At 62.7% G+C, this 54,920-nt stretch carries 61 protein-coding genes and 1 tRNA gene (1 of these 62 running past the window's edge); 38 read left to right on the top strand and 24 right to left on the bottom strand.

From position 1 onward, the window contains the following. The 6 genes from NKH83_RS25870 to aat form a co-directional block, all read left to right on the top strand. On the top strand, positions 1-47 hold the 3' end of the coding sequence (locus NKH83_RS25870) for a M48 family metalloprotease (RefSeq protein ID WP_352508566.1). The gene continues 1,348 nt to the left of window position 1, outside the view; the window shows 47 of its 1,395 coding nt (coding positions 1,349-1,395); its start codon lies off the left edge, out of view; it ends in the stop codon at positions 45-47. Positions 48-117: 70 nt separating this feature from the next. Further along, on the top strand, positions 118-921 hold the full coding sequence (locus NKH83_RS25865; RefSeq protein WP_352477450.1) for a DsbA family protein: 804 nt from the start codon (positions 118-120) through the stop codon (positions 919-921). A gap of 164 nt (positions 922-1,085) precedes the next feature. Beyond that, positions 1,086-1,520, top strand: a complete 435-nt coding sequence (gene aroQ / locus NKH83_RS25860) for a type II 3-dehydroquinate dehydratase (protein ID WP_031211260.1) — start codon at positions 1,086-1,088, stop codon at positions 1,518-1,520. A 26-nt stretch (positions 1,521-1,546) separates the two neighbouring features. Further along, positions 1,547-2,005, top strand: a complete 459-nt coding sequence (gene accB / locus NKH83_RS25855) for an acetyl-CoA carboxylase biotin carboxyl carrier protein (RefSeq protein ID WP_352477448.1) — start codon at positions 1,547-1,549, stop codon at positions 2,003-2,005. Positions 2,006-2,024: 19 nt separating this feature from the next. Then, positions 2,025-3,368: an acetyl-CoA carboxylase biotin carboxylase subunit gene (accC, locus tag NKH83_RS25850; RefSeq protein ID WP_352808059.1), complete on the top strand. Its 1,344-nt coding sequence runs from the start codon at positions 2,025-2,027 to the stop codon at positions 3,366-3,368. Positions 3,369-3,383: 15 nt separating this feature from the next. After that, a complete protein-coding gene (gene aat / locus NKH83_RS25845; protein ID WP_352808058.1) occupies positions 3,384-4,001 on the top strand; it encodes a leucyl/phenylalanyl-tRNA--protein transferase in 618 nt (205 codons plus the stop codon). Positions 4,002-4,087: 86 nt separating this feature from the next. Here aat and NKH83_RS25840 read toward each other — a convergent pair whose 3' ends face one another. The 3 genes from NKH83_RS25840 to NKH83_RS25830 form a co-directional block, all read right to left on the bottom strand. Continuing rightward, a complete protein-coding gene (locus NKH83_RS25840) occupies positions 4,088-4,456 on the bottom strand; it encodes a hypothetical protein (protein ID WP_352808078.1) in 369 nt (122 codons plus the stop codon). Between the two features lie 78 nt (positions 4,457-4,534). Beyond that, positions 4,535-5,017, bottom strand: coding sequence for a DUF2155 domain-containing protein (locus tag NKH83_RS25835; protein ID WP_352508568.1), 483 nt, complete (start codon positions 5,015-5,017; stop codon positions 4,535-4,537). A 156-nt stretch (positions 5,018-5,173) separates the two neighbouring features. Next, positions 5,174-5,572 carry an NADH:ubiquinone oxidoreductase subunit NDUFA12 gene (locus tag NKH83_RS25830; RefSeq protein ID WP_254817092.1) on the bottom strand — a complete coding sequence of 133 codons (399 nt, stop codon included), beginning with the start codon at positions 5,570-5,572 and terminating at the stop codon, positions 5,174-5,176. 253 nt (positions 5,573-5,825) lie between these two features. Between NKH83_RS25830 and NKH83_RS25825 the strand changes: the two genes are divergently transcribed. The 5 genes from NKH83_RS25825 (at position 5,826) to NKH83_RS25805 (ending at position 10,837) form a co-directional block, all read left to right on the top strand. Next, on the top strand, positions 5,826-6,986 hold the full coding sequence (locus NKH83_RS25825; RefSeq protein ID WP_352808057.1) for a helix-turn-helix transcriptional regulator: 1,161 nt from the start codon (positions 5,826-5,828) through the stop codon (positions 6,984-6,986). Positions 6,987-7,191: 205 nt separating this feature from the next. Next, entirely contained in the window at positions 7,192-8,592 is a 1,401-nt protein-coding gene (locus NKH83_RS25820; protein WP_352808056.1) for an ArnT family glycosyltransferase, read from the top strand. Positions 8,593-8,686: 94 nt separating this feature from the next. Next, positions 8,687-8,986, top strand: a complete 300-nt coding sequence (locus NKH83_RS25815; protein WP_352808055.1) for a hypothetical protein — start codon at positions 8,687-8,689, stop codon at positions 8,984-8,986. 146 nt (positions 8,987-9,132) lie between these two features. Continuing rightward, positions 9,133-10,344 (top strand): hypothetical protein, encoded by a 1,212-nt coding sequence (locus NKH83_RS25810; protein WP_352808054.1) that lies wholly within the window; start codon positions 9,133-9,135, stop codon positions 10,342-10,344. A 151-nt stretch (positions 10,345-10,495) separates the two neighbouring features. Continuing rightward, positions 10,496-10,837 carry a hypothetical protein gene (locus tag NKH83_RS25805; RefSeq protein WP_254817087.1) on the top strand — a complete coding sequence of 114 codons (342 nt, stop codon included), beginning with the start codon at positions 10,496-10,498 and terminating at the stop codon, positions 10,835-10,837. 16 nt (positions 10,838-10,853) lie between these two features. Here NKH83_RS25805 and NKH83_RS25800 read toward each other — a convergent pair whose 3' ends face one another. The 4 genes from NKH83_RS25800 to NKH83_RS25785 form a co-directional block, all read right to left on the bottom strand. Beyond that, positions 10,854-11,342: a GNAT family N-acetyltransferase gene (locus NKH83_RS25800; RefSeq protein WP_352477435.1), complete on the bottom strand. Its 489-nt coding sequence runs from the start codon at positions 11,340-11,342 to the stop codon at positions 10,854-10,856. A gap of 1 nt (position 11,343) precedes the next feature. Continuing rightward, positions 11,344-12,843, bottom strand: coding sequence for an Asp-tRNA(Asn)/Glu-tRNA(Gln) amidotransferase subunit GatB (gene gatB, locus NKH83_RS25795; protein ID WP_352808053.1), 1,500 nt, complete (start codon positions 12,841-12,843; stop codon positions 11,344-11,346). 190 nt (positions 12,844-13,033) lie between these two features. After that, a complete protein-coding gene (locus NKH83_RS25790) occupies positions 13,034-13,465 on the bottom strand; it encodes a CBS domain-containing protein (protein ID WP_023717464.1) in 432 nt (143 codons plus the stop codon). Positions 13,466-13,565: 100 nt separating this feature from the next. Continuing rightward, a complete protein-coding gene (locus NKH83_RS25785; protein WP_352808052.1) occupies positions 13,566-14,336 on the bottom strand; it encodes a rhomboid family intramembrane serine protease in 771 nt (256 codons plus the stop codon). A 392-nt stretch (positions 14,337-14,728) separates the two neighbouring features. Between NKH83_RS25785 and NKH83_RS25780 the strand changes: the two genes are divergently transcribed. The 3 genes from NKH83_RS25780 to NKH83_RS25770 all read left to right on the top strand — a co-directional run bounded on the left by NKH83_RS25780 (position 14,729) and on the right by NKH83_RS25770 (position 16,961). Continuing rightward, a complete protein-coding gene (locus NKH83_RS25780; protein ID WP_352508577.1) occupies positions 14,729-15,367 on the top strand; it encodes a PAS domain-containing protein in 639 nt (212 codons plus the stop codon). A gap of 117 nt (positions 15,368-15,484) precedes the next feature. Further along, positions 15,485-16,102: a PilZ domain-containing protein gene (locus NKH83_RS25775; protein WP_254817716.1), complete on the top strand. Its 618-nt coding sequence runs from the start codon at positions 15,485-15,487 to the stop codon at positions 16,100-16,102. A gap of 259 nt (positions 16,103-16,361) precedes the next feature. Beyond that, positions 16,362-16,961, top strand: coding sequence for a transglutaminase-like cysteine peptidase (locus tag NKH83_RS25770; protein WP_352477512.1), 600 nt, complete (start codon positions 16,362-16,364; stop codon positions 16,959-16,961). Positions 16,962-17,263: 302 nt separating this feature from the next. Here the strand turns inward: NKH83_RS25770 and NKH83_RS25765 are convergent, their stop codons facing one another. After that, positions 17,264-18,160, bottom strand: a complete 897-nt coding sequence (locus tag NKH83_RS25765) for a LysR family transcriptional regulator (protein WP_352808051.1) — start codon at positions 18,158-18,160, stop codon at positions 17,264-17,266. A 96-nt stretch (positions 18,161-18,256) separates the two neighbouring features. Between NKH83_RS25765 and NKH83_RS25760 the strand changes: the two genes are divergently transcribed. Next, positions 18,257-19,444: an MFS transporter gene (locus tag NKH83_RS25760; protein ID WP_352808050.1), complete on the top strand. Its 1,188-nt coding sequence runs from the start codon at positions 18,257-18,259 to the stop codon at positions 19,442-19,444. Positions 19,445-19,474: 30 nt separating this feature from the next. Then, positions 19,475-20,221 (top strand): SDR family oxidoreductase, encoded by a 747-nt coding sequence (locus tag NKH83_RS25755; protein ID WP_352479395.1) that lies wholly within the window; start codon positions 19,475-19,477, stop codon positions 20,219-20,221. Positions 20,222-20,278: 57 nt separating this feature from the next. Here the strand turns inward: NKH83_RS25755 and NKH83_RS25750 are convergent, their stop codons facing one another. Next, on the bottom strand, positions 20,279-20,806 hold the full coding sequence (locus tag NKH83_RS25750; RefSeq protein ID WP_352808049.1) for a gamma carbonic anhydrase family protein: 528 nt from the start codon (positions 20,804-20,806) through the stop codon (positions 20,279-20,281). Between the two features lie 18 nt (positions 20,807-20,824). Continuing rightward, complete coding sequence (locus NKH83_RS25745) at positions 20,825-21,169, bottom strand: DUF6949 family protein (RefSeq protein WP_352508582.1); 345 nt, start codon at positions 21,167-21,169, stop codon at positions 20,825-20,827. 120 nt (positions 21,170-21,289) lie between these two features. Between NKH83_RS25745 and NKH83_RS25740 the strand changes: the two genes are divergently transcribed. Continuing rightward, positions 21,290-22,021, top strand: a complete 732-nt coding sequence (locus NKH83_RS25740) for a hypothetical protein (protein ID WP_352808048.1) — start codon at positions 21,290-21,292, stop codon at positions 22,019-22,021. Positions 22,022-22,089: 68 nt separating this feature from the next. Here the strand turns inward: NKH83_RS25740 and NKH83_RS25735 are convergent, their stop codons facing one another. Continuing rightward, a complete protein-coding gene (locus NKH83_RS25735; protein WP_023674799.1) occupies positions 22,090-22,293 on the bottom strand; it encodes a DUF3126 family protein in 204 nt (67 codons plus the stop codon). A gap of 208 nt (positions 22,294-22,501) precedes the next feature. Then, positions 22,502-23,350, bottom strand: coding sequence for a serine O-acetyltransferase (gene cysE / locus NKH83_RS25730; protein ID WP_254817710.1), 849 nt, complete (start codon positions 23,348-23,350; stop codon positions 22,502-22,504). A gap of 149 nt (positions 23,351-23,499) precedes the next feature. Here cysE and NKH83_RS25725 point away from each other — a divergent pair, with 149 nt between their 5' ends. Next, positions 23,500-24,111 carry an HD domain-containing protein gene (locus tag NKH83_RS25725; protein ID WP_352808047.1) on the top strand — a complete coding sequence of 204 codons (612 nt, stop codon included), beginning with the start codon at positions 23,500-23,502 and terminating at the stop codon, positions 24,109-24,111. Between the two features lie 42 nt (positions 24,112-24,153). Here NKH83_RS25725 and NKH83_RS25720 read toward each other — a convergent pair whose 3' ends face one another. The 4 genes from NKH83_RS25720 to NKH83_RS25705 all read right to left on the bottom strand — a co-directional run bounded on the left by NKH83_RS25720 (position 24,154) and on the right by NKH83_RS25705 (position 26,631). Further along, positions 24,154-24,525: a hypothetical protein gene (locus NKH83_RS25720; protein WP_352689917.1), complete on the bottom strand. Its 372-nt coding sequence runs from the start codon at positions 24,523-24,525 to the stop codon at positions 24,154-24,156. A gap of 134 nt (positions 24,526-24,659) precedes the next feature. Beyond that, on the bottom strand, positions 24,660-25,427 hold the full coding sequence (locus tag NKH83_RS25715; RefSeq protein ID WP_352808046.1) for an alpha/beta fold hydrolase: 768 nt from the start codon (positions 25,425-25,427) through the stop codon (positions 24,660-24,662). Positions 25,428-25,451: 24 nt separating this feature from the next. Continuing rightward, complete coding sequence (locus tag NKH83_RS25710; RefSeq protein ID WP_352808045.1) at positions 25,452-26,015, bottom strand: DUF192 domain-containing protein; 564 nt, start codon at positions 26,013-26,015, stop codon at positions 25,452-25,454. A gap of 19 nt (positions 26,016-26,034) precedes the next feature. After that, entirely contained in the window at positions 26,035-26,631 is a 597-nt protein-coding gene (locus NKH83_RS25705; RefSeq protein ID WP_502895622.1) for a cold-shock protein, read from the bottom strand. 215 nt (positions 26,632-26,846) lie between these two features. Here NKH83_RS25705 and gloA point away from each other — a divergent pair, with 215 nt between their 5' ends. Next, positions 26,847-27,287 carry a lactoylglutathione lyase gene (gloA, locus tag NKH83_RS25700; RefSeq protein ID WP_352808043.1) on the top strand — a complete coding sequence of 147 codons (441 nt, stop codon included), beginning with the start codon at positions 26,847-26,849 and terminating at the stop codon, positions 27,285-27,287. Between the two features lie 79 nt (positions 27,288-27,366). Then, entirely contained in the window at positions 27,367-27,660 is a 294-nt protein-coding gene (locus NKH83_RS25695; RefSeq protein ID WP_352808042.1) for a DUF2218 domain-containing protein, read from the top strand. A gap of 8 nt (positions 27,661-27,668) precedes the next feature. Here the strand turns inward: NKH83_RS25695 and NKH83_RS25690 are convergent, their stop codons facing one another. Both NKH83_RS25690 and ilvA read right to left on the bottom strand, forming a co-directional pair. Next, on the bottom strand, positions 27,669-28,241 hold the full coding sequence (locus NKH83_RS25690) for a DUF1697 domain-containing protein (protein ID WP_352808041.1): 573 nt from the start codon (positions 28,239-28,241) through the stop codon (positions 27,669-27,671). Further along, a complete protein-coding gene (ilvA, locus tag NKH83_RS25685; protein WP_352808040.1) occupies positions 28,238-29,494 on the bottom strand; it encodes a threonine ammonia-lyase IlvA in 1,257 nt (418 codons plus the stop codon). Before ilvA ends, NKH83_RS25690 begins: the two co-directional genes overlap by 4 nt. A gap of 127 nt (positions 29,495-29,621) precedes the next feature. Here ilvA and NKH83_RS25680 point away from each other — a divergent pair, with 127 nt between their 5' ends. The 3 genes from NKH83_RS25680 to NKH83_RS25670 all read left to right on the top strand — a co-directional run bounded on the left by NKH83_RS25680 (position 29,622) and on the right by NKH83_RS25670 (position 33,494). Beyond that, the gene (locus NKH83_RS25680) at positions 29,622-31,022 is read left to right on the top strand and encodes a hypothetical protein (RefSeq protein WP_352808039.1); all 1,401 of its coding nucleotides are present in this window, start codon (positions 29,622-29,624) and stop codon (positions 31,020-31,022) included. A gap of 102 nt (positions 31,023-31,124) precedes the next feature. Beyond that, positions 31,125-32,198 (top strand): alpha/beta hydrolase, encoded by a 1,074-nt coding sequence (locus NKH83_RS25675; protein WP_254817699.1) that lies wholly within the window; start codon positions 31,125-31,127, stop codon positions 32,196-32,198. Between the two features lie 132 nt (positions 32,199-32,330). Further along, positions 32,331-33,494, top strand: coding sequence for an alpha/beta hydrolase (locus tag NKH83_RS25670; RefSeq protein ID WP_352477410.1), 1,164 nt, complete (start codon positions 32,331-32,333; stop codon positions 33,492-33,494). Between the two features lie 19 nt (positions 33,495-33,513). Here the strand turns inward: NKH83_RS25670 and ade are convergent, their stop codons facing one another. Beyond that, complete coding sequence (gene ade / locus NKH83_RS25665) at positions 33,514-35,325, bottom strand: adenine deaminase (protein ID WP_352477408.1); 1,812 nt, start codon at positions 35,323-35,325, stop codon at positions 33,514-33,516. A 419-nt stretch (positions 35,326-35,744) separates the two neighbouring features. Then, complete coding sequence (locus NKH83_RS25660; RefSeq protein WP_352477407.1) at positions 35,745-36,197, bottom strand: cupin domain-containing protein; 453 nt, start codon at positions 36,195-36,197, stop codon at positions 35,745-35,747. A 279-nt stretch (positions 36,198-36,476) separates the two neighbouring features. On the opposite strand from NKH83_RS25660, the gene NKH83_RS25655 reads away from it, so the two are divergent. Then, a tRNA-Leu gene (locus NKH83_RS25655) sits at positions 36,477-36,562 on the top strand. A gap of 33 nt (positions 36,563-36,595) precedes the next feature. Here the strand turns inward: NKH83_RS25655 and NKH83_RS25650 are convergent. Both NKH83_RS25650 and NKH83_RS25645 read right to left on the bottom strand, forming a co-directional pair. Beyond that, positions 36,596-36,985, bottom strand: coding sequence for a hypothetical protein (locus NKH83_RS25650; protein WP_352477405.1), 390 nt, complete (start codon positions 36,983-36,985; stop codon positions 36,596-36,598). 55 nt (positions 36,986-37,040) lie between these two features. Further along, entirely contained in the window at positions 37,041-37,619 is a 579-nt protein-coding gene (locus tag NKH83_RS25645) for an NUDIX domain-containing protein (RefSeq protein ID WP_254817694.1), read from the bottom strand. A 152-nt stretch (positions 37,620-37,771) separates the two neighbouring features. Here NKH83_RS25645 and NKH83_RS25640 point away from each other — a divergent pair, with 152 nt between their 5' ends. The 8 genes from NKH83_RS25640 to NKH83_RS25605 all read left to right on the top strand — a co-directional run bounded on the left by NKH83_RS25640 (position 37,772) and on the right by NKH83_RS25605 (position 44,467). Continuing rightward, positions 37,772-38,875 carry an NADH:flavin oxidoreductase/NADH oxidase gene (locus NKH83_RS25640; RefSeq protein ID WP_352477404.1) on the top strand — a complete coding sequence of 368 codons (1,104 nt, stop codon included), beginning with the start codon at positions 37,772-37,774 and terminating at the stop codon, positions 38,873-38,875. Between the two features lie 107 nt (positions 38,876-38,982). Beyond that, positions 38,983-39,300 (top strand): SH3 domain-containing protein, encoded by a 318-nt coding sequence (locus tag NKH83_RS25635; protein ID WP_352808038.1) that lies wholly within the window; start codon positions 38,983-38,985, stop codon positions 39,298-39,300. 62 nt (positions 39,301-39,362) lie between these two features. Beyond that, positions 39,363-39,656, top strand: coding sequence for a DUF982 domain-containing protein (locus tag NKH83_RS25630; RefSeq protein ID WP_352467305.1), 294 nt, complete (start codon positions 39,363-39,365; stop codon positions 39,654-39,656). A 28-nt stretch (positions 39,657-39,684) separates the two neighbouring features. Next, the gene (locus NKH83_RS25625; RefSeq protein ID WP_254817690.1) at positions 39,685-39,924 is read left to right on the top strand and encodes a DUF2188 domain-containing protein; all 240 of its coding nucleotides are present in this window, start codon (positions 39,685-39,687) and stop codon (positions 39,922-39,924) included. A 166-nt stretch (positions 39,925-40,090) separates the two neighbouring features. After that, a complete protein-coding gene (locus NKH83_RS25620; RefSeq protein ID WP_352804823.1) occupies positions 40,091-41,176 on the top strand; it encodes an ABC transporter ATP-binding protein in 1,086 nt (361 codons plus the stop codon). Between the two features lie 33 nt (positions 41,177-41,209). After that, entirely contained in the window at positions 41,210-42,535 is a 1,326-nt protein-coding gene (locus NKH83_RS25615) for an ABC transporter substrate-binding protein (RefSeq protein WP_254817688.1), read from the top strand. Positions 42,536-42,621: 86 nt separating this feature from the next. After that, positions 42,622-43,572: a carbohydrate ABC transporter permease gene (locus tag NKH83_RS25610; protein ID WP_254817687.1), complete on the top strand. Its 951-nt coding sequence runs from the start codon at positions 42,622-42,624 to the stop codon at positions 43,570-43,572. A 1-nt stretch (position 43,573) separates the two neighbouring features. Continuing rightward, a complete protein-coding gene (locus NKH83_RS25605) occupies positions 43,574-44,467 on the top strand; it encodes a carbohydrate ABC transporter permease (RefSeq protein WP_352477400.1) in 894 nt (297 codons plus the stop codon). Positions 44,468-44,556: 89 nt separating this feature from the next. Here the strand turns inward: NKH83_RS25605 and NKH83_RS25600 are convergent, their stop codons facing one another. Further along, on the bottom strand, positions 44,557-45,543 hold the full coding sequence (locus tag NKH83_RS25600) for an alpha/beta fold hydrolase (RefSeq protein WP_352808037.1): 987 nt from the start codon (positions 45,541-45,543) through the stop codon (positions 44,557-44,559). A gap of 149 nt (positions 45,544-45,692) precedes the next feature. On the opposite strand from NKH83_RS25600, the gene NKH83_RS25595 reads away from it, so the two are divergent. The 5 genes from NKH83_RS25595 to NKH83_RS25575 all read left to right on the top strand — a co-directional run bounded on the left by NKH83_RS25595 (position 45,693) and on the right by NKH83_RS25575 (position 53,083). Continuing rightward, a complete protein-coding gene (locus NKH83_RS25595) occupies positions 45,693-46,442 on the top strand; it encodes a competence/damage-inducible protein A (RefSeq protein ID WP_352808036.1) in 750 nt (249 codons plus the stop codon). Between the two features lie 74 nt (positions 46,443-46,516). Beyond that, a complete protein-coding gene (locus NKH83_RS25590; protein ID WP_352477397.1) occupies positions 46,517-47,350 on the top strand; it encodes a universal stress protein in 834 nt (277 codons plus the stop codon). Between the two features lie 112 nt (positions 47,351-47,462). Continuing rightward, positions 47,463-47,963: a xanthine phosphoribosyltransferase gene (gpt, locus tag NKH83_RS25585; RefSeq protein ID WP_352808035.1), complete on the top strand. Its 501-nt coding sequence runs from the start codon at positions 47,463-47,465 to the stop codon at positions 47,961-47,963. A 221-nt stretch (positions 47,964-48,184) separates the two neighbouring features. Continuing rightward, positions 48,185-48,673, top strand: coding sequence for an NUDIX hydrolase (locus NKH83_RS25580; RefSeq protein ID WP_352808034.1), 489 nt, complete (start codon positions 48,185-48,187; stop codon positions 48,671-48,673). A gap of 645 nt (positions 48,674-49,318) precedes the next feature. Beyond that, the gene (locus tag NKH83_RS25575; RefSeq protein WP_352808033.1) at positions 49,319-53,083 is read left to right on the top strand and encodes a vitamin B12-dependent ribonucleotide reductase; all 3,765 of its coding nucleotides are present in this window, start codon (positions 49,319-49,321) and stop codon (positions 53,081-53,083) included. A gap of 127 nt (positions 53,084-53,210) precedes the next feature. Here the strand turns inward: NKH83_RS25575 and NKH83_RS25570 are convergent, their stop codons facing one another. Next, a complete protein-coding gene (locus NKH83_RS25570) occupies positions 53,211-54,221 on the bottom strand; it encodes an MBL fold metallo-hydrolase (RefSeq protein WP_254817680.1) in 1,011 nt (336 codons plus the stop codon). A 355-nt stretch (positions 54,222-54,576) separates the two neighbouring features. On the opposite strand from NKH83_RS25570, the gene NKH83_RS25565 reads away from it, so the two are divergent. Next, positions 54,577-54,777 (top strand): type II toxin-antitoxin system HicB family antitoxin, encoded by a 201-nt coding sequence (locus NKH83_RS25565; RefSeq protein WP_352808032.1) that lies wholly within the window; start codon positions 54,577-54,579, stop codon positions 54,775-54,777. The last annotated feature ends 143 nt before the right edge of the window (positions 54,778-54,920 follow it).

Raw genomic sequence — 54,920 nt, 5'->3', positions numbered from 1 at the left:
GCGCGCAGGACATTATAAACTACGCACCATCAGGTAAGAAGAAGTGAACCTTTCGGACGCAGGCTGCGACACAGCCAAAGCGAGCGGACCGGAACACGGGCAAGAGGATCGAGGATTATGACCAAGGCAATTCTGCTGGGCACTACCGGAGTGGCAGCGGCTCTCGCCATGCTGGCGTTCGGCTTCGTCGCCGGCAATCCGCAGACGGCGAAGGCCGGCACGGCGCAGCTTGCCCAGACGGCGTCCTCGGGTACCAAGCTCGACCGCACCGAAGTCGAAGGCATCGTCCGCGACTATCTCCTGAAGAACCCGGAAGTGCTTCTGGAGGCACAGCAGGCACTCGAGGCCAAGCAGAAGGAAGAACAGCGCGTCGCCAGTCTCGGCGTCATCAAAGACGCCAAGGACCAGATCTTCAATTCCTCCTTTGACGGTGTTGTCGGCAATCCCAACGGCAAGGTCACCATCGTCGAATTCTATGATTATAATTGCGGCTACTGCAAACGCGCCATCGAAGACATGCGCGCGCTGACCAAGGCCGATCCGGACCTGCGCTTCGTGCTCAAGGAATTCCCGATCCTCGGCCCGGATTCGCAGAAGGCGAGCGTCGTCTCGATGGCCTTCCACTTGCTGAAGCCCGAGAAATACGGCGAATTCCACAACGCGCTGCTCGGCGGCCAAGGACGCGCCACCGAGGCGGCGGCAATCAAGGTGGCGCTGTCGCTCGGCGCCGACGAGACGGCGCTGCGCGAAAAGATGAAGGACCCGAGCATCACCGAGGCCTTCTCCAAGACCTATGATCTCGCCACCAAGCTCGCCATCACCGGAACGCCGTCCTACGTGGTCGGCAACGAGGTTGTGTTCGGCGCGCTTGGCCAGGAAGTGCTGGCCGAAAAGATCGAGGCGGCGAAGGCGGCGCTCTGATTAGCGTTCGGGTTTCGATTGGGGCTGCGGGTTTCCGGCGCGGGCCGTTTTCCGGCTGTTGTGGACGGCGAAAGAACGCACTTGCGCTCTTTTCGCCAGCGTCTATGCCCATTATAGAGGGTCCGGCGCGCCGGCTTAGCCGCGCCGGGAAAGGTCGGCATTTTTTGAAAACGGTTTTCGTCCTGAACGGCCCCAATCTCAACGCGCTCGGCAAGCGCGAGCCGGGTATCTATGGCGGCAAGACGCTTGCTGCGATCGCCGACGACTGCAAGCAGGCAGGTGCCGCACTTGGGCTGGAGATCGATTTCCGCCAGTCAAACCATGAGGGCGACCTCGTCGACTGGATCCAGGAGGCCGCCGACAAGGCCGCCGCAATCGTCATCAATCCGGGCGCCTACGGCCATACCTCGATCGCCATTCACGATGCCATCCGCGCCGTCGCGCCGCTGCCGGTGGCTGAGGTGCATCTTTCCAACATCCACGCGCGGGAACCATTCCGCCACGTCTCCATGGTCGCGCCGGTCGCCGTCGGCATGATCTGCGGGTTCGGGCCGCTCGGCTACACGCTGGCGCTGCAGGCGCTGGCTGCACGCCTATGACCGGCCAACAAACAGAAGGCTCGAAAATGTCGATAAAGAAGAACGGTGTTGACCAGCAGCTGATCCGCGATCTGGCGGGCATACTGAACGACACCAACCTGACCGAGATCGAGGTCGAGCTGGGCGATCTGAAGGTGCGCGTCTCGCGGCAGGCGCCGGCCGTCCATGCCGTCGCCGCAGCGCAGCCGGCCCACGCGCCCGCAGCCGCGCAGCCCGCGGCAGCCGCCGTGCCGGCGGCGCCCGACGTGTCGAAGAACGCCGTCGCCTCGCCGATGGTCGGCACAGCCTATCTGGCGCCGTCGCCCGACGCCAAGGCATTCATCGAGGTCGGACAGAAGGTCAAGGAAGGCCAGACGCTGCTGATCATCGAGGCGATGAAGACGATGAACCAGATCCCCTCGCCGCGCGCCGGCACGGTGACGGCGATCCTGTTCGAAGACGCGCAGCCGGTCGAATATGGCATGCCGCTTGTCGTGATCGAGTAGAGCCGGGAACAGGCGAAAGATGTTCCAGAAAATCCTCATCGCCAATCGCGGCGAAATCGCCCTCAGGGTGCTGCGCGCCTGCAAGGAGCTCGGCATCCAGACGGTGGTGGTGCATTCGACCGCCGACGCCGACGCCATGCATGTGCGTCTCGCCGACGAGAGCGTCTGCATCGGCCCGCCGCCGTCGCGCGACAGCTATCTCAACATCCACCAGATCGTCGCCGCCTGCGAGATCACCGGCGCCGACGCAGTGCATCCCGGCTACGGTTTTCTGTCGGAGAACGCCAAGTTCGCCGACATCCTCGCCGCGCACAACATCACCTTCATCGGCCCGACCGGCGACCATATCCGCATTATGGGTGACAAGATCGAGGCCAAGCGCACGGCAAAGCGCCTCGGCATCCCCGTGGTGCCCGGCTCCGACGGCGCGGTCACCGAGGACAAGGAAGCCAAGCGCATTGCCGCCGCGATCGGCTACCCCGTGATCATCAAGGCGTCGGCTGGCGGTGGCGGGCGCGGCATGAAAGTGGCGCATAGCGAGGCCGACCTCGAGGTGGCGCTGCAGACGGCACGCTCGGAGGCGGATGCGGCCTTCGGCGACGACGCCGTCTACATCGAGAAATATCTGCAGAAGCCGCGCCATATCGAAGTGCAGGTGTTCGGCGATGGCGCCGGGCGCGGCGTGCATTTCGGCGAGCGCGACTGCTCGCTGCAGCGCCGCCACCAGAAGGTCTGGGAAGAAGCGCCCTCGCCGGCGCTCAATGCCGAGGAGCGCTCGCATATTGGCGGCGTCTGCGCCAGGGCGATCGCCGATCTCGGCTATTCCGGCGCCGGCACCATCGAATTCCTCTATGAGGACGGCGAGTTCTATTTCATCGAGATGAACACGCGCCTGCAGGTCGAACATCCGGTGACCGAGGCGATCACCGGCATCGATCTCGTGCACGAGCAGATCCGCGTCGCGTCGGGCGGCGGGCTTTCGGTGCGCCAGGAGGATATCCGCTTCCACGGCCATGCCATCGAATGCCGCATCAACGCCGAGGATCCGCGCACCTTCACCCCCTCGCCGGGCACCATCACCCACTTTCACACGCCGGGCGGCCTCGGTATCCGCGTCGATTCCGGCGTCTATTCGGGCTACAAGATCCCGCCCTACTACGACAGCCTGATCGGCAAGCTGATCGTGCACGGCCGCAACCGCGTCGAGTGCATGATGCGGCTGCGGCGCGCGCTCGACGAATTCGTCGTCGACGGCATCAGAACGACGCTGCCGCTGTTTCGCGACCTCGTTGGCAACGCCGACATCGCCAATGGCGACTACGACATCCACTGGCTGGAAAAATACCTGGCCGAAGGCGAGTGATACAGGGGCGAAGCGATGACCCGTCCCTACGCACCCGGTTATCGCATCCCGACCGACCTTTTGCTCAAAGCCTATGCCTCCGGCGTCTTCCCGATGGCCGAAAGCGCCAATGACCCCGAAGTATTCTGGGTGCGGCCGGAGACGCGCGGCATTATTCCGCTCGACGGGTTCCACATACCGAAAAGCCTGAGAAAGACTATCCGCAAGAACCTGTTCGAGTTCCGCATCGATTTCGACTTCGAGGCGACGATCGAGGCCTGCGCCGAAAGGCGCGAGGAACGTCGGTCGACCTGGATCAACGCGCCGATCCGCGAAGCCTATATCGCGCTGCATCGGATGGGCCATTGCCATTCGGTCGAGGCCTGGCACAACGACCGGTTGGTCGGCGGGCTCTACGGCGTATCGCTCGGCCGCGTGTTTTTCGGCGAGAGCATGTTCGCCAGGGAGACCGACGCGTCAAAGGCCTGCCTGGTTCACCTCGTCGAACGCCTGAAGGCGCGCGGCTTTGCACTGCTCGATACGCAGTTCACCACCGAGCATCTCAAACGCTTCGGCGCAATCGACGTGCCGCGCGGCAAGTACGAGAAGATGCTGGCCGAGGCGCTGAAGGGCGAGGCGGTGTTTTTTCCATAACCTGGAGAATGGTTCATCATTTCAAAGAAACGCAATTCCGGACGGAAAGCCGTTCACACTCTTCCTGGAATTGCTCTATCGGCCGCTCAGCCTTTTGCTGGCGTCGGCAGCGGCGTCTGTGCGTGGAACATCATTTTCCAGCCATTGACGCGGTGGACATAGCCAGTACTGACCAGCGCCGCATAGGCTTCGCCATTTTGCCGGGTTGCACGCGCCTCGTAGGTCAGCATGACGATGTCGCTGCCCGGCTCGATGATGCCCTTGAGGTCGATATCGAGATCGCGCCAGCGGTTCGGGTCCGTGGCAGTTGCGGCCAGATCGGTGTTGCTCATCACCCGCGCCATCTGCGGGAAGGCCACCAGGCATTCGGTATCGGCATTGGCCTTGAAGTAGTCGGCGTCGCCGCTCCAGAATCCCCTTTCGATGTCGAGAAGTTCGTTCTTGTTGGCCATCATCATGGCAACCTCCTCCGTAGAGAGGCACCAACGCTCGGGCAACGCGGCGGTTCCGCAGGGCGCGCCCGCTGACAGATTCTAGTTGGTTTTGGGGGCGGCGGGGGCCGGCACGTCGGACTTTTGCTTGCAGCCCTTCAGCCAGATATCATAGACGGCATGCTCGACGGCGTTGATCCCGGGGCTTTCGGCAAACATCCAGCCGGTGAAGATACGGCGTATCTTCCGGTCGAGCGTGATCTCGTCGACCTCGACGAACGAATCCGTCTTCGGCTCTTCGTTTTCGGGCCGCGAATAGCAGATGCGCGGCGTCACCTGCAAAGCGCCGAACTGCACCGTCTCGTCGATATAGACATCGAAGGTGATGATACGGCCGGTGATCTTGTCGATCCCGGCGAATTCAGCGACGGGATTGGTGAGGCGTTCGGATACTGCCGGTGCTGCAGGCGCCACCGACGCGTCAGGCGCAGGCGGCGCCAATTCCTGCGCAGCAGCAAGCGCCGCCATGGAAGCGAGAACGACCGCGGTTAATCCGCCCGTCAAAATTCGGCTGAACATGCTCATGCAAGGTCCGGTGATTTGCGCCCGGGTGATTCTCTTAACGCCAAGGCTAGTTGCTGCTGTCGGATCAGCAAACAGCTAAACAGTAATTGTGGCGACAAAGGACCGCCCGCGTGGGGACCGCCTCCGTGGGGGACCGCGGCCTGTCGCGGCGATCGATCACGAACCGGGCGTCCAGGCGTCGTAGTCGCCCGTCACCTGCGGACGATGCCGGTTGGTCAGCACCGACCCCTTCGGCCGATAGGCTGCGGGGCTGCCGGTGAGGTTCGGCACATGCGGCTTTTGCCAGTCGCGTGGCTTGTAGTCTTCGCTTGGCGGCGGAACGTCTACACGGTGATGGATCCAGCCATGCCAGCCGGGCGGAATCGCCGAGGCTTCCGAATAGTCGCGGTAGATGACCCAGCGGCGGGTGCGGCCTTCCGAATCGACGCCGCCCTCATAGTAGACGTTGCCGACCTCGTCCTGCCCGACCTTCTTGCCATGCCGCCAGGTGTGAAAGCGTGTTCCCAATGTCTGGCTGTTCCACCAGGTGAAAAACTGCAGAAGGAAAGTCTTCATCCAAATCCTCGTGGCAAGTCCTTGTGGCAAGTCCTCGCGGCGGCTGCGGCGCCTGTTCCTGCTTATGGCGTCACGGCATTGCGAAGGCAAGGGTCTTGCCGCAAGCGGCGAGCAAATGGCTGACGGAAAAGCGATTCGTTCATGCTATTTTCGCGGCCGTCCGAAGCAGATGAAATAAGTTGTTGGCAACCTTACGCAGCGTTATTCTAGCAGTTGATGCTTCGTTGCCTAGGACGGCAAATGAGAGGGGTTCATGTCACCGCTGGCGCGCACGGCCGGTCGCGCATTGCCGCAGGTCGTTGAGGCGATCTACGATTCGATTGCCGACGTCGACCGCTGGCAGGCGACACTCGAGGCCATCTGCAATCTGGCGGAAGGCCGGCTTGCCATGCTCGCCGTCATCGACACCATCAGCAGCTCTGCGCGGTTTTCAGTGTCCTGCGGCGATCCCGCAGTTCTTGAGCCGTTGAAGCATAACTACGGCTCGCAAGTACCTTTCTATGCGGCGGTTCCCAAGATGGAGATCGACGTGCCCTTCACCGTCGATTCGATCTACGCCTTGCAAGGCCCGGATACGCGACAGAGATGGCTCGAAAGCCGCATCGTGCGCGAATGGGTACAACCCAACCGGCTGGACGATTTCTTCTGGGTGGCGTTGATGAAGCGGCCGACCCGGATCGGCACGCTGATGGTGGTGACCGACAAGGACAGGCGCCAGATTTCCCGCGAGGATCTCGAGCTTGTCTGCCTGCTGGCGCCGCATGTGCGGCGCGCAGTGACCATCGGCGACCTGTTCGAGGCCGAGCGGCGAAAGGCCGAAATCTTCCGCTCCATCATCGAAAGCCTCGACCATCCGGTGCTGATCGTTGCCGAAGACATGACCATCATCTTCGCCAACCCGTCAGCCGAAGCGCTGCTCGCCGAAAACATTTCGGTCGCTTGCGTGCGCGGACAGCTGTCCTTCACCTATGCCAACGCCAACGCCGCGATCGGCCGTGCCGTCCAGCTCGGCACGCGCGACGAATTCGCACTCGGACCTTGCGGCATCAACATTCCCCTGGCCAAGACGGCCGTTCCGGCGGTGGCCCATGTTATGCCGCTGGCGCGGCGTGAAATCTCGGCGCGCATCTCGCAGCGGGCCGCCGCAGCGATCTTCATCGCCGCGGCCGGTTCGACACCGACCCCGGCGCTGGACGCCATTGCGGCGCTGTTCGGACTGACCGCGGCAGAAAGGCGAGTCGCCGGTCACGTTGCCGCCGGCCTGACGCGAAAGGAAATCGCCGCGGCCGGCGGCGTCTCGGACGGCACCGTCAAGTCGCAGCTGGCGACGATCTTCGACAAGACCGGCACCGGCGATCAGCGCGAGCTCGAACTCTTGATGCGCGAATTGTCACCGCCGTTGCGCTCCAGTTGATTTGCGCAGATTCTCGAACCGGCGGTGGTCCAAATGACTCGGCCGGTAAGTTTTTCAACCTTTGCCACCATCGTCCGCAAAATCTGGGAAACGAAACCGGCATCGTTGCAATTCGGCCAAAATCGTGGTGCGGTCGTTCGCGGTCCAGAAACGCGGCACTCTGCCCGGCTGGAAAGAAAATGGTTTCTGGCGCGGATCTCAATCTTTGACACCGACATCTACCGAGCGGCTGCTCCCCTACCTCTTTTTGCTTGGGCTGATCGTAATCGCAGTCGCTTTCCGGCCTCTGCTGCCCGTCGACGAAACGCGATATCTCAGCGTCACCTGGGAAATGTATCTGAGCGGACAGATCTTCGTCCCGACGATGAATTTCGCGCCCTATCTGCAGAAACCGCCGCTGCTGTTTTGGCTTATCGACCTTGTCTGGAAGATTTTCGGCGCCAGCCGGCCGGCCGCGATGCTGGTCATCTTCGCCGCCTCCTCGCTCGTCATCTGGCTGACGACGGCTTTGGCAAAGACCCTGTTTCCGGGCCGCGACGACATCGCACGGCGCATCCCCTGGCTGGTTGCCGGAAGCTGCGTGTTCGTCATCTATTCGACGCTGATCCTATTCGACCTGTTGCTGACGGTGTTTGTGCTCGCCGCGCTGTTGTCGTTGATTGCCTTTGCACGGAGCGGCAATCGCTGGCAGGCCGTTCTGGCCGGGCTGTTTATCGGCATGGGCGTGCTGACGAAAGGCCCGGTGGTGCTGATCCATATCGGCGCGCCCATCCTGTTCTACCCGTTCTGGCGCGACCGACGGGCGGGACTGACGACACCGAACTTCCTCGCTGGAGTGGGCTTGGCAGTGCTCGCCGCGCTGATTCCGGTGGCGATCTGGCTGGTGCCGGCGACGATCCTGACAAAGGGCAGTTTCGTCTATGATCTGGTCTGGAACCAATCGGCGGGGCGCGTCACCGGCAATTTGCGCAATTCGCACGGCCGGCCGTTCTATTTCTATCTGCTGCTGCTGCCGGTCATGTTCATACCGTGGATCTTCATACCCGAGGTCTGGCGGTTGAAGCTGCGCACGCGGATACGCAGCCTGATCGAGACGAAGTCGCCGGATCTGCGCGCCTTGCGCCTGCTGTCGTTCTCGTTCGTTGCCGTGTTGTTGGCGTTCAGCGCGATATCCGGCAAGCAGCCTCACTACGTCGTGCCGATGTTGCCGTTCGTGACCATCCTGTTCGGGTATTTCATGGCGGAGATCCCGCTCGCCAGGCTGAAAAGCTCGGCCGCCGTCATGCTTGTCATTTTCGGCATTGGCCACGCGGTGGCATCGGCAACCGCGTTCAAACGCTATGACCTGACGCCGCTCGCCAGCTTCATCGACGAGCGAAAGGATGCGGACTGGGCCGTGGCTTTCGACTATCAAGGCGAAGTCGGCTTCCTGGCCCGGTTGCAAAGGCCGTTCGAAAGCACCGACAAACCTGAAGAATGGCTTGGCTCGCATCCCAGCGGCTATGTCATCGACAAGGTTTCCAAGGATCCCGGCACTGCAGGGCAAATCGCGTTCCGGCTTCGCGTCGAACGCGGCTATCTCGTCGTGCTGAAGGGACAGCATTGACGATCGTCACCGGTATGCGAGTTCGTCCCCCGCGCGGGAGATGAAGGCGTTGCTGCTTCGTGGTTCCATCGCTCGATAGAACCGGGAGGTATTCATGCGCAAACTCATCTCGACGACGCTTTTTGCCTTATCACTCGCTGTGGCCGGCCTTGCCGCCGATCCGGCATGGAGCTTCAAATGTCAGTCCGGAACGATCGGGCAAGGCAGTTGCTCCTGCTCCGGGACCGCCGACTGCACCGATATGCGGCACTCCAAAATGTGCAAGGGCGACCTGAACTGCGGTTCGGGCAAGTGCTCCTGCACGGCTGCATTGGTAGTCGACCCCGGCCCGAAAACCCCCAAGCCCAAGGTCGTCGCGCCGAAGGCGACAATCAAAGGCGTCGTGAAGCAGTAGACGTCCGATCCGAAAGGACGGCGGCTCGACGTCGCTGGGCCGGCCCGATGTTTCGCGGTTCATCCCCCGTGCGGGCGATGAACCGCCATCGAAGAAGTGCTGCTGTCTAGCCGGAGGGTGGTTTCCAACGACAGAGCGAGGATACCATGTTGAAAACCTGCATGATGCTGTTCTTCTGCCTGATGGCGGCCACCGCGGCCGCCCAGCCGCCGCCTTCGGGGCCGCCGGTTCCCAGTGCGGCACTTGCCCCATGCAACGCCACACAATCGAACAGGCCGTGCAAAGCCGAACTCGGCGTGTTCCTGATCACCAACACCGTCCGCAACCTGGCGCAAGCCAAGGTCGACGCCACCAACGCACAGCTGGCCGCCCAAGGACGATCGTCACGCGCATCGATCGAATCGCTGAAGCAATGGCGGCCGTCGCGCTTTGCGACGCAGATGCTGAACCAGCCGAACAGCTGGTTTGTCAAAGTTCCTTACATCCTGACCATCAAAGTCTCGATCCCTGTGACCTCCGACCGCCACATTGGCATTCCCATAGACGTCAACGTCTTCTGCAGCGGCTGGCAGACCGATTCCAGCCAGGTCATCATCCGCTCGCAACCCGGCCCGGCGAGCTTCGAGGGCGGCAACATCCTCGAGGACGTTTTCAACGTCGGCAATTACATCGACGCGCAGGTACGCAACTCGTTTTCGGCACCCCTGCCGGTGACGACGCCGGTTCCAAATTCGAAATGCTCGGCAATAGACGGCTCCGATGCCGGCACGCAGGCTACCGGCGATGATCTCATCTTCTGGACGGTGCCGCGGCGCAACCTGGTGGTGACGGACGCCATAGCCAAGCCGACGGTTGAAGTGACCTTCGACAGCCTCACACGCCTGTCAGCCCGCGACTTCCACAACAATGTCGTCTATGCGGAATCCGAGGCTATAAACCTCAACGTCTACGCCAATGAGGACGGCCTTCAGAAGGCGCTGACGATGCGCGAAGGCGACGCGGCTGCGCTGAACCTTCCCGCGGTACGGCTCGACGCGCGAAAATACGATTCGCTGGTCGTCATCGGCAATGTCGACCAGCCGCCGAACGATCCCAGAGACAGCGCCTTCGCAGTAGCGGCCAAGACTGCGGGATTCGGTGCCGGCTCCAAGATCATGCAGATCCCGAAGTGGTATTCGAGGCCTCCGGACCAGTTCAATCCCAAGCCTACATGGATCAGAGTTCCCGCCTATGAGCTGCACTATACGGTGCGCTATCTCAACAGCGGCGAGCTGGCCGTCGATGGTGGAACCAGTACGGTCCGGCCCCCAAAGGTCGCCGTCCCGATAAAGACGCTCATCAAGCCGAAAACGCCGTGACGCGGCCGCTCGTGGATGACGGCGGCGGTTCAGACCGCTGCCGCCATCCCCCGCGCGGCAGATGCGGCAGCGCCGGCTTCATGGCCTGATCTTGCGGGAACAAACGCGCCGCTGCGCCGCGAGCGAGCCGCGCCATCGATGGAGACGCACGATGCTGCACTTTCCCCACACCATGCCCGCCGTCCGGATCATTGCGGCAATCTCGCTGCTTGCCTTCCCGAACTTCCTGCCGCCGGTCACGATCCCGGCGAACGCGCTGCCGGTCAGCCAATCCTGCCGGATCACCACCTATTACAAGACGGCGGCAAAGGCGACGGAGGTTGGCGTGCGCTCGACGTGTCAGGGCGTTAAAAAATGGGGCGTCACCTCGAAATATTACGAGGTCGAAAAGATCGAAGCCGCTACGCCCCCGCACACGTCGGGCGGCGGCGGCAGCCTGCCGTGCGAGTTTCTCGCCGCCGGCTGCTCCAACCTGCCCGTGAAACGCAACTGAGCGCCAGGCGAACGAGCTAGCCGATCGCCTTCTCCAAAACCAGCGCCGGCAATCCTGAGGCGCCGCCGCAATCGGCCGTGTTGCCGGCGGGCGTGAACCCTCTCGAGCGGTAAAAGGCAACGGCCGGAGCATTTGCTTCCTCGACCTCGACGCGCAGCGTTCGGGCCTCCGGAAAGCTGGCCTCGATCTCGTCCAGCAGGGCCTTGCCGATGCCTTGCCTCTGCCAGGCCGGATGCACGTAAAGCTGGTTCAGCATGACGACCCCGGCATCCGTCGTGGCGGCCGCGAAAGCCATGCCACCAATGCTTTTGCCGTCGTCGGCGACCAGGAATTCCGAGTTCGGTCGTGTCAACCGCGCTTTGAGCGCGGCGATCGAATGCCATTCGTCGGTGATTTCGGTGACCCGCGCCGCGCCGTAGATGGCGTCATAGGTGGCGTGCCATGTCTCGACCAGCAATGCGCGCACCGCCGCAAGATCGCGCTCGCCGGCGGTGCGGACGAACATCCTATTCGATCCCGAGCTTGGCCTTGACCAGCTCGTTGACCACCTGCGGGTTGGCCTTGCCGCCGGTCGCCTTCATCACCTGGCCGACGAACCAGCCGGCCATGGTCGGCTTGGCGCGCGCCTGTTCGACCTTGTCCGGGTTGGCTGCGATCACCTCGTCCACCGCCGTTTCGATAGCCCCGGTATCGGTGACCTGCTTCATGCCGCGGCTTTCGACCAGCTGACGCGGATCACCGCCCTCGTTCCAGACGATCTCGAACAGATCCTTGGCGATCTTGCCGGAGATGGTGCCTTCCTTGATCAGGTCGATGACCGCGCCAAGCTGGTCGGGCGAAACAGGAGCATTTTCAATATCCTTGCCGGCCTTGTTCAAGGCTCCCAGAAGGTCGTTGATGACCCAGTTGGCGGCAAGCTTGCCATCGCGCCCGGCCGCCACCTTCTCGAAATAATCGGCAATCGCCTTTTCCGAAACCAGGATCGAGGCATCGTAGGTCGACAGGCCGAGCGAGGAGATCAGCCGTGCCTTCTTGGCGTCCGGAAGTTCAGGCAGGTCCTTTGCCAGCGCATCGACATAGGCCTGGTCGAATTCCAGCGGCAGAAGGTCGGGATCCGGGAAATAGCGATAGTCGTGCGCTTCTTCCTTGGAACGCATCGAGCGCGTTTCGCCCTTATTGGGATCGAACAGCCGCGTTTCCTGGTCGATCTTGCCGCCGTCCTCGAGGATGGCGATCTGGCGGCGCGCCTCGGAGTCGATGGCCTGGCCGATGAAGCGGATCGAGTTGACATTCTTGATCTCGCAGCGCGTGCCGAATTCACCGCCGGGCCGGCGTACCGAGACGTTGACGTCGGCGCGCAGCGAGCCTTCGTCCATATTGCCGTCGCACGTGCCGAGGTAGCGCACGATGGTGCGCAGCTTGGTGACATAGGCCTTGGCTTCATCGGCGGAGCGCATATCCGGCTTCGAAACGATCTCCATCAGCGCCACGCCGGAACGGTTGAGATCGACATAGGACATCGTCGCATGCTGGTCGTGCATCGACTTGCCGGCATCCTGCTCCAGATGCAGGCGCTCGATGCCGACCTCGATATCCTCGAACTCGCCATGCCGGTCGGGGCCGACGGAGACGATCACCTTGCCCTCGCCGACGATCGGTTGCTTGAACTGCGAGATCTGGTAGCCCTGCGGCAGGTCGGGATAGAAATAGTTTTTCCTGTCGAAGACCGATCTGTGGTTGATCTCGGCCTTCAGGCCCAGACCGGTACGGATCGCCTGCTTGACGCATTCCTCGTTGATCACCGGCAGCATGCCAGGCATCGCCGCATCGACCAGGCTGACATTGGCGTTGGGCGCGGCGCCGAAAGTGGTCGAGGCGCCGGAAAACAGCTTTGCCTGCGAGGTCACCTGCGCGTGGACCTCGAGGCCGATGATGATCTCCCAGTCGCCGGTGGCGCCGGGAACCAGGCGCTTGGCGTCGGGTGTGCGGGTATCGATGATGCTCATAAGGGCCTGCATATTGGAATTGCGGATATGCGGAACGCATATTTTGGTGTGCAACTTCGCTAGTGCAAACCGCTTCGCGAGACAAGCGCCAAGCCGCAGGTGCCGACGCGGCACAGGCCCGCAGCTGCCGCGATGGACTGCTATAGCAGCTTGAAAAATTCAAATGGCCGGCAACCCGGCCGCCGCCGCCTCATGCCGTGGCGATATAGGCCCTGATCTCCTCGGCCTCGCGCTCGACATCCTCGATGCGCCGCTTGACCACATCGCCGATCGACACGATGCCGTCGAGCAGCCCGTTCTTTTCCACCGGCAGATGGCGGAAGCGGCCCTTGGTCATGATCTCCATCACCTCGTTGACGGTGTGGTTCTCATTGCAGATCTTCACCTTGGGCGTCATCGCCGAGCGGATGGCAAGGTCGAGCGCCGCGGCTCCCTCCTTGGCGAGAACCCGCACCACATCGCGCTCGGAAAGAATGCCGACGATCTTGTGATCGCCGTTGGTGATGACCAGCGCGCCGATCCTGTGTTCGGAAAGCATGCGGATGGCTTCGCTGAGCTTTTCGTTCGGCCCGAGCGTCACCACGTCGTGGCCTTTCGCCTCGAGAATTGCCTTAACAGTCATGGCGTCCTCCTCTGCATTTCCTGCCGGCTCCTGCCCTGGCCGGCTTTCCCTGGGATGAACATGGTGCGCCGCGATCGGTTGCTTTTCAAGTGCGGAGGCCTCAGCTCTCCGGCTCCTCCGTCTGCCGGGGCACCTGCTCTCGCCGATCAAAAGACCGCAGGCCGAAGAAGCCGGCAACAAAGCCGCCAATATGGGCTTCCCAAGCGATCTGGCCGTCAATGCCGGGCGCCAGGCCGAAGAGGCCGGTCGCCAGGTTGATCACCATCCACATGGCGAGAAAGGTGACGACGCCGCGCGAGCGCAGGACCGCCGCCATCGGTAAGGGCCGGCCAGCGAAGGCGGCCCTGCCCGACGAGCGGTCGATGCGGAAGCCGTAGCGCGCCGCCGCGCCCATCATGCCGGAAATCGCGCCGGAGGCGCCGACCAGCGGTGCCTCGCCAAGCGGGTGCATGGCCCAGAACAGCGCCACCGCCGCCAGGCCGGTCGCGGCGAAAAACAGGCTGAAGCGCAGCGCGCCGAAGCGGTTGGCCAACGGTGAGCCGAAAGCCGCGAGCCACACCATGTTGATGGCAAGATGGGCAAAGCCGCCATGCAGGAAGGCATAGGTAAAAGGGCTTGAAAAGGCGAAGAAATCCAGGTCGAAGCGGCCGGAATAGCGGATCGGCACAAAGGCAGCCCGGACAAGCAGTTCGAAGTCCTGGTCGTCGGTCAGCCAATAGACCCGGATCAGATGGACCGCGACGCAGATGCCGATCACCGCCAGCACCACGGGCGGCAGGTTGAACACCGGCTCGCGGCGCTGCTCCGGTTCGCGGGCGACACGCCCACCCTGGCCCTGCTCGATCTCCGGTGGGCTTTCTGGGTCACTCATATGGCTTGCACTCAGTCGCTGGATTGGACTTCGCGAGCATGTAGATCACGGCCAACCGAATCACAAACGGCGAATCAGCAGGCCCGAATCAAAAAAGAAGCCGTCCAAGGTTTCCCTTGAACGGCTGGTCGAGCCCCCTTGCTCCCCCTGAACTCTTGACTGAAGTGCTGCCGATCGTCGCAAAACGACCGCTTCTGGAGTGATTTCGGTGTGCCACAGGGCTGGCAGGCGCGCAACGTAAACCAGTTGTTAACCTTAACCGCCCCGACCCGTGAACAAGTATTAACGATGCTGGCACGCATCCTGCTCCGCAACGCATGTAGGTCTTCGGAGGGCGCCCTTCTGTTCACCGATGGGACATCAGAAGACAGAATGCGCGGAGCAGCATTAGCATGAACCAGACCGGATCGATCACGCTGTTCCATTATTGGAACCGGTTGCGTGACGGACGCCCTGCCCCGAAGCGCTCGGAAGTCGAACCGGCCGACATCAAGTCGCTGCTGGCCGACACGTTTATCCTGGAAAAGGACACGCGCGGCGAAGCGGTGTTCCGGCTGGCCGGCACCAGGCTTTGCGCAGTCTATGGCCGCGAACTCAAGGGGTTTTCATTCCCTTCGCTGTGGCGCGAAAAGGACCAGCGGCTGATCTCGAAGCTGACCGACGGCGTCTTCGACCTGAAATCGGCGGCCCTCATTACCTATGAGGGTTTCAGCCGCAATGGCCGCTCCAACAGGTTCGAGCTGCTCGCGTTGCCGCTCGACGGCGGGGTAGAGAGCCCGCGTTGCCTCGGCGTGATAAGCGCCGTCGAAAAGCCCTTCTGGCTGGGCGCCGACCCGGTTTCCGACGCGTTGATCGATTCGATCCGTGTCGTCGATCCCGACAAGGAGCCGATGTTCCTGAAGAACCGGCCGGCGATAGAGGTTCCTTCGCTCGCCCCGTCGGAATTCGACCCGCCCGAGACGATTTCGGCGCTCGGCCAGGCCCGCCGCATCCGTCACCTGGTCGTCTTCGACGGCGGACGCGAGGAATGATGCCCAAAGCTTAAAGCAACAGCGCCGGGTTTTCCCCTTTGTTAACCTGCTTTGTTGTAGTTTTCCGCTGAAATTCCCCGCATCCATGCGCGGAATGCCGAACGGGGTATGGCAGTGATGAGGTCAGCGGCGGTCGACCATGCACCGTCCCAAGCTGAAAGGCGTAACTTTCAGCGCGTCCGCGTGAAGATTTACGGACGCTTCATGCTGGAAGACCGCACCGAACATCCCTGCCAGGTAGTCGACATGTCGCCCGGCAACGTTTCGCTGCGCACCGAGCGCGCCGGCCTGGCTGGCGAAAAGGTCATTGCCTATATCGATCATATCGGACGCATCGAGGGCGTCATTACCCGCACTTTGCAGGATGGCTTTGCGATGACCGTCATCGCGTCGGAGCGCAAGAGGGACAAGCTCGCCGCGCAACTGACCTGGCTTGCCAACAAGCACGAGCTCGACCTGCCGGAAGACCGTCGCCATGAACGCGTCGCGCCGCGCAACCCGACGAGCGTGCTACAGCTTGCCGACGGACGCCAGTACCAGTGCCGCATCATCGACCTGTCGCTGTCGGGCGCGGCGATCGAGATCGACGTCAAGCCGGCCATCGGCGTCCAGGTGACGCTGGGCACCATGCGCGGCCAGGTGGTGCGCCATTTCGAAGATGGCATCGCCATCGAATTCGCCGTCATCCAGCGGCCGGAAACGCTCGATACCGAATTCAGTTCACCGCGCGGCTGACGCGGAAGCGCTAGCGCCATCGGGAAGAGAGGCTGGCGATCCTTCGCGCCCTCCGTCCCGCCATCCTAGCTGTTCGAACGGTGCCACGAAACAAAGGAACGCACCCGGCTAGAATCCATAAACAATTCTATACTCAATTGCATCAAATTTTATGTTTATTCTATTGCTGTTTTACTTAATGTCTACTTCGCGCTTTTGCGTCAAATAAATCCAGCCGTGTCATTGTCTCCTCAAACGGGGAGACTGAATAATGAACAGGATGAGGGGCAAGCTGTTGCTGGCGGCAATAGCGATGCAGCTTTTCGGCTGGGGGACTGCAAACGCGGCGGAGCCGGCCTTCATGCACACCGGCGGCCGCACCACACAGCCGGTCGGTCACTACGAATTGTGCCAGCAGTTTCCGCGGGAATGCAATCAGAGGACGCTTGACCGGGCACCCGTCGAGCTCACCCGAAAGCTGTGGGCGACGATCGTCAAGATCAACAATTCGGTCAACAGCAAGGTCGCGCCGCGCACCGACATGGAAATGTGGGGCAAGGAGGAAGTCTGGTCCTTTCCCAATAACGGCTTCGGCGACTGCGAGGACTATGCGCTGGAAAAGCGCCGCGAGCTGATGAGCATCGGCGTGCCGGCCGGCGATCTGCTGATGACGGTCGTGCGCCAGCGCAACGGCGACGGCCATGCTGTGCTGACCGTGCGCACCAGTCTTGGCGAGTTCATCCTCGACAATCTCCAACCCAAGGTGCTGTCCTGGACCAATACCGGCTACACCTACCTGAAGCGCCAGTCCGAGCGGAATTCCGGCGCCTGGGTGACGATCAACGACGGCCGCTCCGACGCGGTCGCCAGCGTCCGTTGAGGACGCCAAGGCATGTCGCCCAAAAGCGCGTAGCGGTTTTGGGATAACGACATGCATAAAACAGAGGTTAAGTGCGTCGCATGACTTCGCGCTTTAGGAGAAACCCGGTCGAGTCCCCACCCTCCCCGTCCCCAACGACCGGGTTTAAGGAGCCGGCCCCGTCCCCGGGCCGGCTCCACCATTTCTGGTGGAACAACATCTCGATACAGTTATCTCGGTTTTGCCTCCAACTGCGCTTCGTCATCCAAGCTGTCTCACGATCGTTTGTGGGATACGGGCTGCCGTTTGCCGTCGAAACGCTGTTACTTGCCCCTGATACGGAACGCCTCGACAAAGGCGGAAAACGCCGGAGATGGATGGCGTCGGCTTGGATAGTACAGGTGGTAACCCTGGAACGTCGGGCACCATTTGGTCAGGACTTCCTGAAGAAGGCCCCTCTCAATGTGTGGCAGGACGAGTTCGCGCGGTAGATAGGCCAAGCCCACTCCGTCAAGCGCGGCCTGGATCGCCGGCCCCATGTTGTTAAGCGTCAGTTGCCCCTCGACCCGAGCACTGAACTCGCGCGCTCCTTCCCGCAATTCCCATGCATAGACCGATCCTGACGTCGGCAGCCGGTAGTTGATGCAGTTATGGTCGGTCAGCTCCTGCGGCGTCTGCGGCGGTGTCCGGTGGGCGAAGTAACGGGGTGAGCCGACGACAGTGTAGGTCACGTCGGCTCCGATGCGCACGGCTACCATGTCCCGGGCAATGGACTCGCCCAGCCGAACACCGGCGTCGAACTGGCGCTCGACGATGTTGGTGAAGGCGTTATCGACCACCAGCTCGACATTGATATCGGGGAAGTCGCTCAGGAACTTTGGCAGCCGGGCGCGGAAGACAATGTCGACCGAATCGTCGGTGCACACCAGGCGAATGTTGCCGGACGGCCTGTCGCGCAGGACACCGAGAGCGCTGACCTCAGCCGCGATGCCTTCGAAATGCGGTTCGATGCCTTCCTTGAGGCGTTGACCGGCCGCCGTCGGGGCCACGTCGCGCGTGGTGCGAGACAGAAGACGGACGCCAAGCCGCGACTCCAGCGACTTGATGGTGTGGCTAAGTGCCGAAGGAGTGACCCCGAGCTTGGCGGCTGCTCGGGTGAAGCTCCGCGTCCGGGTGATCTCCAGAAACGCGCGCATTTCGGCGAACTCGTCGCGTGGCATTGATGAGCCTCATTCACAACCACATCAAAATTATACCCGCTAGTCGCATTTGGCCAGCCCGACTACTTAATTCGGTAACGGACAGGAGACTGCCTTATGACCATTGAACTCGCGCTGGGCGAGGCCGCCGCTGCTGACAACACGACGACCCCATGGTCTGCGTTGGTCTGCCTGTCGCTGCTGACCTTCCTTCTGGTCGGACTGGAATTCCTGCCGGTGAGCCTGCTCACCCCGATCGCTCAGGATCTGGCCGTCTCCGAGGGTCAGGCCGGCCAGGCAATCGCGGTATCCGGATTCTTCGCCGTGGTTACCAGCCTCTTCGGCAATTCGCTGTTGCGAAACGTCGATCGACGGACGGTGGTTCTGCTCCATACGGCAGTGCTGGCCGCATCGAGCCTGGCGGTGGCGGTTGCTCCCAACTTCCTGGTCTTCCTGGCCGGGCGGGCGCTGGTCGGCATCGCGATCGGCGGTTTCTGGTCACTGTCGACGGCCATTCTGGCCCGCCTGGCCGCGGGACCCGACCTGCCCAAGGCCATTGCCTTGCTCCAGGGTGGCACTGCGTTCGCATTGGTGATCGCGGCGCCCGTCGGCAGCCTCCTCGGATCGCTGATCGGATGGCGGGGAACCTTCTTCGTCACTGTCCCCATCGGCCTCGCGGCGCTCGTGTGGCAGTTGGCCGTTCTCCCGAAGTTGCCACCGATGGAGACCGCCTCGGTGTCGAGCATGTTCGGCCTGCTGCGGAATCGCAGATTCGCCATCGGCATGGGCGCGACCGGGCTCGCTTTCATCGGGCAGAACGCGCTCTCGATCTATCTGCGGCCGTTTCTGGAAAACGTGACGGACCTCGAGGTGAGCACCCTCTCAATAGCTTTGTTGGGCGTCGGCCTCGGTGGCCTGGCGGGACTGTCGATCATCGGCCTCATCCTCCGGCGGCACCTCACAGCCGTGCTGATCGGGCTGCCGAGTGCACTCGCGGTCTTCGCTCTACTGCTGATTGCCTTTGGACCGTTTGCAGGCGCCACGGCCGGCCTGCTGGTTCTTTGGGGATTTTTCGCGACTCCGATCCCGGTGGCATGGAACACCTGGATGACCACGCTCATCCCTGAAGACCTGGAGGCCGGGGGCGGACTGCAGGTTGCCCTGATCCAGCTCGCGATCGCGGGCGGCGCTATCGCGGGAGGCCTGCTGTTCGACGCGGCCGGCTGGTGGAGCGCCTTCCTTCTCGCGGCCGCCCTGCTCACCGGCTCGGCCTTGCTCGCCGCCTCGGCCGGGCTCCGAACCTGAACTCTTTCAATTCTTGTCTAGGAGAATCTCATGTCCGAAGGAATCGAGAACAAGGTCGTCGTCATCACCGGTGCCAGCAGTGGCCTCGGTGAAGCGACGGCACGCCATCTTGCCGCACGAGGCGCTTCCGTGGTCCTGGGTGCACGCCGGTCACACCGCATCGACGCCCTTGTCCAGGAACTGACCGCCGCTGGGCTCAAAGCCAAGGCCGTCACTACGGACGTCACCGACGCCGGCCAGGTCCAGAACCTGGTGAACACGGCGGTCCGGGAATTCGGCCGCATCGACGTGATGCTCAACAATGCGGGCCTCATGCCGTTGGCCCCGCTCGAACGGCTCAAGATCGACGAATGGGACCGGATGATCGACGTCAACATCAAGGGCGTTCTTTACGGCATCGCGGCCGCACTTGCGTACATGAAGGAACAGCGATCGGGGCACATTATCAATGTCTCGTCCATATACGGCTATGTGGTCGACCCGGGTGCAGCGGTCTATTGCGCCACCAAGTTCGCCGTGCGTGCACTGTCCGAGGGTCTGCGGAAAGAGGTGAAACCCTACAACATCCGCACCACGGTGATCTCGCCGGGCGCTGTCACCACAGAGTTGCTTGAGCACATCAGCGAGAAGGATATCCAGCAGGACACCAGGGACTTCGTGAGCAAGATCGCCGTGGGGCCAGATACGTTTGCCCGCACGGTCGCCTTCGCGATCAACGAGCCCGATGACGTCGATATCAACGAGATCTTGTTCCGGCCGACCGCCCAGCCGGTTTGACTTGGAAGGGGCTATGCTTTCGGTATCCCAAGGCCGGCTCCACCATTTCTGGATCGGCTAGACCTTCTTCAGCCCAGCCCTGAATCGCCTGCCGTTGGCCACATAATGCGCGGCCGAAGCGCGCAGCCTGGCGATTGCGGCTTCGTCGAGCGTCCTGACGACGCGCGCGGGCGAGCCGACGATCAGCGAATTGTCGGGGAATTGCTTACCTTCGGTGACCAGCGCACCGGCCCCGACCAGCGAGTTGTTACCGATCTTCGCGCCGTTCAGCACGATGGCGCCCATGCCGATCAGGGTGTTGTCGCCGATCGTGCAGCCATGCAGCAAGGCACGGTGGCCGATCGTGCAGCCCTGGCCGACGGTCAGCGGAAAGCCGGCGTCGGTGTGCATGATTGTGTGCTCCTGCACGTTTGTGTCGGCGCCGATGGCGATCGGCTCGTCGTCGCCGCGGATAACGACGCCGAACCAGAAACCGGCATTGCGGCCAATCCTGATATTGCCGATCAGCGTGGCATCCGGCGCGATCCAGTTGCTGTCGACGTCCTCGAAGGCGGGCGCTTTTCCGTCAATCGCGTAGATCGGCATTGCTGTCTCCAGATCGTCTCACACCGACAAGCTGCCAGACCCTAGAAGCGAAGCCGCCCAGGACGCAATGGCGATCACCACCATGCCCAGCGCCAGCGCCCAGATGGTCGCCGTACAGCCGCAGGAGATCAGCCCCAGCACCGAGATGCGACGCTCGCGCCAGGCGTCCAGCGCCTCGTTGGCGAACATCAGCGGCCCGGCGCAAGCCGTCGCCGCGAGCGAGCGCAGCATGTGCTTCGACGATACATAGGGCTGGACGAAGGCAAGCTTGCGGCCGGCGATCAGTTCCATCGCCGATCCGGCCAGGCCGCAAGCCGTCAGCCCGGCCATAAAACTGAATATGATTTGTTCGACCGGCCCCATCTTTACCCTCCGTTTACCATGAAATCGCACAGTCGTCCGCAAAAGCTGCGAAGCAAGAGCCGTGCCGCGCGGAAATGTGCCGCTCAGGCACACCCGACGGGACGGTAAACGAGGGTCGCGATGAAGCAGGGAGCCGCCACGGAGGGCCAGCAACTCAGCGTCGTCGATTCGACGCTGATGAAGCGGGTGTTTTATGCATTCGCAACGCTGGCGCTGCTTTCGATGGCGATCAGCCTTGGCGGCAGATGGTTCGGCCGCTCGATCGCCATGGCCGGGTACACCGACGACACCACGGTCCACAAGGTCGTCATCGGCAACAACATCATCGCCGTGCCGGCCAATGTCATCCGCTTTGCCCAGGCCCGGCGCGACGGCATCGCCTCACGGCTCGACCTCTATCTGCGCTATCCCGAGATGGACGGCTACAGCGAGGCTGCCCGCAACGACTTCAACCACACCGGACCCAGCAAGGACATCGTCTTCCTGTCGTTCGAGCCGCAGATGATGTCGCGCGACATGAGCGGCCGCTTTGCGCCGATCTACAGTGCGCTGATTGCCAAGCCGGGTACGCCCGGCCCTAGCGGCACGACGCTTTACGCCTTCAGCGAAAAGTCAGGCTATCTCAACGAAGTGCTGGCGGTCGCCGACCGCCCCGGCAAGGATCCGTTTGTCGCACGCTGCCTGAGCGGCCCGAGCGCGGACGAATCGCTAGCGCCCTGCGAGCGCGATATCCTGGTCGGCGACAATCTCAGCCTCACCTACCGCTTCCCCCGGGAATTCCTGGGCAACTGGCAGGCGCTCGACGCGGCGATTTCGGGCGAGGCAACGCGTGTGCTGAAGACCGGGCGGTAAGCAACGAAACGAGCCGTTCCGTAGCGATCCTTCGCTGTCCCGCCGGCGCCAGCCGCAAAATTCCCGGCTCAGGCCAGATCGATGTCGAGGATCGCCATCGAGAAATTATAGTCGCCGTCGTCCTCGTCCTTGAAGACGATGCCGAGGAACTCGTCGCCGACATAGACCTCGGCCGAATCTTCCTTGCGCGGCCGCGCCTTCACTTCGAGTTTTGGGTTCTGGAAGGTGCGCTTGAAATAGGCGTCCAGCTTTCTGATTTCGTCCGGCTTCAACAGTCTTCTCCGATCGTCGCTTGCTAAAGTGCGTCGCGTCTGAAGAGATCGATGCGACGCGCTTTGAATCTTGCTTCATCCATGTCGCTATCCCAAAACCGCTGGGCACTTTTGGGCGACATGCATTGGTGCGCTTCTGGCACGTCGACAATGGCCATGTAAAGGCAAGCCGGCACAGGGGGCAGGAATTCAGCCCCCGCCCGAGCACTCAGATGTCGAAGCTGACGACGTGGTCCATCGTCTGTGATGGCAACAGCTGGTCCATCTGCCGCGAAGGCTGATCGCAGCCGGTCTCGCCGACGACGCGGGCCGGCACGCCGGCAACCGTCTTGTTGTGCGGTACCGGCGACAGCACCACCGAGCCGGCCGCGATTTTCGAGCAATGGCCGATCTCGATGTTGCCGAGGATCTTGGCGCCGGCGCCGATCAGCACGCCGTAGCGGATCTTGGGGTGGCGGTCGCCGCCGGCCTTGCCGGTGCCGCCCAGGGTGACGCCGTGCAGGATCGACACGTCGTCCTCGATCACCGCCGTCTGGCCAACGACGAGGCCGGTGGCGTGATCGAGGAAGATGCCCTTGCCGATGCGGGCGGCCGGATTGATGTCGGTCTGGAACACCGAGGACGACCGGCTCTGCAAATACAGCGCAAAATCCTGGCGGCCCTGGTTCCACAGCCAATGCGCCAGCCGGTGCGTCTGGATGGCATGAAAACCCTTGAAGTAGAGCACCGGCATGATGAAGCGGTCGCAGGCCGGATCGCGGTCGTAATAGGCCTGGATGTCGACGCGCACCGTCGTCGACCAATCCTTGTCGTCGGCCGCCATTGCCTTGAATGTCTGGCGAATGAGGTCGGAGCCGATGTCCTGGTGGGCGAGGCGCTCGGCCAGCCGGTGAATGACCGCTTCTTCCAGGTTTTCCTGGTTGAGGATGGTCGAATAGAGGAACGCCGCCAGCAGCGGATCGCGGTTGACCGCTTCCATCGCTTCATCGCGGATCGAACGCCAGATCGGATCTACCGGCTGCACCATGGTGGGACGGGAAATCGTAACGCTGTTCATCTGATGTCTCCGGCCATCCAATGTCATCCACTGTCTTGGCGGCTTGCCTATTCTCCGGCCGCACCTATAAGCCAGATCATAGCACGGGTGAACTCAATTTTCCTTAGTGCTTCGTCAAATGGATTTGGTTGGCGGAATTTCAAGCAGCCATGGAAAACGCAACCTTGATCGACGAGACCCTGAAGCGCGAGCTTTCCGCGCTCTATGCGGCCGAAGATCGCCACTACCACGACCTTGGCCATATCGAGGCGATGCTGGCGCTAGCCAACCATTACAAGGCATTGCTGCATGATCCTGAAGCAGTCGAAGCGGCGATCTGGTTCCACGACGCGATCTACGACAGCCGCGCCAAGGACAATGAGGCGAGGAGTGCCGCACTTGCCGAGGAGAAGCTCGCCGGCCGCGCCGATGCACAACGCCTTCGTCGCATCGCGGCGATGATCACTGCCACTGCCAGCCACGAATTGCCGCCCCTTGGCGATCAACATTCGGTTCGTGATGCGGCGCTGTTCCTCGACATGGACCTGGCGATCCTGGGTGCCGCGCCTGACGTGTTTGACGCCTACGAACAGGCGGTTCGCCGCGAATACCAGTGGGTCGGTGAGCCGATGTGGCGGGCCGGCCGTGCCGCCGTCCTGAAGGGCTTCCTCGCCCGCCCGCATATCTTCCACAGCGAGGAGTTCCGCCGGCGCTTCGAAACGCGGGCCAAGCAAAACATTGCACGCTCGCTCAGGGCGCTTGGGCACGGCCAGGGCGGATAGTAGTTCGCGTCGCTCGCGTGCGTCTGGGATATTTGCCCGAAATCAGGTGAATGCGCCAAAAGTCGATGCCATTCCCCACAACATGAACACCCCGGCCGCCAGCGACGCACCATTGACCACGATGCCAGCCAGGCCGAGCACACGATTGTCGTTTGGGCGACCAACGGCCATCAACCCGAAGACCACTCCCGTAAGATGTGCCAAAGGCCCGGCCAGAAAAAATACCGCAGCGAAGAAGCCCGTCGCACTGTTCTGGAGCAGTGGAGACGCGTCGCTCGGCATTGCTATCAACGCGGTGATCGCCATCGCCCCTGCCGCTAAAGCAGCCAGCGCTAGAACAACGGACCATTCGCCGAACGTGCTTTTTGCAATGACGCCCGGCAAAGCGGCGTCGGTCCTTCCCCATTGTGCCATGATACCCCCTGCCCTCCGTTCAGCGCATGGCGGGTTTGAACCGATCCACACGTCGCGCTTATTTACTCCTGTATCGTTGCAAAACCGCTAAGGACCCCAGCTTCAGGCGCAATGGCCGCTTCGGGAGCCGTCCATCAAAGCGGATGCTCGGCATAAAACTCCAGCACGCGCTGCTTGAAGGTCTTGTCGCCGACCGCCAGCATATGGTCGCGGCCTTCGATGTGAAAAGCCCTGGCGTTGGGCATCAGAGCGGCGAGTTCATCCGGCGAGCCGCCGATGTCGTCCTTGGTGCCGACGGCGATCAGCGTCGGCTGGGCAATGCGGGCAATGTCGGCCTCGCTCAGCAATTCGCGCGAGGTGGCGATGCAGGCGGCGAGCGCGCGGCGATCGCTGCGGGTCTGATCAGCGAAGGCGCGGAACGAGCGGCCGCGCGGGTCGCTGGTGCCTGCCGGGTCCTCGGCCAGGAGGGCGTCGGCTATAGGATCCCAGTCGCCAACGCCGTCGACCATGCCGACGCCGAGACCGCCGAAGACCAGCGTCGCCACCTTGTCCGGGTTGGAGAGCGCCAGGAACGCCGATATGCGCGCGCCCATCGAATAACCCATGACATGGGCGCGTTCGATGCCGAGATGGTTCAAAAGCGCTGCCGCGTCGGACGCCATTTTTGCCGGCGTGTAGTCGGCTTCGTCATAGCTCTTCGACGACGAGCCATGGCCGCGATTGTCGAAGGCGATCGCACGGTAGCCGGCATCGTTCAGCGTCTTGAACCAACCGGGCGACACCCAGTTGACGTAATGGCTCGAGGCAAAGCCGTGGATCATCAGCACCGGATCGCCCTGCCCCGATGCCGGTTGGCGATCAAGGAAAGCAAGGTCGAAACCATCATGGGAGAAGAACTGCATCGGCCGAAGATCCTGCCCGTTCGTTCAGTCGGAATCGACACTCGGCGCGTCGCCCTTGTCGGGCGGCGGCATGGCCGGCCCCGGCGCCGAGCCGATGGCCGGATGGCGCAGCAGGTCGCCGTCCTTAATGCCCTCTTTGGCGGCGGTGCCTGCCTTGAGCTCGAGCACGAAACGCACCGGTTCGTTCGGCGAGATGATCGCCTCCGACTGCGGCTCGCCTTGCTCGATCGCCCGGATCCGGCCGTCCTGGCCGACGAAGATCAGGTCGAGCGGCATCGGCGTGTTCTTCATCCAGAAGCTCACATCCTGCGGCGCACCGAACACGAACAGCATGCCGTGATTGTCGGCCATGTGCCGACGGAACATCAGGCCGGCCTCTCGCTCGGCGGGCGTGTCGGCAATTTCGACGGAGAAAGAACGCTCGCCGGCCTTCGTCACCGCAACCAGCGGCGCCGGGTCGACGGGAAGGATCATCGCCTTGCCGTCGGCCGAACTCGGTTGCTGAAAATAGAAGAAGGCGCTTGCGGCGACGATGAGGAAAATCCCGGCGCAGAGCGCGCCCGCCGTCAGCCGGTTCCTGTGAGCCATATGAAATCCTCGACCGGAACTAATGCGAGACCGGCAAGGTACCCATATCGGGGTGAATTTCGGCAGCCATAAGGCCTTTGTCGCCGCGTCCGAAGCGGACCAGCACCACCTGGCCCGGGCGGAGTTCGGTGATGCCGTAGCGGCGCAGCGTCTCCATGTGGACGAAAATATCCTCGGTGCCCTCGCCCCGGGTCAGAAAACCGAACCCTTTGGTGCGGTTGAACCATTTCACCAGCGCCCGTTCGAGGCCGCTTTCCGGCGTCACCGCGACATGGGTGCGCTGCTCCTGCATCTCCGCCGGATGGATCGCCGTGGTGACATCCATCGAGAGCACGCGGAAGGCCTGCAGCCCGCGCTCGCCCTGCTTGACCAGGCAGACGACACGGGCGCCTTCAAGCGCGGTCTGAAAACCGTCCTTTCGAAGGCATGTCACATGGAGGAGGATGTCGCCCGAAGTACCATCATCGGGAAGGATGAACCCGTAGCCCTTGGCTACGTCGAACCATTTGATGGCGCCAGCGATTTCGACGAGATCGGCCGTATCGACGCTCTCATCCCGCTTCAACGCATCGTTACCGGCCCCGTCCCGCCCCATGAAAGAGGCCTTTTCCCCCATAAGAACGCCCCCTTTTTTCAAGAAACACTGCAACTGATTCTTGGTATCAGATTAACACCGCGGCTTCCGGTGTGTGCAAGACCTGACGTGCCTTTTTTCACGGTTCCGTACAGGAATAGCGGATTTGCCGTTTGCCGGCGCTGGCAAGCGTGGCCGATTGCCCTTTGGCCGGGCCGCCCCTATGGTGCGCCGCAACGCAACATAAGGAGGAAATCATGCGCTATCTGCACACCATGGTCCGCATCGCCGACATCGATGCTTCGCTCGATTTCTACTGCAACAAGCTTGGCCTCAAGGAAGTGCGCCGCCATGAAAACGAGCAGGGCCGCTACACGCTGATCTTCCTCGCCGCGCCCGAAGACGAGCAGAACGGCATCTCCGAAAAGGCGCCGCTGATCGAGCTGACCTACAATTGGGACCCGGAAGACTACAAGGGCGGCCGCAATTTCGGCCATCTTGCCTATGAGGTCGACGACATCTACGCCACCTGCCAGCGGCTGATGGACAATGGCGTTACCATCAACCGGCCGCCGCGCGACGGCAACATGGCGTTCGTCAAATCACCGGACGGCATCTCGATCGAGCTGTTGCAGAAAGGCCCGGCCAAGCCGAAGGCCGAGCCGTGGGCGTCGATGCCGAACACCGGCAGCTGGTAACCGATCACGCTATCTTGAGCGGACGCAGGCGGCGCCCTGGTTCTGTTTTCGCGTCCGCCTTCCCAAGGAGAATTCATTCATGCCGGCCAGCCATGTCGACGTCGCCACCGAACATGCCAGCCGCTATCTGCAGCAGCTGTGCAAACATTGGGCGCACAAGTTTCCCGTCGAATTCGACCCGAACCACGGCACCATCGATCTGACTCTCGGCCGCACGGTTCTCGATGCGCACCCGGCTGCGCTGCACATTGCGGTGACGACCGATGAAGCTGGCTCGCTCGAGCGCCTGGAAACGGTCGTCGCCGAGCACATCAAGCGCTTCGCCTTCCGTGAAGAGCTGGCATTCGACTGGAAACGCGCTTCGGCCGCGTAGACGACCTGTCAACCGCGGGCCTTGGCCATCTCGAGCAGCATCAGCACGGTGCGCCAGTTGCGCGCCGTGCAGGGCACCTTCAGAACGCGCGGGATGAGATTGGCAAAGACCGATTTGCCGAGGCCGTCGGGCGCATGCAGGTAGAGCACGTCGCCCTTGATCTCGAAGCGTTCGGGCCCGGTGCATTTTTCCGCCAGCCGGGCGATCTCCTCGGCAGTCGGCCGGCGCTCCAGTGCATAAGCATGCAGCTTGGTCGGCTCGCCGGCCGCTTCCGGATAGGGATTGTCCGCCGCCAGCCGCTCGAGCCAGCCGAAATCGCGCACCATGATGCGCGAATGGAAGCCCCATTTCTTCTCGAATTCCGCTTCCAGCCGCTTGGTCAGCGTCGCCGCATCGCCATCTGGCGACCGGAACACGGCGTTGCCGCTCTGCACATAGGTGGCGACATCGGAGAAGCCGAGCTGCTCCAAGAATGACCTGAGCTCCGCCATCTTGACGATGCGGTTGCCGCCGACATTAATGCCGGAAAACAGCGCGATAAAAACGTTCGCCGGAGTGTTCGGAAGGTCGTTGCTGCTCATATGATGAACCCGGCGAGCGTCTCGTTGTCGGTAATGTCTTGGTAGTGAACGCTTTCGGCGTCGAAATTCGCCTTGAGCAGGTCGAAATTGCGGCGGTCCTTGGTTTCGATGCCGATCAGCACCGAGCCGAAATTGCGCGCCGATTTCTTCAGATATTCGAAGCGGGCGATGTCGTCGTCGGGGCCTAGCAATTCGAGGAAATCGCGCAACGCGCCGGGCCGCTGCGGAAAGCGGATGATGAAGTATTTCTTCAAGCCCTCGAAGCGCAGGGCCCGTTCCTTCACATCCGGCAGCCGCTCGAAATCGAAATTGCCGCCGGAGACCACGGCGACGATGGTCTTGCCCCTGATTTCCTTTTTGGAAAAATCCTTGAGCGCATCGATCGCCAGCGCACCGGCCGGCTCGAGCACGACGCCTTCGACATTGAGCATTTCGATCATGGTCGCGCAGAGCCGGTTTTCCGGGATCAGCCGCACTGCATCGGCAGCAAACTCCTTGAGGTGGCGCAGCGGCTCGCGGCCGATCTCGGCCACCGCCGCGCCGTCGACGAAATTGTCGACCTTGGCGAGCTTGACCCGCTTTCCGGCGGCGAGGCTCTGGCTCAGGCTCGGGGCGCCGGCCGGCTCGCAAAAGACGAAACGTGTTCCACGCTGCTGGTCGGCGAAATAATGGGAGACGCCGGCCGCCAGGCCGCCGCCGCCGACCGGCAGCATGATGATGTCGGGCATGCGCGCGCCGGGCATCTGGCCTGATATCTCGTAGGCGACGGTCGCCTGCCCTTCGATGATGTCCTTGTGGTCGAAAGGCGGCACCATGTGCGCGCCGGCACTTTCGGTGAATTCGAGTGCCGCGCGATAACAGTCGTCGAAGAAATCGCCGACCAGCCTGATCTCGACGAACTCGCCGCCGAACAGCCGCGTCTTGTCGATCTTCTGCTGCGGCGTGGTCACCGGCATGAAGACGACGCCCTTCTTGCCGAAATGGCGGCAGACGAAGGCAAAGCCCTGCGCGTGATTGCCGGCCGAGGCGCAGACGAACAGCTCGGCGGCGTTGCCGGCGGCAAGCGTCTTGCGGAAGAAGTTGAAGGCGCCGCGGATCTTGTAGGAGCGCACCGGCGTCAGGTCCTCGCGCTTCAGCAGCACCCGCGCGCCGCTCTTCTTCGACAGATAGTCGTTTTCCTGCAGCGGCGTTTCCGGAAAGATCTCGCGGATCGCGGCAGCGGCGGCAGCGACGCGAGAGGAGAAACTGGTCATGGCAAGAGCACCCCACAGGCTAGCCGAATTCGGTCCCGCTATTGCATATCCGGCTTCACGAAGCCATTGTCCGGCCACCCTCAAAGGGTGTTCCCAAAACCTCGTTGGCCGTTAGGAGCGTCTGTTCATGCCTGTCGCATCGGTGGCCCAGAAAACCGTGTCGCTGCCGGAGTTCGGCGAGCCGACGGTGATGCCGCTGGTTCCGCGCGCCACTTATGAGGCCCACATCGCGGCACTGGTTGCACGCGGCGGCGAAGCGGAGTTCGACGCGTTCGTCGTTTATGGCGACCGCGAACATGCCGCCAATGTCGCCTATCTCTGCGGCTACGATCCGCGCTTCGAGGAGACGCTGCTGGTCATCGTTCCCGGCAAGCCGCCGAAACTGCTGGTCGGCAATGAGGGCTGGGGCTATGCCGAGATCTGCGACGGGCCGTACGAGCGCGTGCTTTACCAGACCTTTTCGCTGCCGGCGCAGCCGCGCGACCCCTCGCAAGCGCTTCCCAACATTCTTGCCGATTGCGGCCTGAAAGCCGGCCAGCGCATCGGCGCCATCGGCTGGAAACCGTTCGGCCCCGGCGATGCCGGTTTTGGTGAAACGACGCTCGACCTGCCGTCCTTCATCGCCGACACGCTACGCACGCTTGCCGGCAGGGGTGTGATCGTCAACGCGGCGAACCTCTTGATGAACCCTGCCGACGGCCTGCGCGCCATCAACGAGGCCGACCAGCTGGCCGCGTTCGAATTCGCCGCGACCTATTCCTCGCAAGGCCTGCGCAATGTCCTACAGGTCATCGAACCCGGCATGACCGAATTGCAGGCGGCGCGGCTGATGGGCATCAACGGGCTGCCGCAATGCTGTCACCCGATGCTGTCGGCCGGCAGGCGCGCAGCCTATGGCTTGCCGAGCCCCCGTCTCGACGTCATCAAACGCGGCGACCCGATCACCATGGCCTATGGCATCCAAGGTTCGCTCAACGCCCGCGCCGGTTTTCTGGTCGAGGATGCGGCCGAGCTTCCGAAGGGCATCCAGGACTATGTCGAGAAACTGGTCGCGCCCTATTTCTGCGCCGTCGTCGACTGGTACGAGACGGTCGGCATCGGCGTTCCCGGCGGCACGCTGTGGCAGGCGGTGCACGAGCGGATCGGCGATCCGTTCTTCGGCGTGTCGCTCAATCCCGGCCATCTCATCCATATCGACGAATGGATGCATTCGCCGGTATTTTCCGGCTCCGACATCAGATTGAGGTCGGGCATGGCCTTGCAGGTCGATATCATCCCGGCGACCGGCACCGATTATTTCACCACCAACATCGAGGACGGGATCGCGTTGGCAGACGACGCGCTGCGCGAAGAGATCGCGGCGCGCTATCCCGAAGCCTGGCGCCGCATCGAGGCGCGCCGCGCCTTCATGCGCGACGTGCTTGGCATAAGGCTGAAGCCGGAAGTGCTGCCGTTTTCCAACATCCCGGCGTTCCTGCCGCCGTTCTGGCTTTCGCGCAACAGTGCGATGGCCGTCGCGAGGCACTGAGCGCATTTCGGCATCCGCGACTTACTTCTGCCGCACTTCGCCTGTCCGGGAGGGGCGGCGGAGGTGGATGGCCTTTGGTCAGGCCGGAGTGGAATTGCTTAAGTGCCCTTGAAGACGATTTGCATCATTGTCCTTGCCGCGCTGCTCGCCGGCTGCGGCGGCCGCCAAACCGAGGAACTGCTCGGCAGCGCCATGATGGCGGTGCCGGTGACGGAAATCGCCGGCAACCACTCGATCTTCATCGCCACCACCCGCAAGCGCTCCGACGATCCCAACAAGGTCTTCGACGGCGAGCGGTCGGCGACGCTGAACTATGCCCGCGTCAATGTCACCGTCCCCGGCATCCACAAGACAGGCCAGATCGAGCGGCGCTCGCGCGGCAAGTCGGACGATCCGGCCAAATACTTCATGGCTTCCGAGGTCGTCGGATACGACACCCAGCCGAAATTCTCCAGCGCGCTCAGCGCCGACATCGCGGCGCGCGGCGGCCGCGTCATGGTCTTCGTCCACGGCTACAACACCGGCTTCGACGACGCGGTCTACCGCGTCACCCAGATCACCCATGATTCCGGCTATCCGGGCACGCCGGTGCTGTTTTCCTGGGCGTCGGGCGCCAAGACCACGGACTATGTCTACGACAAGGAAAGCGCCAGCGTTGCCCGCGACCAGCTCGAAGTGACGCTGAGAATGCTGGCGCAGACCGGCGCGCGGCGCATCGACATCGTTGCCCATTCGCTGGGGACCTGGGTCACCATGGAGGCGCTGCGCCAGCTCGCCATCACCGGCGACCGCGACCTAGGCGGCAAGCTCGGCGACGTCGTGCTGGCCTCGCCCGACATCGACGTCGACGTGTTCAAGAGCCAGATGCGCCGCTACGGCAAGCCGGACAAGCCGTTCATCCTGCTGCTCTCCGACGACGACCGGGCGCTCAGGCTGTCCGGCCTTATCGCCGGCGCGCGACCGCGCGTCGGCGACTACAAGGACGCCGCCGACCTCGCCAGCTATGGCGTGTCGGTCGTCGACCTCTCCAGCGTCAAGGGAGCCGACCGTTTCAACCACACCAAATTCGCCGACAATCCGGAATTGGTGCAGTTGATCGGCCAGAAGCTGCGCGAGGATGACGGGTTTGCCAGCGACCGCGAGGTGACCGACCGGATTGCCTCGGTCGGACAATAGCTGCATTGCGCGGCAGTCGTTGTTGACCATTGCCGCACCATCGGAACAGTTTGAACTGGACCGTGCCGGCCTCTGCCTCTATCGAATAGGCCAAGACGTCTCCGGCTCGACGTCGCCTTTGCGGGAGCCCGCGTGATCGTGCCTTCGAAGATCTTTCTCGTCGTTGCGTTCGCGCTCGCGCTGGCAGGCTGCGCCGGCCAGAACACGCACGATCTGCTCAACAAGACGACGATCATCGTGCCTGCTTCGGACATTGTGGCGACGCACAAGATCTTCGTCGCCACAACCCGGCAAAGGGCAACGAAGGAGCCCCGGCAGGTGTTCGACGGCGACCGTTCGCCGACCACCAGCTTTGCCAGCGTCGAGGTGACGGTGCCGAAGGTGCACCAGGTCGGCGCCATCGAACGGGTCAAGGGCTCGGCCAACAGCAATCCGGCGAAGGATTTCACGGCGACCGGCGTCACCTTCTACAAAGGCGCGCCGCAATTCGCCAAGGCTGTCGGCGCCGACATCGCCATGCGCGGCGACCGCGCGCTGGTTTTCGTGCACGGCTTCAACAACGGTTTTGACGACGGCATCTACCGGCTGACGCAGATCGCGCACGATACGAAATATCCGGGCACGCCGGTGCTGTTTTCGTGGGCGTCGAGCGGCAAGACGACCGGCTACATCTACGACAAGGAAAGCGCCAATGCGGCGCGCGACGATCTCGAAGCGACGCTGCGCATGCTCGCCAAGAGCCGCGCCAAGAGCATCGACATCATTGCCCATTCAATGGGGACCTGGGTGACGATGGAAGCGTTGCGGCAGCTTGCCATCACCGGCGACCGCGACCTCGGCGGCAAGCTCGGCTACGTCATCCTGGCTTCGCCCGACATCGACGTCGACGTGTTCAAGAAGCAGATGATCCGCTACGGCAAGCCCGACAAGCCGTTCGCCGTGCTGCTTTCGGGCGACGACCGGGCGCTCAGGCTGTCGACGCTGATCTCCGGCGACAAGCCGCGCGTTGGCGACTATGGCGACGCGGCCGACCTCGCCAGCTATGGCGTCTCGGTGGTCGACCTGACCAAGACCAAGGGCGGCGACCGGCTGAACCACGCCAAATTCGCCGACAACCCGTTCCTGGTGCAACTGCTCGGCGACCGCCTGCGCGCCCCGGCCGGCCTCGCCTCTGAAGAGACCGCGCCGGCCCAGCTCGACAATCTCGGCCAGGGCCTCGGCAAGGCCGTCGGCTCGGTCGCCGAAATCGTCATCACCACGCCGTTCAAGGTGCTGACCATCGCCACCGGCGGCTGAAGAAGCGCCCCGGCGGCGTTCAAACGAACAAATCAACCTTCTGGAAGGTCGTCACGTCGATCAGGCCGACGTCGGAAATCCTGAGCTCGGGGATCACGACCAGCGCCAGCAGCGAGTGCTGCATGTAGGCGTTGTTCAGCGAGCAGCCCATCTGGCGCATGGCGTCGCTGAGTTTGTCCGCCTTGGCGGCGACGATTTCCGCCCGCTCGTCCGACATCAGCCCGGCGATCGGCATTTCGACCAGCGCCAGTTCCTTGCCCTTGGAGAACAGCACGACGCCGCCGCCGACCTCGCCCAGCCGGTTCACCGCCAATGCCATGTCCTGCTTGTTGGTGCCAACGACGATGATGTGGTGGGCATCATGGGCCACGCTGGAGGCCATGGCGCAGTCGCCGATATAGCCGAAGCCGGAGACGAAGGCGTTGGTGACGCCGCCGGTGCCCTTGTGGCGTTCGACCAGCGCGATCTGGCAGACATCGTTGCGGCGATCCATGGCGACCAGCCCGTCCTCGACAGCAAGATCGGCCTCCAGCGCCCGCGTCGGCGCCTGGTTCTCGATGACGCCGATGACCCGCACCCGCACTTCGTTGGCGCCCATGGGTGCCGCGATCTCGAAATCGCCTGCCTTGAGCTTCTTGCCGAGCTTGACGGTGTTCTTCGCCGTCCGCGGATAATTGTAGGCTGGAATGTCGATTTCGAGTTTGCCGCCCTTGGCCAGCCTGACGCCGCGGCCATAGACCTCGTCGATGGTCATTTCGGCGAGGTCGGAGACGATCAGCAGATCGGCGAGCCGTCCCGGCGCTATCGAGCCGATCTCGCGCTCTAGCCGGAAATGCTGGGCGGTGTTGAGCGTCGCCATCTGGATCGCCGTCATCGGCTTCAAGCCCTGGCTGATGGCGTGGCGCACGACCCGATCCATATGGCCTTCGTGCACCAGCGTACCGGAGTGGCTGTCGTCGGTGCACAGGATGAAGTTGCGCGGGTCGAGCCCGCTCTCCGTCACCGCCTTGATCTGCGAGGCGACGTCATACCAGGCCGAGCCCAGCCGCAGCATCGCCTTCATGCCCTGGCGGACGCGGGCGATGGCATCCTCGGCGCGCGTGCCTTCATGATCGTCCTCGGCGCCGCCGGCGACATAGCCGTGGAACGGCAGGCCGAGATCGCGCGAGGCATAGTGCCCGCCGACAGTCTTGCCGGCCCTCACCGTCGCCGCGATCTCGCCCGACATCACCGGATCATTGGCGACGACGCCCGGAAAATTCATCACCTCGCCGAGCCCGACGATGTTCTCCCAGGTCATCGCCTCGGCAACATCGGCGACGGTCAGCTCAGCGCCGGCATGCTCCAGCCCCGGTGCCGACGGCACACAGGACGGCATCTGCACGTGCACGTTGACCGGCATGGCGACCGCCTCGTCATGCATCAGCCGCACGCCCGGCAGGCCGAGCACGTTGGCGATCTCATGCGGATCGATGAACATCGATGTGGTGCCGTGCGGGATCACCGCGCGGCAGAATTCCGTCACCGTCACCATGCCGCTCTCGACATGCATATGCGCGTCGCAAAGCCCCGGCACCAGATAGCGGCCGCCGGCATCGACCACCTTGGTGCCCTGGCCGATGGCGTGGCCGGCATTCGGCCCGCAATAGGCAAAGCGGCCGCCGGCGATGGCGATGTCGGTGCCGGCGATGATCTCGCCGGAATGAACGTTGACCCAGCGCCCGTTGCGGATGACGAGATCGGCGGGCTTGCGGCCCATGGCGACATCGACCAGATGCGTCGCCATCTCGGCCCAGGGTTTTGGTTTTGTCGTATTGGCGGTCTTCGGCATCAACAGGCTCCTCTTTGCCCGACTGTGCCAAGCCGCGAGGATTTTGACCAGCGAGGAAGTCAGCGCGGACGACGAAGTTGCAGATCTCCCCCCTTCAGGGGGAGATTGATGCCACCACGGCTTTCGCCAATCGCCAAGGCTGGGAAGGCAGGACAAAGGCATGCTTTTGTGTCGGCCGCAGCAACTTTGTTCTTGCTTTGTGCCGGCAGCTATGCTACTAATTTGGCTATGGTGCCAATTGGCTCCAACGACCCGCCCGCCGAGGCGGGTTTTTTGTTATCGCGCCATTCACGGCAAAATGGCCCAAGCGGAATACGATTCCGTTGCGGCCAATCAGCTTTCGTCTCGACGGTCGCTGAGTTTGACGCACCCCATCGTTCGAGCCTTCAGCCGGTTCAATCAATTCGATCCCCGAACTGTCACTTTTTGCTCGGATCGTCTGCCGGGTTGACGTAGGTGATCTTGAATGGCCCCTCGCCATGAACCTCTACGATCGTATCGCTTGTCGTCCAGGCGAAGTGATTCATTCCGGCCGGTGCGACGCCGAAGCCGCCAGCAGTCAGTTCGACGCCTTTCGCCTCGTCGAGCTTATCGCCCATTCCAAAATGGAAGTTGCCGGAAAGCACCGTCATGTATTCCGTGGTGGGATGATTATGTGCGGCAATTTTGTAGCCGGCGGGTGCCTTCAACCGCAGCACAAAGGCGCCGTCCTTTGAGGGATCTCCAGCGACAACAGCCATTTCCGCCCCAGCCGGAATGACAGCAGGAGCAGGACCCCATTTGATGTCTTTGGCGTTCATCGGCCTCTCGTCAGCAGACAGAGGCGCCGTCCCAACAAGCAGCAGTGCCAGGGCAGAGGCAAGCTTGAGCATGACAATCTCCTCGTGTCTGTAGGCGACTGCGTCGAGTATCGGCGGGCCGATCCACTTGCCGATTGGAGTCTATCAGGCCAGAGCGCCCGACGCATCCTGCGAACGGGGGACACGCATTCGCGGTAGCCTCGGAAGCTGCCGCTAAAAAACATTTCCAGGTGAAACGATTTTGTTTGTATCTCCGTGGGTAATTGGCCCTCGCTAGCTTCCAGTGCCAGATTTCTCTACGGCAGAAGACGGCTTGACGGCCTTTGGCTGGCGGCTGAAAAGGGCTGGCCTGCGGACGTGGCGGAATTGGTAGACGCAAGGGACTTAAAATCCCTCGATCTCTGATCGTACGGGTTCGATTCCCGTCGTCCGCACCAGATTTGGACTTGAAAGGACAGATCGAGAGCGGGTCATTTCGCGGGACTGCAATTGCCGACCGCTCGCTTATTGAGCTTGCCAGACTTCAGGTCTGACAGTTGCGGAATGGATGCATCAAATCCAGCGTATTTTTCGTAGACGTTCCTGTCCAACGAGATTTGCCGTCCGGCGGCGGTAAAAGCGACCATCCCTGTACTACCGACATAAGCTTGCGCTGCTCGCATTCTGCAGAAGTATTTTTTCTCGCCGTTGGAAACGAACCAGCCCAGTGAGCCTGACGCACCTCGCGACAGCTTGCCGGTCTTGTATCCTTTGCCCTGCAGGTTGGAGTAGGATTCAGCGTGTGAGGGGGCAATCGATGCCAAGAGAAAGACAGCCGTCGAAATCGCGCCCAACCACTTCGGCAAGTTTTTGATAATCATGGATCTGTTCCCCTCAGCTGCATCTCAGCCCGTTGCGGCAAGGAATTAAAGCCGTTCACCTCCCGATCGGGTTCAGCTTCAAATGCTGGATTAAAATAATCGTCTTGGCGTCGATGATCCGACCATCGTGGATGCCGGCCAGAGCCTCGTCGAGCGGCATTTCGAGAACCTCGATGTCTTCGCCTTCGTCGTGGGCGCCGCCGCCGTCGGAAATGCGGTCGGCGGGCGAATAGCGGGCGACGAAGAACCAGAGCCGCTCGGTCACGCTACCGGGGCTCATATAGGGCGAAAACAGCCGCTGCACGTCCTTCAGACGGTAGCCGAGTTCCTCCTCGGCCTCCTTGCGGATGCAGGTTTCGGGATCGTCTTCGTCGAGCAGGCCGGCACAGGCCTCGATCAGCGGCTCCTTGTGGCCGGTGACGTAGGCGGGGTAGCGGAACTGCCGCACCAGAAGCACCGTCGACCGCTCGGGATCGAAAGGCAGGATCACCGCGCCGTCGCCGCGATCGTAGGTTTGGCGGGTATGCGTTTCCCATTTGCCGTCGCGCCGGCGATAGTCGAAGACGGTCTTTTTCAAAACCGCCCATTCGTCGGAAAGGACTTCCTCAGAGCGGATGCGAATGCGATCTTCCATGGTGGACTCCCTGCTGCCGCGGCAAGGCGTAGCCGCGAACGGCCGTTCGTGCAATCGGTCCACCAATTGGTCCAGGGGCCGTTTCACCGTCTCGTGTCTGGCGCTGGCACAGTCGGCTGCCTAAATAGCGGCAACCCTTTCCGGAGTTTTTTATGACCTCATCGCTTTTCCAGCCGATCACCCTCGACGGCCTCACCTTCCCCAACCGCATCGCGGTCGCGCCGATGTGCCAGTATTCGGCCGAGGACGGCTCGGCCAGCGATTGGCATCTCTATCACTGGATGAACCTGGCGATGTCGGGCGCCGGCATGGTCACCGTCGAGATGACCGATGTCGAACGGCGCGGCCGCATCTCGCATGGCTGTCTCGGCCTCTATTCCGAGGACAATGAGGCGGCTGCCCGGCGCACGCTGGATGCAGCCAAGCGTGTCGCCGCACCGGGCACGAAATTCGGTACGCAGCTTGCCCACGCCGGACGCAAGGCCTCCAACCGCAAACCCTGGGAGGGCGGCGGCCCGCTGCACGCCGATCAGGACCCGTGGCCGATCGTATCGGCCTCGGCGATCGCTTACGACACCGGCTGGCAGGTGCCGCGGGCGCTGGAGGACGACGAGATCCTGCAAATCATCGAACGCTTCGCCGACGCGGCGCGGCGGGCCGAGCGCGCCGGCTTCGACTTCATCGAGCTGCATGCCGCGCATGGCTATCTGATCTTCCAGTTCCTGTCGCCGCTTTCCAACCGGCGTACCGACCGCTGGGGCGGCTCGCTGGAAAACCGCATGCGTTTCGCCGTCGAGATCGCCAACGCGGTAAAGAAGGCGGTGCCCAGGCTGATGCTGGGCGCGCGTCTGTCGATCAAGGAATGGGTCGATGGCGGCTTCGACGTCGAGGATGCGATCGAAGTGGCAAAAGCGCTGAAGGAAGCCGGCGTCGCCTATCTCTGCTGCTCGAGTGGCGGCAATTCGCCGTTGCAGAAGCTGCCGACCGGCCCGGGCTACCAGGTGCATTTGGCCGAAGCGGTGCGCAAGGCCGTCGGCATCCCGACGCGGGCCGTCGGCCTGATCGACGATCCGAAACAGGCCGAGGCGATCGTCGCCGACGGCCGCGCCGACATGGTGGCGCTGGCGCGCGCCTTTCTTGCCGATCCGCGCTGGGGCTGGCGCGCCGCGGCCACCTTCGGCGAGAAAATCCACCCGGCGCCGCAGCTTGCCCGCTCGGTGACGACGATGCAGCACTGGATGAAGGCGGCGAACTGACGGCGGGTTCGTCTCGCTGGACGGGCCAGCACAGCTTCGCACTGATCCTCTGCCGGTGTAGAGTGGCCGGGGCCGCGGCGGGGCGCGGCGGGTTGGGGAGCAGAGACATGTCGTTTAGGGGGATTTCCATTGCGGCTGCCGCCGCGGTTGTGGCCGGGCTGTCGTTCGCCGCATCGACGCCGGCCGGGGCGCAATCTTGCGAAGGTACGGTTCACGGTCTTTCCAGGCACTACAATCTGGCAACGGGAAGCGGCTTTCTCGCCGTTCGGGCCCGACCGAACTCGTCGTCACGCATGATCGGGCAATTGTTCAATGGGGACCAAACCGAGATCTTCGACCGCCGCGGAAACTGGTACCAGGTCGATTTCGGTGGCCGCACCGGCTGGGCGAATGCGCGCTGGCTGCGCAATGACTGCGGCTACTGAGCTATTTTCGCCTGAGCTAAAATAGCAGTTGCAACCAAATCGGCCGCTCCGCGTTGGCGGCGATGATGGACAGCAAGCCATTTGAAAAGCCGGTCGTGGTCGAACTCGGCCATGTCGGCAAGTATCGCCACATCCGCAGCGCCCAGGAGGCGGCGGAGTGCCTGATGACGGTCTGGCCACTCAATCGCGGGCCCCGTCATCGTGATGCCCTCGACACTTGCCTAAAAGTGCTGGAAGGTTATCGTTCGACGGCGGATGCGCGCCGGGCACTGATCGAAGCCGCCAGGGAATCGGACGTGCTGGTCGCAGACGACAGGCTGCCAGACGACAGGTTGGCCGACGACAGGCTGCATTGAGGCAACGGGCTTTCAACCGGAGGGTTTCATGGCGAAACTGACCTACAAGATCGTCGAGCATGACGGAGGCTGGGCCTACAAGGTCGGCTCGACATTCTCCGAAACGTTCCCCACCCATCAGGATGCCTTGCGCGCCGCCGAGATCGCTTCGGCCGAACAGCAGGTCGCCGGCAACACCGACGGCATCCAGTATGAGGACGCCGACGGCAACTGGCACGACGAGCTCGCCGACGGCCGCGACCGGCCGCAGACCGAGGTTTCGGATTAGGGCGTGTCGATATCCCAGTGATGCCGGCGTGCTTTACAGGTCAGTTTGGTAGCGCTACCGTCTCACATCGCGCGCGTGACCGGGGAGGAGCCTGGGCGTCGCCGCGGGCCAGGCAGGAAAGCGGTTTCCTTCGAAGTCGTTGCAGGAATCAGTCGGGAGGAGATCGATGGCGTCTGTCGCAATCGGCGATGTCTACAAATCATTTGGGACCGTCGAGGTCCTGCACGGGGTCAGCGTCGATATAAACGACGGCGAGTTCGTCACGCTGGTCGGACCTTCGGGTTGCGGAAAGTCGACCCTTCTCAGAATGATCGCCGGCCTGGAAAAGATCTCGCGCGGCCAGATCGCGATCGGCAAACGTGTGGTCAACAACGTTGCGCCAAAGGAGCGCGACGTCGCCATGGTCTTCCAGAACTATGCGCTCTACCCGCATATGACGGTTGCCGAGAACATGGCGTTCTCGCTGATGCTCAAGGGCGTTCCCAAGACGGAGAGCGATGCCGGCGTGCGGCGTGCGGCCGAGATCCTGGGACTGGTGCCGCTGCTCGACCGTTATCCCCGCCAGCTTTCCGGCGGCCAGCGCCAACGCGTCGCCATGGGGCGGGCGATCGTGCGCGACCCGCAGGTTTTCCTGTTCGACGAGCCGCTGTCCAATCTCGATGCCAAGCTCCGGGTGCAGATGCGCGCCGAGATCAAGGAACTGCACCAGCGCCTGAAGACCACGACGGTCTACGTCACCCACGACCAGATCGAGGCGATGACCATGGCCGACAAGATCGTCGTCATGCATGACGGCATCGTCGAGCAGATCGGGCCGCCGCTCGAACTCTACGACCGGCCGAACAATCTTTTTGTCGCCAGCTTCATCGGGTCGCCCGCCATGAACATGCTCAGGGGCGAGATCGTAAGCGACGGCTCGCCGTCGTTCCGCGGCGCCGGAGGGATTTCGGTCCCGTTGGCCTCAGCACTTTCCATCGGCAATGGTGAGCCGGTCGTGCTGGGGATACGGCCCGAGCATTTACGGCTGTCCGACCATCAGGGCATTCCGGTCACCGTCGCGGTGGTCGAGCCGACAGGGTCCGAAGTGCAGCTCATCGGCCGAACCGCCGGCGGCGAGGAGATCGTCGCCAATTTCCGGGAACGGCATTCCTTCACGCCGGGCGAAACCATCCGGCTTACGGCCGAGCCTGGCCTCATCCATCTCTTTCACGGCAAAACCGGACAGCGGTTCGAAACACCCATCGAGCAGTAGGACGGCACGGACAATAAGCAGGAGGAAGCGAACATGAAATTCACCAGACGTGACGTGATCCGCACCACCGCCGGCGCGGCGGCGGGAGCCTTGGGAAGCCGGTTCATCGGCTCTCCCGCCTTTGCTCAGGAGGGGTTGAAATACAAGCCCGAGGACGGCGCCAAGCTCAGGCTGCTGCGCTGGTCGCCTTTCGTGCAGGGCGACGAGGACCAATGGCTGGCCAACACCAAGCGCTTCACCGAAGCGACCGGCGTCGAGGTCCGCGTCGACAAGGAAAGCTGGGAGGACATTCGCCCCAAGGCGGCGGTCGCCGCCAATGTCGGCTCCGGCCCGGACCTGATGTTCGTCTGGTTCGACGACCCGCACCAATATCCCGACAAGCTGCACGATGTGACGGAACTAGGCGAATATCTCGGCTCGAAATATGGCGGCTGGCACGATGGACCGCACCAATATGCGACACGGCAAGGCAAGTTCCTCGGCCTGCCACTGGCGACCATCGGCAATGCCATCGTCTATCGCGAAAGCTGGGTGAAAGAGGCCGGCTTCTCAGAATTTCCAAAGGACACGGCAGGCCTGCTCGAGCTTTGCAAGGCATTGCAGGCGAAGGGGCACCCGGCCGGCTTCACGCACGGCCACGGCGTCGGCGACGGCAACAACTACGCCCACTGGCTGCTGTGGAGCCATGGCGGCCAGATGGTCGACGAGAACAGCAAGGTGACGATCAACAGCCCGGAGACGCTGAAGGCGATCGAATACGCGCAGCAACTCTACAAGACCTTCATTCCCGGCACCGAAAGCTGGCTCGACGTCAACAACAACCGCGCCTTCCTGGCCGGCGAATTGAGTGTCATCGCCAACGGGATTTCGGCCTACAACACCGCCAAGATCAACAAGGACAAGGATCCGAAGCTGGCTGAAATAGCCAAGGACATCCGCACCACCAACCTGCCGATCGGCCCGGTCGGAAAATCCGTCGAGCTGTTCCAGGTGACCACGGCCGTGATCTTCGACTACACGCCCTACCCCAACGCGGCCAAGGCCTACCTGCAGTTCATGTTCGAGGATCCGCAAATGTCGCAGTGGATCACGTCGTCGGCAGGCTATTGCTGCCAGACGCTCAAAGCCTTCGATAACAACCCGGTGTGGACGGCCGATCCGAACAATGCCGCCTACGCCAAGGCCTCGGCGACGCTGCGGCCCAACGGCTATGCCGGCCCGCTCGGCTACGCCTCGGCGGCGACCATGGCCGATTATGTGCTGGTCGATATGTTTGCCAAGGCGGTGACTGGCCAGGCGACACCGCAAGAGGCGATGGAAGAGGCCGAAAAGCGCGCCAACCGCTACTATCGCGTTTGAGCCGGCTCGGCCGGGCAGCCATGCTGCCCGGCTTCGAATCGCGCATGGCCGCCCGGCCGTTTACGAAACCTTAGAGGAGCCGACCCATGGCCGTGACCTCCGCCGCCGTTCAGCCGCGTCCCTCGATCTTGTCTCGCATCCTGGCGACCTTGGCCGATAGCCGAAACGCGCTTGGCTTCGGCTTCATGCTGCCGGCGGCGGCATTGCTGCTGGTCTTCCTGACCTATCCACTCGGGCTCGGCGTCTGGCTCGGCTTCACCGATGCCCGCATCGGCCGCCCCGGCATCTTCATTGGCATCGAGAATTACGAATATCTGTGGGACGACGCCGTCTTCTGGCTCTCCGTTTTCAACACCTTGCTTTATACGATCAGCGCCTCGATCCTGAAGTTCGTGCTCGGCCTCTGGCTGGCGCTTATCCTCAACCAGAACCTGCCGTTCAAATCGTTCTTCCGCGCGATCGTCCTGCTCCCCTGGGTGGTGCCGACGGTGCTGTCGGCGATCGCCTTCTGGTGGATCTACGATTCGCAGTTCTCGATCCTGTCCTGGGCGCTTATGGAAATGGGCCTGATCGACCATCGCATCAATTTCCTCGGCGATCCCGAGAATGCGCGGGCTTCGGTCATCGCCGCCAATGTCTGGCGCGGCATTCCTTTCGTGGCGATCACGCTGCTTGCCGGCCTGCAGACGATTCCGCAGTCGCTCTACGAGGCCGCCACGCTCGACGGCGCCAGCCGCTGGCAATTGTTCCGCTATGTGACGCTGCCGCTGCTGACGCCGATCATCGCCATCACCATGACGTTTTCGGTGCTGTTCACCTTTACCGATTTCCAGCTGATCTATGTGCTGACGCGCGGTGGGCCGGTGAATGCCACGCACCTGATGGCGACGCTGTCGTTCCAGCGCGGCATTTCCGGAGGCCAGCTTGGCGAAGGCGCCGCGATCGCAGTCGCCATGATCCCGTTCCTGCTGGCGGCGATCCTGTTCAGCTACTTTGGCCTGCAACGGCGCAAATGGCAGCAGGGCGGCGGAGATTGACATGACCGCGATCGAAACGAGCAAACGCCCGAAACTCGACGAAGGCGGCATGGGCTACCTGCAGAGCGTGCCGCGCCGCGTGGTGACGGTCTATCTGCCGTTGCTGATATTCGTCATCGTGCTGTTGTTTCCGTTCTACTGGATGACGATCACGGCGGTTAAGCCCAATCTCGAGATGACCGACTACGCCAATTTCAATCCGTTCTGGGTGGTGCATCCGACGCTCGAGCATATCCGCTACCTGCTCTTCGAGACCTCCTATCCGGGCTGGCTGCTCAACACGATCATCATCTCGACCGCCGCCACCTTCCTGTCGCTGCTGGCTGCGGTGTTCGCGGCCTATGCCATCGAACGCTTGAGGTTCTCCGGGGCGCGCCAGGTCGGCCTCGCGGTGTTCCTCGCCTATCTCGTACCGCCTTCGATCCTGTTCATTCCGCTGTCGGTGATGGTGTTCAACCTTGGGCTTTACGACACGCCCTTCGCTCTCATCCTCACCTATCCGACCTTCCTGATCCCGTTCTGCACATGGCTGTTGATGGGTTATTTCCGCTCGATCCCGTTCGAGCTGGAGGAATGCGCGCTGATCGACGGGGCGAGCCGCTGGCAGATCCTCACCAAGATCGTGCTGCCGCTGTCGGTGCCGGGCCTAATTTCCGCCGGCATCTTCGCATTCACGCTGTCATGGAACGAGTTCATCTACGCCTTGACCTTCATTCAGTCGTCCGAAAACAAGACTGTGCCGGTCGGCGTGCTCACAGAGCTGGTGCGCTCGGACGTCTATGAATGGGGGGCGCTGATGGCGGGAGCGCTGATCGGCTCGCTGCCGGTGGTGGTGCTCTATTCGTTCTTTGTCGAGCACTATGTTTCCTCGATGACCGGAGCCGTGAAGGAATAGCCGATATCCTGATTAGGTTCGGAGGTATTCCCGGCGGCCGGGATGCGCGGGGCGGCACCCTGCCGGCCGATACCGCGTCCGGGAGGGTGTCAGCTGCCGGTGTCGGACTTCGGCGCAAATGCGCGGTCGGCAATGCGTTCGATGAAAGCGACGACCCGTTCCGGCCCGACGAATTGTGGCATATGGCCAAGCCCCTCGACCGGCTCGAAATCGAGCCCGCTGATCTTTTCCATCAGCGGCCAGCCATGGATATCGATGCCCAGCACGACGTCGGAAGCACCAAACAGAATGCCAGCCGGCATGGTGATCTCGCGATAGCGTTGCTCGATACGGCCAAGGTCGTGCTCGATGGCCACGACATCGGTCGACGTTGCATAGAAATGACTTGGCCTGAGCCCGCACCAGCCGCCGCCCTCGACCATATAGTCGGCCGGCGTCGCCTGCGGCGCGAAGATGAAGGCCAGCGTGCGTTCTGCGTATCTGAGAGCCGCCGGGATCGCCACCGTGTGAGCCATGATCCGGCGCCGCAGCGGCGACTGAATGTATAGCGGGCCGAACTTCTCGCGCGCGTCCGGCTCCATATGGGTCAGCGGCGCCAGCAAGGCGACACCGGAAATCGCCTCGGGATGCTCGACAGCCAGCGTCAGTGCGATGGCTCCGCCCAGCGAATGGCCGACGATCAGCGGCTTTTCCAGTCCCAGCATTTCGATGAAGCGCCGCACGATTTCGGCCTGCTCGGGCAACCGCCCGCTGGCGCCCGTGGCCCGCACCGAATAGCCGGAGCCCGGACGGTCGAGCGCAATCAGCCGATAGTTCGAGCCGAAAATTCCGAACAGCGTGTGGCGGAAATGATGAAGCTGCGCGCCGAGACCGTGCAGGAAGACGATCGGCCGGCCCTCGCCCGTCTCGACATAATGAATGCGGTTGCCGTCGATCTCGATGAATTTCCCGCTGGCCGGCACCAGCCTTTCGGCTTTCGCCGCGATCCGCCGTGTCGCCAGCAGAGGATAGGCTGCCACGACGAGCACCAGCAGAACCAGCGCGCCGGGCAGCCATGGAAGAATCGGTACCGGCATGTCTTGCTCAAGGCTCCAAACCGGCACGCAGCATCACCCGCCGAAGGGTCCACTGCAAGGGAGGTGGCACAGGTGGATCCGTCGTTTGGCGGCATTGCCGCCGGCCGTCCGCCGCGCTATCTCAGGCGACCCGTTTGCCGGAGCCTGCCATGACCGAAATCGTCACCGCCGCCATGCTCGTCATCGGCGACGAGATTCTGTCCGGCCGTACCAAGGACAAGAACATCGGCCACCTCGCCGATATCATGACGGCGATCGGCATCGACCTGAAGGAAGTGCGCATCGTTGCGGACGAGGAAGACGAGATCGTCGCTGCGGTGAATGCGCTGCGCACCCGCTACACCTATGTCTTCACCACCGGCGGCATCGGCCCGACGCATGACGACATCACCGCCGATTCGGTTGCCAAGGCCTTTGGCGTGCCATGCGAATACGACGCCCGGGCCTACGCCCTGCTGGAGGCAAGCTATGCTGCCCGGGGCATCGAATACACGGAAGCGCGCAAGCGCATGGCGCGGATGCCGCGCGGGGCAGACCACATCGACAACCCAGTGTCGGTTGCGCCGGGCTTTCGCATCGGCAACGTCCATGTCATGGCCGGCGTGCCGGCGATTTTCCAAGCGATGCTCGACAATGTCGTGCCGACGTTGCGGGCCGGCACCAAAATGCTGTCGGCCACCGTGGAATGCCCGTTCGGCGAAGGCCTGATCGGCGGGCCGCTGGGCGACATCCAGACGGCGCATCCGGACACGATCATCGGCTCCTACCCGAAATATGGCGACGGCAAGTTCTGGACGGAACTGGTGGTGAGGGCCCGTAGCCAGCAGGCGCTGGACTCCGCACGCGCCGACGTAGAGGCTATAGTGGCGGGTTTGATCAAGGCAAACAAGGCGGGCTGATCGGCGTGACGGAACCAAGCATCGCGCAGTGACGTTTGTCACGATGGGATCGCCGTAAGGAGTGAGGGACTGCCATGCGATTCAAGACCATCGTCGCCATACTGCAGAACGAACAGGACGCCGAGCGCGTGCTCGACTGCGCGATCCCGCTGGCCAGCCGTTTCCAGAGCCATCTGATCGGCATCCATGCCGAGGCGCTGCCCGTGCCCTACACCTCGGCCACCGGCTTTCCGGACACCGAGTTCCTGCAGGTTTCGGCCGACATGAACCGGGAGCGCGCCGAGAAGTTGCAGGCCGCCTTTCACAATCGCGTCGAGAATTCCGGCCTGTCGTTCGAATGGCGCAGCCTCGAGAGTTTTTCCGGCGACAGTGCGCTTACCGGCATCTCGACCGTTCGCACTGCGGACCTGATCATCGCCGCGCAGCGCGAATCGGGCAGCGACCCGAGCGCCGACGTCGACACGCTGGTCTACGATGCCGGCCGGCCGGTGCTGGTGGTGCCGCATTCGGGTCCGCTGGTGACCAGCTTCAAGCATGTGCTGCTCGCCTGGAACGGCAGCAAGGAAGCCGCGCGCGCGGCCTTCGATGCCCTGCCCTTCATCATCGAGGCCGAGAAGACGGACATCGTCGTCATCGACCCGCCGGATACGCTCGACGAGGCGCCGGAAACGGCCGGCGCAGAGATCGCCGCCTCGCTGTCCAGGCACGGCGCGACCGTCAGCGTCTCGGTGCTGAGGTCCGGCGGCGCCTCGGTCGACGACATCATCCAGACCAGGGTCGCCGAAACGGGTGCGGACCTGCTCGTGCTCGGCGCCTACAGCCATTCCTGGCTGCGCCAGCTGCTGTTCGGCGGGGTCACGCGGACCGTGCTGCGCACCGCACCGGTGGCGGCTTTCCTGTCGCGGTAGCTTCACAGGGATAGCTTTCCACTCCCCTTGCCAAAGCCAAGCCTTTCCAGTTAATTCCGCGCGCTTTCCATAGTGTCTGCGCGCGATGCGCGCTTTGCGGAGTGCGCGAAAGATGTCCCTGCCCGAAAAAGCCTTCCCGGTCTCCTGGGACCAGTTCCACCGCGATGCGCGCGCGCTCGCCTGGCGGCTTGCCGGCGCCAACAAGGGGCAATGGAAGGCGATCGTCTGCATCACGCGCGGCGGCCTGGTTCCTGCCGCCATCATTTCGCGCGAGCTCGGCATCCGAGTTATTGAGACGGTCTGCGTCGCGTCCTACCACGACTACACCAGCCAGGGGCAGTTGCAGGTGCTGAAGGAGGTCACGCCGGCGCTACTCGTGGATGACGGGGCCGGCGTGCTGATCATCGACGACCTCACCGATACCGGCAAGACTGCCGGCATCGTGCGCGCGATGATGCCCAAGGCGCATTTCGCCACCGTCTACGCCAAGCCAAAAGGCAGGCCGATGGTCGACACTTTCGTTACCGAGGTCAGCCAGGACACCTGGATCTATTTTCCGTGGGACATGGGCTTCACCTACCAGAAGCCGATCGCCGACGACCACGCCGGCTGATTCGCGGCACCGCCGCTTATTGCAACCAGCCCGCCCAAGGCACCATCCGCAGCCGAGAAATGCCGGCGTGATGCTCGCGCGGCCGCCCCATTTGGGCGAGACCGGCGCAAATCGGCAGAATTTCGCTGGTCCATGAAACATTTTTTACTTTTATTGCTTATAATTAGCCGTAAGATTCATGAGACGGCAAATGATTCTGGAAGCTGGGGCAAGCTTCTCCGATGTTGACGAGGCCAACGACGCACAACCATCTGGCCGAAAGGGTCCAGCGACTCTTCGGCGCGGTGCCGTCCCGCCTGCAGGTTGCAGCGTTGCCTTGGCGCGATAGCGGGGACGGCGTCGAAATCATGCTGATCACCAGCCGCGATACCGGCCGTTGGGTGCTTCCCAAGGGCTGGCCGGAAGCGAAGGAGCCGCTTTGCGAAGCGGCGGCGCGCGAAGCCGGCGAGGAGGCCGGGCTGCGCGGCACGATCTCGCATCAAGAGGCCGGCCGCTATTTCTACGCCAAGGTGCTGGATTCTGGCGAGGAAGTGCCGTGCGAGGTTCTGGTGTTCCCGCTGCAGGTCGAGAAGGTCGCCGACCGGTGGAAGGAAAAGCGGGCACGCACCCGCAAGTGGGTCAGCGCCGCCGAGGCTGTGGGCATGGTGCATGAACCGGACCTTCGCCAGATCATCGCCCATTTCTGCGCCGATCCACGCCGGTTCTCCTGAGCCCGGGCGGCGCATAGCCGCGGTCAGGTGCCGCGAACGCCATCGCCGAAGCACCTCCGCGCGGCGCCGAACCTTCCTCGCTGCGCTCCGCTTCTATCCCCGTTATCCACATATGTGACACACAAGATGTTGGGGTCATAAAAGCTACGCAAACGAATCCTTGACGGCGCAAAACGAGTCGCCTTTTATAGGCCATGCGCTCCTGTTGAGAGCGCGACCGGAAAAGTTTCGAGGCCGGTCTTTTTCCCGGAATATGTGCGTTTTGATCCGCATTCCCGCCTGTTTACGAGGCCGGCGGAGGCGTGGGATTTTGAAGCCTTGGGGGCGAAAGGGGAGGATTGTCGGACTTGAATAAATTGTCTGTTAATACTATATTTAGTGTTTGCAGGTAGGTTCGACGCTAGATAATGTGAATTTCCCTCGACCGAGGGCGTTACAAAAAGTTTTCAGTTTTGAGGGACCCACAGGGTCCGTGAGCGCGTTGGACAGCGGCCTCGTAAGAGGTTCGACCGGCAGGGCGGCGGAGACTGTGACGATGAGAGCCGGGGTTTTCGAACGCCGGCAGACGGCGGGCATGCGCGTTTCGTCAAGAGGGCAGAAATCCTCTGGGAAAAGCGCTATATGTAGACAAAAGGGACCGGACCAATGCGCATCGAGCGTCGTTTCACCAAGCCAGGGCAATCAGCTTACGCGGAGATCGAATTCCGCAAGGCGCTTTCTGAGATCAAGAATCCGGATGGCTCGGTGGTGTTCCGCTTGGACAACATCGACGTGCCGGCGCAGTTCTCCCAGGTTGCCGCCGATATCCTGGCGCAGAAATATTTCCGCAAGGCTGGCGTCCCGGCCCGGCTGAAGAAGGTCGAAGAGACGCAAGTTCCCTCCTTCCTGTGGCGCTCCGTGGCCGACGAGGCTGAACTGGCCAAGCTGCCGGAAGCCGCGCGCTACGGTTCCGAGACCGACGCCCGCCAGGTCTTCGACCGGCTTGCCGGCACCTGGACCTATTGGGGCTGGAAGGGCGGCTACTTCAAGTCGGAGGAAGACGCGCGCGCCTTCCGTGACGAGCTCGCCTATATGCTGGCCACCCAGCGCGTCGCGCCGAATTCGCCGCAATGGTTCAACACCGGCCTGCACTGGGCCTATGGCATCGACGGTCCGAGCCAGGGCCATTTCTATGTCGACCCGTTCACCGGCAAGCTGACCAAGTCGAAGTCTTCCTACGAGCATCCGCAGCCGCATGCCTGCTTCATTCAGGGCGTGCAGGACGACCTCGTCAACGAGGGCGGCATCATGGATTTGTGGGTGCGTGAGGCGCGCCTGTTCAAATATGGCTCCGGCACCGGCTCGAACTTCTCGTTCCTGCGCGGCGAAGGCGAAAAGCTGTCGGGCGGCGGCCGCTCGTCGGGGCTGATGAGCTTCCTCAAGATCGGCGACCGCGCGGCCGGCGCCATCAAGTCGGGCGGCACGACGCGTCGCGCGGCGAAAATGGTCATCGTCGACGCTGATCATCCCGATATCGAGGAATTCATCGACTGGAAGGTCAATGAGGAGCAGAAGGTCGCCTCGCTGGTCACCGGCTCGAAGATCGTCAAGAAGCACCTCGAAGCGATCATGAGGGCCTGCATCAACTGCGAAGGCAATGGCGACGATTGCTTCGACCCGGCGGTCAACACCGCGTTGAAGCGCGAGATCAAGGCGGCCAAGAAGGACGCGGTGCCGGAGAACTACATCTACCGCGTCATCCAGTTCGCCAAGCAGGGCTACACCTCGATGTCGTTCAAGACCTACGACACCGACTGGGATTCGGACGCCTATCTCACCGTTTCCGGCCAGAACTCCAACAATTCGGTGTCGCTGAAGGACGATTTCCTGCGCGCCGTCGAGCAGGACGGCGACTGGCATCTCACCGCCCGCAAGGACGGCAAGGTGCTGAAGACGCTGAAGGCGCGCGATCTCTGGGAAAAGATCGGCTACGCCGCCTGGGCGTCGGCCGATCCGGGCTTGCATTTCAACACGACGATGAACGACTGGCACACCTGCGCCTCGGCCGGTGCGATCCGGGCGTCCAACCCGTGCTCGGAATACATGTTCCTCGACGACACTGCCTGCAATCTGGCGTCGATCAACCTACTGCCCTATCGCAACGCCGACGGCACCATCGACATCGCTGCCTACGAGCACACGGTGCGGCTGTGGACCATGGTGCTGGAAATCTCCGTCATGATGGCGCAGTTCCCGTCGAAGGAGATCGCCAAGCTTTCCTACGAGTACCGCACGCTCGGCCTCGGCTACGCCAACATCGGCGGCCTGCTGATGACCTCGGGCATTCCTTACGATTCCGACGAGGGCCGCGCCATTTGCGCCGCCCTCACCGCGATCATGACCGGCACCGCCTATGCCACTTCGGCTGAAATGGCCGCCGAGCTCGGCGCCTTCCCCGACTACGACCGCAATGCGCAGAACATGCTGCGTGTCATGCGCAATCACCGCCGCGCGGCCTACGGCGAAAGGGACGGCTACGAGAAGCTTGCCGTCAACCCGGTGCCGCTGGTCGCCTCGGATCTCAAGCAGCAGGAGCTTGCCGACCATGCCAAGGCCGCCTGGGACCGCGCCATCGAGCTTGGCGAGGAGCATGGCTACCGCAACGCGCAGGCAACGGTGATCGCACCGACCGGCACGATCGGCCTGGTGATGGATTGCGACACCACCGGTATCGAGCCCGACTTCGCGCTGGTGAAATTCAAGAAGCTCGCCGGCGGCGGCTATTTCAAGATCATCAACCGCGCCGTGCCCGAAGCGCTGCGAACCCTCGGCTATTCCGAGGCCCAGATCGCCGAGATCGAGGCCTATGCCGTCGGCCACGGCAATCTCAACCAGGCGCCGGGCATCAATCCCGGCTCGCTCAAGGCAAAAGGCTTTACCGACGAAAAGATCGCCGCACTCAATGCGGCATTGAAGTCGGCCTTCGATATCAAGTTCGTCTTCAATCAGTGGACGCTGGGCGCCGACTGGGTGAAGGAGACGTTCGGCTTCACCGACGAGCAGCTCAATGATTTCTCGTTCGAGATGCTGCCGGCGCTGGGTTTCTCGAAGAAGGACATCGAGGCCGCCAACATCCATGTCTGCGGAGCGATGACGCTGGAAGGCGCGCCGTTCCTGAAGGCCGAACACCTGCCTGTGTTCGACTGCGCCAGCCCGTGCGGCAAGATCGGCAAGCGTTCGCTGTCGATCAACAGCCACATCATGATGATGGCGGCGGCACAGCCCTTCATTTCCGGCGCCATTTCCAAGACCATCAACATGCCGAACGATGCGACGGTGGAAGACGCCAAGGGCGCCTACATGCTGTCGTGGAAGCTGGCGCTGAAGGCCAACGCGCTCTATCGCGACGGCTCGAAGCTGTCGCAGCCGCTCAACGCCTCGTTGCTTGCCGACGTCGAAGACGACGAGGACGAAGCGCTCGAGCAGCTGATCGCGGCACCGGCCGCGCAGCGCGCCGTGCAGGTGACCGAGAAGATCGTCGAGCGCGTCGTCGAGCGTCTCTACCGCGACCGCGAGAAACTGCCGAACCGCCGCAAGGGCTATACCCAGAAGGCGGTCGTCGGCGGCCACAAGGTCTATCTCAGGACCGGCGAATTCGATGACGGCCGCCTCGGCGAGATCTTCATCGACATGCACAAGGAAGGTGCCGCCTTCCGGGCGATGATGAACAACTTCGCCATCGCCATTTCGCTCGGCCTGCAATATGGCGTGCCGCTCGAGGAATTTGTCGAGGCCTTCACCTTCACCAAGTTCGAGCCGGCCGGCATGGTGCAGGGCAACGACGCCATCAAGAACGCCACGTCGATCCTCGACTATGTGTTCCGCGAACTCGCCGTCTCCTATCTCGGCCGCCACGACCTCGCCCATGTCGACCAGTCGGACTTCGACAAGACCGCACTCGGGCGCGGCATCAACGAAGGCAAGGCGACGCCCTTCTCCAAGGGCCTGACCCGCGGCGCCTCGCCGGTCAAGCTGGTGTCGGGCATGGGTGCCGAGCCCAAGGGCTTTGCCGGCGCGGGCTCCGGAACTCCGGCCCGTACCGCCCCGACCGCCTTCTCCGGCTCCAACGTGCTGACGCTGAAGCCCGCCAGTGACGAGGCCATTGCCTACAAGCGCGACTACGAGGAGCGCGCCAGGGAACTGGTCGAGGACATCGTCTACGCGGAAGCCTCCGACCCGACGGAGCTGTTCACCGACGAGGCCGCGAAAGAAGCAGCCGAAGCCAAAGCGCTCGCCGCCAACCGGCGCCAGCAATCATTGATGCAGGGCTACACCGGCAACGAATGCTCGGAATGCCATAACTTCACGATGGTGCGGAACGGGACTTGCGAGAAGTGCGACACTTGCGGGGCTACGAGCGGGTGTAGCTGAGATAGCTGATAGGCAAGTTCATCGCTTGGAGGTGGGTTGACGGCAACCCACCTCTAACGGCCAAAGCTCGCGACGTTGCTCGTGCGGTCGTTCAAACGCTGTGCTCGGCCCTAACCCAATACGCGGGTCAGTAGTCCCAGACAGCCGGCACGCAACGAAAGACATCGCCGTCCACCGCCACATGGCAGATAGACGGGAACGGCAGGTGAGTGGCCACCAGCGGCTCGCGGGTCGCCGCCAGCTCCCGCAAAAGATTGATCCGGACGCGGGCCGCCTCCTCGGGGTCGTGTTCGAAGCCGTTGTGCCAGTCGGGTTGGTCGAACCCGACCTGGAACACGGCGTCGCCGGCGAAGGTCAGCCGATCGCCGCCGGACGCTAGGCGGACCACGCTGTGCCCGGGGGTGTGGCCGCCGGTGAGCGTGACGACCACCCCCGGCGCCACCTCATGCTCCGTCTCAAACGGCCGCAACTGGCTGTGGTAGTCGTTCACGAACCGCTTGGCCGCCCGCCGCAGCGCATCCGGGAACCCCGTTGGCATGGAGACGCGGGAGAAATCGGGCGACTCCCAGAACTTGAGCTCGGCGGCCGCCACGTGAATCCGCAGATCCGGACGCAGCCGGTCCTTCACCCCGTCGATGAGGAGCCCGCCAATGTGGTCCATGTGCATATGGGTCAGCACCACGTCGGTGACGGATGCGAGATCGATGCCGGCGGCCTCCAGTCGCGAGACCAACCGCCCGGCCCTCGGCAAGTGCAAGTCCGGGTCCATCCCCAGCCCGGCGTCCACGAGTATGGTCCGGTCGCCGCTGCGTACGACGACCACGTTCAGCGGCCACTCGAGCACGTCCGGCGGCAGGAACATGTCGTCCAGCCAGGCCGCCCGGAGGGCCGGGTCGACGTTGTATGCCATAACCGGCGCTGGTATCGGCAGCACTCCATCGCTGACCACCAGCACGTCGATGTCGCCGACCTGCAGCGCGTAGCGCGACGGAACCAATTCGGGCTCCGGTCTACCGTTGCTGTGCTTGGCGTTCAGGCTGTCGGCGCAGTGCTGGATCGAGGGGTGTGAAATGTTGTCCAAGCTCATGTTTGTCTCCTGCTGACCAGTCGTGCGGGTTTTTGTTTCTGCCTGCGACATGATGCGCTCCTGTTTTGCGTGATCGAGACGTGTGGGTCACAAGCCACGTCGGGGACCCTATGGGGAAGCGTGTCGGCTATCGAGCTACACCTGAGGATGGGTCAGCCTGTGCTCTCAGTGGACCGCAGCGAGGATTTGGTGGTGAAGAGGCTGGCATGAGGGAGTAGACGCTCTCGCCCACCGAACCGCGCCCCGTGCTCAGCGTTGACTCGAAGCCGTCCTCAATATCCGTGACGATGTGCTCATTAGAGCAGGAAAGATCTCAGGAGGAGCTGCTGTTCAACTACGTCGGTGTAGATGATCGGCCGCTGGCCATAATGACATTTCCAACCGAAGAGGTCGCGCAATGCGTTACGTGGCAGTCATCGAAAAGCCGGAAACAATTTTTCCGCTTAGCTGCCGGACCTACCCGGCTGCATTGCGATCGGTGCTCGAGGTGGAAAAACCGAAATTCGCGACGCAATACGCTTTCACATCGAAGGCTTCGCGCGCCGATGGACTGGATGTGCCCAAAGGTATCAGTCTGGCGGAATATGCGGAATATATTGAGGCGTAAAAGCTGCGCCTCCCCTTCTCCCCTTGTGGGCCTGTTGCGTAGTAACTGGGGATGTTTGGATGGGGCGGGATCGCAGGGATTTCGCTCGTCTTTGTGAGCTCCGCCCCCTTGTTTGGGCTTTCGGCGGCGGTTTCGGCCCGGGC

Origin of the sequence: Mesorhizobium sp. M0909, from assembly GCF_040319515.1 — a bacterium.
Classification (GTDB): domain Bacteria; phylum Pseudomonadota; class Alphaproteobacteria; order Rhizobiales; family Rhizobiaceae; genus Mesorhizobium.
Note: the sequence above shows the minus strand (reverse complement) of the source record. Positions and strands in the feature narration are given on the sequence as shown.

Coding starts and splice junctions, on each gene's coding strand:
- NKH83_RS25865 (WP_352477450.1), top strand. CDS start 118: ATGACCAAGGCAATTCTGCTGGGCACTACCGGAGTGGCAGCGGCTCTC.
- accB (WP_352477448.1), top strand. CDS start 1,547: ATGTCGATAAAGAAGAACGGTGTTGACCAGCAGCTGATCCGCGATCTG.
- accC (WP_352808059.1), top strand. CDS start 2,025: ATGTTCCAGAAAATCCTCATCGCCAATCGCGGCGAAATCGCCCTCAGG.
- aat (WP_352808058.1), top strand. CDS start 3,384: ATGACCCGTCCCTACGCACCCGGTTATCGCATCCCGACCGACCTTTTG.
- NKH83_RS25840 (WP_352808078.1), bottom strand. CDS start 4,456: ATGATGGCCAACAAGAACGAACTTCTCGACATCGAAAGGGGATTCTGG.
- NKH83_RS25835 (WP_352508568.1), bottom strand. CDS start 5,017: ATGAGCATGTTCAGCCGAATTTTGACGGGCGGATTAACCGCGGTCGTT.
- NKH83_RS25830 (WP_254817092.1), bottom strand. CDS start 5,572: ATGAAGACTTTCCTTCTGCAGTTTTTCACCTGGTGGAACAGCCAGACA.
- NKH83_RS25825 (WP_352808057.1), top strand. CDS start 5,826: ATGTCACCGCTGGCGCGCACGGCCGGTCGCGCATTGCCGCAGGTCGTT.
- NKH83_RS25815 (WP_352808055.1), top strand. CDS start 8,687: ATGCGCAAACTCATCTCGACGACGCTTTTTGCCTTATCACTCGCTGTG.
- NKH83_RS25810 (WP_352808054.1), top strand. CDS start 9,133: ATGTTGAAAACCTGCATGATGCTGTTCTTCTGCCTGATGGCGGCCACC.
- NKH83_RS25805 (WP_254817087.1), top strand. CDS start 10,496: ATGCTGCACTTTCCCCACACCATGCCCGCCGTCCGGATCATTGCGGCA.
- NKH83_RS25800 (WP_352477435.1), bottom strand. CDS start 11,342: ATGTTCGTCCGCACCGCCGGCGAGCGCGATCTTGCGGCGGTGCGCGCA.
- gatB (WP_352808053.1), bottom strand. CDS start 12,843: ATGAGCATCATCGATACCCGCACACCCGACGCCAAGCGCCTGGTTCCC.
- NKH83_RS25790 (WP_023717464.1), bottom strand. CDS start 13,465: ATGACTGTTAAGGCAATTCTCGAGGCGAAAGGCCACGACGTGGTGACG.
- NKH83_RS25785 (WP_352808052.1), bottom strand. CDS start 14,336: ATGAGTGACCCAGAAAGCCCACCGGAGATCGAGCAGGGCCAGGGTGGG.
- NKH83_RS25780 (WP_352508577.1), top strand. CDS start 14,729: ATGAACCAGACCGGATCGATCACGCTGTTCCATTATTGGAACCGGTTG.
- NKH83_RS25775 (WP_254817716.1), top strand. CDS start 15,485: ATGAGGTCAGCGGCGGTCGACCATGCACCGTCCCAAGCTGAAAGGCGT.
- NKH83_RS25770 (WP_352477512.1), top strand. CDS start 16,362: ATGAGGGGCAAGCTGTTGCTGGCGGCAATAGCGATGCAGCTTTTCGGC.
- NKH83_RS25765 (WP_352808051.1), bottom strand. CDS start 18,160: ATGCCACGCGACGAGTTCGCCGAAATGCGCGCGTTTCTGGAGATCACC.
- NKH83_RS25760 (WP_352808050.1), top strand. CDS start 18,257: ATGACCATTGAACTCGCGCTGGGCGAGGCCGCCGCTGCTGACAACACG.
- NKH83_RS25755 (WP_352479395.1), top strand. CDS start 19,475: ATGTCCGAAGGAATCGAGAACAAGGTCGTCGTCATCACCGGTGCCAGC.
- NKH83_RS25750 (WP_352808049.1), bottom strand. CDS start 20,806: ATGCCGATCTACGCGATTGACGGAAAAGCGCCCGCCTTCGAGGACGTC.
- NKH83_RS25745 (WP_352508582.1), bottom strand. CDS start 21,169: ATGGGGCCGGTCGAACAAATCATATTCAGTTTTATGGCCGGGCTGACG.
- NKH83_RS25740 (WP_352808048.1), top strand. CDS start 21,290: ATGAAGCAGGGAGCCGCCACGGAGGGCCAGCAACTCAGCGTCGTCGAT.
- cysE (WP_254817710.1), bottom strand. CDS start 23,350: ATGAACAGCGTTACGATTTCCCGTCCCACCATGGTGCAGCCGGTAGAT.
- NKH83_RS25725 (WP_352808047.1), top strand. CDS start 23,500: ATGGAAAACGCAACCTTGATCGACGAGACCCTGAAGCGCGAGCTTTCC.
- NKH83_RS25720 (WP_352689917.1), bottom strand. CDS start 24,525: ATGGCACAATGGGGAAGGACCGACGCCGCTTTGCCGGGCGTCATTGCA.
- NKH83_RS25715 (WP_352808046.1), bottom strand. CDS start 25,427: ATGCAGTTCTTCTCCCATGATGGTTTCGACCTTGCTTTCCTTGATCGC.
- NKH83_RS25710 (WP_352808045.1), bottom strand. CDS start 26,015: ATGGCTCACAGGAACCGGCTGACGGCGGGCGCGCTCTGCGCCGGGATT.
- NKH83_RS25705 (WP_502895622.1), bottom strand. CDS start 26,631: ATGGGGGAAAAGGCCTCTTTCATGGGGCGGGACGGGGCCGGTAACGAT.
- gloA (WP_352808043.1), top strand. CDS start 26,847: ATGCGCTATCTGCACACCATGGTCCGCATCGCCGACATCGATGCTTCG.
- NKH83_RS25695 (WP_352808042.1), top strand. CDS start 27,367: ATGCCGGCCAGCCATGTCGACGTCGCCACCGAACATGCCAGCCGCTAT.
- NKH83_RS25690 (WP_352808041.1), bottom strand. CDS start 28,241: ATGAGCAGCAACGACCTTCCGAACACTCCGGCGAACGTTTTTATCGCG.
- ilvA (WP_352808040.1), bottom strand. CDS start 29,494: ATGACCAGTTTCTCCTCTCGCGTCGCTGCCGCCGCTGCCGCGATCCGC.
- NKH83_RS25680 (WP_352808039.1), top strand. CDS start 29,622: ATGCCTGTCGCATCGGTGGCCCAGAAAACCGTGTCGCTGCCGGAGTTC.
- ade (WP_352477408.1), bottom strand. CDS start 35,325: ATGCCGAAGACCGCCAATACGACAAAACCAAAACCCTGGGCCGAGATG.
- NKH83_RS25660 (WP_352477407.1), bottom strand. CDS start 36,197: ATGCTCAAGCTTGCCTCTGCCCTGGCACTGCTGCTTGTTGGGACGGCG.
- NKH83_RS25650 (WP_352477405.1), bottom strand. CDS start 36,985: ATGATTATCAAAAACTTGCCGAAGTGGTTGGGCGCGATTTCGACGGCT.
- NKH83_RS25645 (WP_254817694.1), bottom strand. CDS start 37,619: ATGGAAGATCGCATTCGCATCCGCTCTGAGGAAGTCCTTTCCGACGAA.
- NKH83_RS25640 (WP_352477404.1), top strand. CDS start 37,772: ATGACCTCATCGCTTTTCCAGCCGATCACCCTCGACGGCCTCACCTTC.
- NKH83_RS25635 (WP_352808038.1), top strand. CDS start 38,983: ATGTCGTTTAGGGGGATTTCCATTGCGGCTGCCGCCGCGGTTGTGGCC.
- NKH83_RS25630 (WP_352467305.1), top strand. CDS start 39,363: ATGATGGACAGCAAGCCATTTGAAAAGCCGGTCGTGGTCGAACTCGGC.
- NKH83_RS25625 (WP_254817690.1), top strand. CDS start 39,685: ATGGCGAAACTGACCTACAAGATCGTCGAGCATGACGGAGGCTGGGCC.
- NKH83_RS25620 (WP_352804823.1), top strand. CDS start 40,091: ATGGCGTCTGTCGCAATCGGCGATGTCTACAAATCATTTGGGACCGTC.
- NKH83_RS25615 (WP_254817688.1), top strand. CDS start 41,210: ATGAAATTCACCAGACGTGACGTGATCCGCACCACCGCCGGCGCGGCG.
- NKH83_RS25610 (WP_254817687.1), top strand. CDS start 42,622: ATGGCCGTGACCTCCGCCGCCGTTCAGCCGCGTCCCTCGATCTTGTCT.
- NKH83_RS25605 (WP_352477400.1), top strand. CDS start 43,574: ATGACCGCGATCGAAACGAGCAAACGCCCGAAACTCGACGAAGGCGGC.
- NKH83_RS25600 (WP_352808037.1), bottom strand. CDS start 45,543: ATGCCGGTACCGATTCTTCCATGGCTGCCCGGCGCGCTGGTTCTGCTG.
- NKH83_RS25595 (WP_352808036.1), top strand. CDS start 45,693: ATGACCGAAATCGTCACCGCCGCCATGCTCGTCATCGGCGACGAGATT.
- NKH83_RS25590 (WP_352477397.1), top strand. CDS start 46,517: ATGCGATTCAAGACCATCGTCGCCATACTGCAGAACGAACAGGACGCC.
- gpt (WP_352808035.1), top strand. CDS start 47,463: ATGTCCCTGCCCGAAAAAGCCTTCCCGGTCTCCTGGGACCAGTTCCAC.
- NKH83_RS25580 (WP_352808034.1), top strand. CDS start 48,185: ATGTTGACGAGGCCAACGACGCACAACCATCTGGCCGAAAGGGTCCAG.
- NKH83_RS25575 (WP_352808033.1), top strand. CDS start 49,319: ATGCGCATCGAGCGTCGTTTCACCAAGCCAGGGCAATCAGCTTACGCG.
- NKH83_RS25570 (WP_254817680.1), bottom strand. CDS start 54,221: ATGTCGCAGGCAGAAACAAAAACCCGCACGACTGGTCAGCAGGAGACA.